Here is a 57507-nt window from a genome sequence, read left to right on the forward strand (position 1 = left end):
AGGCGCCGACCAGCTGGATTGAGTTCCCCTCCCCCACTTGCGGGGGAGGGCCAGGGTGGGGGTCTGAGCGAAGCGTCCGCACGCCGATCAGGGCGATGGCGACGCCGCCGACGAGGCCAATCCAGCGCCCCTGCCCGAGCAGCACGTTCGTGATCGCGGCAACGCCGAAGGCCGCCAGCCCGGCATAGATGGCGTCGCCGGTGGCGACCCCGAGTCCGCAGACGAGGCCGCTACGCCAGCCGCGCGAGAGGGTGCGGCGCAGGACCAGAAAGAAGATCGGGCCTGGCGACGCGGCGATGGGGAACCCGATAAGGAATCCGAGGGCCAGCGCCCTGGCCATCTGCGCTCACGCGACCAATCCTAGGGCAAAGGGCACACAGGTCTGCCAAGCTCGGGAAGGCAAAGCCGGCAGAACCTGTAGAAAATTGAAGCGACCCATCGTTACGGTTGATAACCCGCCGGTGTGACCCAACGAGCCCTTACCGCCGCCCAGTCCACCCGTTTCCGAGAGGACCTTCGCTCCGTACTGATCGGGTCCTTGCGGGCCCGGGGTTCGGGAGCCGACCGATGTCGTTTCCTTCATCGGCTGGCTTTCTGACAGGTCGCGGGCGTAGCGTAGAGTGCGAAGTTATCCGCCGCAACTCCGAACTGCGGTTCGCAAACGGATGATCGTTGTCACCCTCGGGTCGGGTTCGGCGGCGCTGGCATCGCTGCGAGCTGCGGCTCGATGACCTTGAGGCCGAAAAGCAGCCCGTCCCAGAAGAGACGACCACCATGTCCTCCCCCTGGAATGAGCTCGAAATCGGTAGAGACTCCTAGTCGGCGAACTTGTTGCACGAACCCTTCCGTCGATGCGCGGTACGGATCGGCCGCGCCAACCGTGAGGATGTAGTGGACGGAGCGGGCCGCGGCGCTGCGCTGGACGATGATGGTCGGGCTGTTGCTGTCGGCATAGGCGCGATCGACCCCGAAGACCGGGCCGCGGGCGACGTAATAACCGGAGAACCCCATCGCCACACCGAAAACGTCGGGATGGCGCGCCGCGATGTTGACCGCGCCGTAAGCGCCGGACGAGAGCCCGCCGATGATTCGGTACTGCCGATACGCGGCCGTCCGATACTGCCGATCGACGTACGCAACCAACTCGAGCGTCGCATCCTCGATCCGGTCACGACCATCCCGGCGGTTGGCCCATTGGGTTGCCACCGTCACGTGACCGTTGCCATCGGGCATCACCAGGATGGCCTCGGACAGGTCGCCGTGGGCGAAGCCGGCATCGAACACCGCCGGCGTGCCATAACGAAGCCATTCACCGGAATTCGACGGATCACCGTGCAGCAGGTAGATCGTCGGATAGTGCCGGTGGGCCGCCGAGCGCAAGCCGTAGCTCGGCGGCAGATAGATGTAGAAGTGACGAGACTCCCGCATGGCCGCGCTGTAATAGGTCCCCTGCCGAACCTCGCCCGCGCTCGGGACGGGCTCCGCCGGGGCCGGTTGTCCCGAGGCGCTGACCGGCCGCGCGGCGACCGGTGCGGGAGAATACACACCGGCGTCGGGACCCACCCGCAGCAGCGGATCGACGCCGCCGGCCAGCAGGATCGTGAGGATCAGCGCGCCGCCCAGGACACCGGAGCGAACGGCGCGGGTGCGCGACTGCCGGTCCCGAAGGTGACGCCGCACCTCTCGACCAAGTAAGTCGGCGACGGCGGCGGCGACCACGGCCGCGAGAAACGCCACGGCGAGGGCGACCACCTGGTTGTGCTGGATCGCGCCGGCAGAGACACGCTCGCGCATCCCGAAGAGCGTCGGTGTCTGTTCGACAAGCCTCGCCCCTAACGGCAGGATGTAGGTCAGGCCGACGAAACCGACGGCGAAGACGCTGGATAACCAGGGGCGGCCGGTGATGAGGGCCCCGCCAAACGCGAAGAGCGCACCGGCAAGCCATGCCTCGATCAGTTGCGCGCGCTCAGGATCGAAATCGAGCGAACGCAACCCACCGTCGAGATTGCCCCAGGTGGCGCTGCCCTCGAACAAGGCCACGGCAACCGCCAGGAGCAAGAGGGCGCCAAGCGGCCACAACCTCGCGATGGATCGCGGCCGTATGCGGGTCGCGTGTGCCCGGAGGCTGGTCAGGCGGCGCGCAACCATTTGACCGGCGCAATCACGCGCCCGGTGACATGCTGGGCCAGCCGTGGGTAATGCAGGAGCAGCGTCGCCGCGGCGACCACCGGCCAATCGATCAATCGTTCTGCCACCATGTAGCGCGGCTCCCACGTGGGCCGGAATTTCGTCTTGAACGCAGAGAGGCCGCAGGCCGACGGGCCGCCCGCTGGTGCCAGCCCAAGGCTCGCCCAGGTGGCCGTGCCCTTGAAGTGCGTCAGGCCGGTGTAGAGCAGGAGGTCCATCGTGCCGCCCGGCGCATTGGCGCGACGCCGCATGGCATCGAGCGATACACCGCGAGCGGCCGGCAGCGAGAGCCAGGTGACATAGGCGACCAGCTCGCCGGCGGCGTCGTGCGCGAGGCCGACCGTCGTGGGGACGGCCGGGACGTCATCGCTGCGGCCGACGGAGAATCCCATCTCGCCAAAATGCCGGTTCTGGATCCGCATTTCGGTGAGACCGCGCATGGCCCGTCGGGTCTGCGGCGGTATCGCGGCGTCGGGAACGATCGTGACCGTCACGCCGTTACGCTGCGCCCGGCTGATCTCGTGGCGGAGCTTCGCCATGATGGGGCCTTCCAGGGTGAGGCCATCGAGCTCCACGATCGCCTCGGACCCGATGCGGTAGCCATGGCCCCAACCGAACTCGTCGGCCATCGCCTCGGGGACCTGGTAGAAGCCGACGCGCCATCCGCGGCGGTGACTCTCCGCCCGGAATTCGGCGTACAGCGAGGGAAGTGCCGCCGCCGGCCCGACCCCAGGACCGAGGACCACCGCGGCGCCCGACCTGGCCGCATAGGCCAGGTACGCCGTGCCCTCGCGGTTCCAGAAATAGCGCTTGTCGTGCATCAGCGTGAACGGGCTGATCCCGGCCCGCGCGTACTCCTGGTAGACGGTGGCCAGCGGTCCGATGCTGCTCGGCAGTGGAGCGTTGCGGACCAGGAGCAGCAGGCCCCAGAGCCCCGCCCCGAGGGCGATCAGGAAGATGAGCGTAAAGAGCGCGATCAGGGTACCCTTCGGCCGCTCGAGCAGGAACAGGGCCACGACGAGCCCGGTAGCCGCGAGCAGAACGAACCGGCCGAGGCGACTGGCACGAGTGTCACTCAGCTCCCACCAGAGGGGACGGGCAATCACGACGAGCGCGAATCCGATTGCCCCCGCGAGTGCCAGGACCGGCCGGCCGGTCACCACTCCCAGAAAGACATTGGCTACGGCAATGACCAACAGCGCCTCTTGCACCGTCCGCTTGGGCCGCATCGCAACCAGGACGCCGGCCACGACGAGCACCAGCACCAGGACGATGGCGGCCTTGGTCAGCGCCGTCGCCGCCACAAATCCCGCCGTGCGCCAGACGTGCCGGTTTGACAGCCAGGCCTGAAGCGAAAGCGCGGCCGCGCCCAGCACCATCACGGTCAGTCCCATGCGCAGCGGTTCGCGAAAAGCTCTCACCGAGGAGCTCACGTCTCTCTTACCGATCATTTAATTTGGATAGTACCTCCGGTAGGCTGCGAAAACCATCACCCATCAGACGCGCGAAAGCCCGGCAACGTCGCAGCCGAGGGCAAAGATCTCCAACTTCCCACTTCGCCTAACGTCGGGCGCCAGCAAAAAGGAACGTTCCAGCTGTTGCACGGCACGATCCGAGTCTGGGGGGCGCAGTTAAATAGCCGCTAACGCCCTTGTTAAGGTTTCGTTCCCCTAGCCGGCTTTACGTGCAGTGACGAAATTCGACACCATTTGCGTCCGAACCTGCCCCTCGGCGTGCAGCGGGCTCAGCCGCCGTTCTGCGGCGCTCCAGAGCCGGGCACGCGTATCAGGGTCGAGTTCCGCAATCGTGGTAGCGATTGGCGAGGCGGCCAGTGCCGAGAGGGCCTGCGCGATGCCACCTTCGAACGTGATCGGGTGGCGGACCTCGACGACCGACACACTGGTGAACCGCTCGTTACGGAAGGTGGACTCCAGCTCGGCCGCCCTCGGCCAGCGGAACGGCATACCGTACGGGTCCGCCTGGTCAGTGGGCACGCACTCGCGCAGCGCGGCATCCATGGCGGCAAAGTACGGCTGGAGGTCGATCGCGCGCCAGACCGCGGCGGCGACGCGGCCGCCCGGCTTGAGCGCGCGATGCATCTCGCGGATGGCCGCCGGGCGATCCGGAAAAAAACTGCAGTCCCTGCTGGCAGGTGACGACGTTGAAGCCGCCGTCTTCGACAGGGAGCGGTGCGGCAGGCGAGACCAGATACCCGAGCCCCGGCTCGATCAGTACTTGCTGGCTTCGAAATAGCTACCGCAGGCGCGGCATTTGCACTGCATCGTCATCACCTGGCTGCCAAAGAGCGAGATGACCTCGGTATCGGCTGACGTGCAGAACGGGCAACGCGGCGGGGGCTTATCCACTGGCCGGCATGTAGCGCTTTTCCGCAAGCCCCTGCAACAGGTCGAGCGTCGCCTGATCGATGCCGCCAGCCTGGGTTCGCCGGCGGATCGGTTCCCAACTGCCCCACTCGATGGCGGGCTGCGGTGCGCTGGCGTCGAGCCGTTCTTCCAGCAGCCGTCGCAGGTCGCGCACGCCGTAGGCCAGCTGGCCGCTGCGATGCAGCTCATCGACGTCCCCGTTTTCGGGTCCGATCCATTCCAGCGATTCCCGCCACGCACGGTCGATGGCCGCGCCAGCCTCCACCTCGTGCATCCAGCTTCGGCCATGGAGCGTGTGATAGCGCTCTTCCTGGAGCATCTTCTTGAGCCGGCTTCGCAAAATCTCCACGTTGCCGTTGGCCAGCGCCTCGATCATCAGGGTGAAGGCATTGTCGAGGACGGCGTTGGCGGCGACGAACTCAGCCCATTCCGTCCAGGGTCGGTCCAGGTAGGGCACGTTGGCGTAGCTGGCGGCATCCTCGACCGCACCGTCCGGGGTTCCGAGCTCACGCAATGACCCATAAAGGACGCGGCTATGGCCGATGTCGTCGAGACCCATGGCGGCTGCCGCGATATCGGCTTCGAGTGTGGGCGCCGCGATGCACCACTCCGCGTAGCGCATCCCAAGCAATTGTTTGTTATCCGCCAGGCTCTTGACGAGCGAGTAGAGACTCAGCTGTCCCCGCCCGGCGCCCAGAGCGGGATGATGGCGGCTTTGGGCACGATCATCATCTCCACCCAGCGCTCTTCGTCGTAGGTCGCGCGGGCATACGCCATGGCGAGGTCGTCGTCAGGTGCGACCACCGAGCCGACCTGGTGCAGTGGCTCGACCCTGGTCTTGCGGGCAAAGACATCGTACTCGTGCACGTCGGGGTGAACGCGCGTGTAGCGCATCAGACGGAAAGCCCCCAGGCCCGCAGCGCCTCGCGGCCGTCGGCGGTCAACCGGGCCGACGTCCACGGTGGGTCCCAAACGATGTCCAGGCGCACCTCCTCGATGCCCGGCTCCGCAAGCAGTCGCTCGCGGATGTCGGCCATGATCATGTCGCTGGCCGGGCAGCCCATGGCCGTAAAGGTCAGCCGCACAGCGACGGAACCGCGGTCCACGCTGACGCCATAAATCAGGCCAAGGTCCACCAAATTGACCGGCATCTCCGGATCGTTGATCTCCGCCAACGCCGACCAGATGCGCTCTTGCGGCGATGTTTCCCTCCCCCGCTCGCGGGGGAGGGCAGGGTGGGGGCTCACGCGCGCACCTGGAACTTCGAGAAGCTCTCCTGGAAGAGCGCGACCATCTCCGCATTGCGCGGTCCGCGCGCGCGCCAGCGCTTGAGGACCGCGTCCCAGCTGCACGGGTCCTTGAAATGCCAGCGCTTCTCGTCGGCGTCGAAGGTACAGGGGAACGGATAGTCGAGCACGTAGCCCTCCCCTTCCTTGTGCGCCGGCACCTGGATCCCGATCGATTCCATAAACGGAACGACCGTAGAGAGCCATTGCTGCCGCAGCTGGTCGTTGGTCAGGCCTTTCAGTCGATAGTCCAGCTGCGCCGAGTGCTGCTTGAGGTCGTCGGGCAAGCCAAACCATTCGACGGTCAGGGGAAACATCCAATCGACGGCCCGCTGCAACTCTTCCCTGGCTTCGCCGCCCGCGAGACTGATGCGTTTTGACCAGTTGCGGCCATTACGCAGGTGAAAGTTCTCCTCCGCCATCACTTTCACGAGGCCGCGCTTCCATGGACCATAGGACCCGTGCTCGTGGATGTCGCCCAGCAGGCAGAAGCCCGCCTGGTCGTACATCGCGTTCGCGACCACCAGCTCGGTCCAGCTCTCCAACGGCACGTCAAACGCGTACGGATAGCGAAAGGCCTTGGGATCCCGCTTGAAAATCAGCGCCTCCTGGCTCTCGCCCAGCTCTTCGAGGATGTGATACGCGATGTGCGCGTGCGCCAGCTCGTCCTGGATGATGGCGATCCCCGTCATGAAGGCGTTGACGCTGGGCGCCTTCCGGGCCGCGAGATAGTAGGCCGGCGCCGAGATCAGTTCCGTGTCGCCGGAGACCAGCAGCGTGTGCTTCAGCTCGCGCAGATAGCCGGGCGTCATTTCCGACGTCGATTCGACCAGTTCGCCCCGCTTGAGCAGCGCCTCCAGCGCCCCCGAATTCGCCGGCTCCATCCGGGTTGATTCTAAGATGGTGCCGGTTGACCGAGTTGATCGAAGCCAACGGACTGCAGTTCTACGTCCGCGATCAGGGTTCCGGAACGCCGGTCATCCTGCTGCACGGCTTTCCCGACACCGGCGATCTGTGGCGCAACCAGGTGCCGGCCCTCGTGAAAAGCGGCTTCCGCACCATCGTGCCCGACATGCGGGGGCGCGGGCGCAGTAGCAAGCCCGACGCCGTTGCCGACTATCGATTGTCATCGATCGTCCGGGACGTCACCGCCATTCTGGATGCACTCGGCATCCAGCGCGCGCACGTCGTCGGGCATGACTGGAGCGCCGCGGTGGCGTGGCTCCTGGCGGCCTTAGCGCCCGATCGCGTCGATCGCCTGGTTGCCATCTCGGTCGGCGCTCCCGGAGCCGCGGCGAAGCCGACGCTCGAGGAACTCCAGAAGGGCTGGTACCGCCTGCTGTTCTTGTTCGAAGGCGTCGCCGAGGAGTTGCTGCAACGGGACGACTGGTCCCTGTTCCGCCTCTTCCTCGGCGGCGCGAAAGACACGGATGCTTACGTCCGGACGTTGTCCGAGCCCGGCGCGCTGACGCCGGCGCTCAACTGGTATCGTGCGAACCTTCCGGTGCAAGCGCTCCTCGGCCGGTCCGGCGGGCCGCAGCTCCCGTTGATCAAGGCGGATACGCTCGGGATCTGGAGCACCGGCGATCTCTATCTGACTGAAGACGCCATGACGCGCTCCGAGCAGCGCGTGCAGGGGACCTGGCGCTACGAGCGTTTCGAGGGCTCGCACTGGGTGCCGGTCGACCAGCCGGACCGCCTGAACCGGCTCCTGGTCGACTTCCTCTCCTGACCTGACCGGTTTCCCTCCTCCCTTCCGGCGGAGGGCCAGGTGGGGGTACCGTCGGCAGAAAATAGAAATGCGACCTGACGTTACGGTTTACAACTCGCCGGTGTTATCCAGCGAGCCTTCATCCCGCCGCCCAGTCCAAGCCCTTGCGGGCCGGACCTTCGTCGCCGGCAGAACCGGTCGTCTTGCGACAACCGACTCCCCAGCCCTTGCGGGCCAGGCCCTCGGGCCTCACGGCTCGAGAGTGAGAACCTTGCGGTCCCCTCGCCAGCAACCGATCAGAGTCGTTTCCTTCTCTGACTGGCTTTCTGACAGGTCGCAGGTGGAACTCTACGCACCCACCTGATAAGCCGCAATACGGAACGTTTGTTTACGAACAGCCGCTCGTTTTTCTTCATGCCGCCGAGACAGCCGGGGTATCAAGTCGTAACGGGACTTGTAAGAAGCCGTGATCGAGTTTGACCCTCAGGAACCTTACCGTTTGCGTTATCTGCAGTAGGGAGTAGGCCTCTCGGCGACTGACCCCAAGGAAGAACGGATGACACCCACCGTGTTAAATCAACGCGCCCCGGCCGGGGCCCAGCAACTGGGTCGCCGGCGAGCCAGGCCTGGTCAGGGGACTGCCGAATTCGCCCTCTGCGCGCCCATCGCGCTGATCCTGCTACTCGGCATCGTCGAGGCCGGCTTCTTGATGTTCGGCGTAGGCACTTCTGCCTATGCCACCGGAGAAGCCGCGCGTGTCGGCGCCGAAGCCGGCAACGCGGCGAACGCCGACATGCAGGTGATCGGCACCATCGATGGCACGGGGCTTGGACAGAACGGTATCGTCCAGGTGACCGAGATCGACATCTATCGGCTGATCGAGGACCCCAATACCGGGGCCCTGACGGTCGATACCAACGGCTGTGGGGGCGGCGGCTGCGTCAACAAGTACGACCTCTTCGGTACCCCCCTGGTCACGCCTGAGCCATGGTCGGCCAGCCTGCGCGACGTGTCCAATGGATCGAGCGACTTCATGGGCGTCACCATCAAGTACCAGTACGCGTGGAAATCGGGGGCGCTGATCGCCAGCGGTCCGCTCGTCCTCTCGGCGAAGTACTACGTGCGGTTGGAGCCGCAGACCTACTGAGATGCAACGCACATCTGTCACCACGCCGGCAATGGCCCCGCGCCGGAAGCGGGCCCAGTCTCTGGTGGAGCTCGCCGTCACGATCCCGGTCATGGCTGTCCTCCTGCTAGGCGGGTTCGACTGCACGATGCTGGTCTGGGACAAGCTGGTCGCCAGCTACGCCACGCGCCAGGGAGTGCGACTCGCCTCCGAACTCGGGGGGCGGCAAACGAACCCGACCGCGACTCAGGCCGCGATCGATAAGAAAATCGTCCGCAACGTGCTGGCGGTGACCAAGACCTGGGGCTACGGCACCCTGCTGGAACTCGACATCTACGGGGCGACCCGCGCCGACGGCGCCATGCAGGCGAGCGACTACCAGGATCAATTCGACGGCAGCGGCAACCCGCTGGGCGGCGGTCAACAGACGTTAACGCTGGAGCGCCGCTATCAGACGCCACCGGACGAGACAGCCATCGGGGTCCGCCTTGTCTGGACATTCACGGTGCCGGCCGGGACGTTCGGCAACATGACGTTCACCGAGTACTCCGTCATGAAGGTAGCGCCGGTGCTGAACTGATGGGCATCCTGATCCGTCGGCCAAAAGCAAAGCGCGGCCAGGCCATCGTGCTGATGGCCCTGATGCTCATGTTTGTGCTCGCCGGCGGTGTCGGGCTGGGCGTCGATGCCCTGATCGGCTACGTTCAGAGCCTGGCGGCTGAGCGCGCCGCTGCCGCGGCCGCGCTGGCGGGCGTCGTGTACATGCCCAACCAGTTCACGTCCCCGCCCGTGAACAACGCCACCGAAAAGGCGCTCGCCATCGCCAAGCAAAACGGCTTCGACACCGCCGATGTCGCCAATGCGATCGGCGTCGATCCGGAACGGGTCCTGATCCCCGGCAGCAATCCGCCTGCCTATTACGCAAACAAGTTCCAGGTGACGGTCACCAAGCGCGTCCAGGTTTATTTCATGCAGCTGCTCGGCTTCAACACCTACATGGTCTCGCGGACGGCGATCGCCACCTACCTGCCGCCGATCACGCTGGGCCAGCCAGGCGGGCAGATCGGCGCGACGACCTCGCAGCTCGGAACTGCCAACAACTACTACTTCATGCGCACCGAGGGATGGGGCGTCGATCGCCAGCAGGGCGACGCCTTCACGCCGAACCCGGCTTACGAGTTCAACGCCCCCCTTAACCCGCCATCGACCGACGTCCACCAGATCAGCGCCGCGCAGGGCAGCGAGCCGGCGGACGGCTCGCTACCGGCCCGCGGCGGCTACAACTACCTGATCACGATCCCCTCGGGCGGTGGCTACATCCAGATCTACAACGCGGCCTTTGCCCCCGACGGGGGTCCAAACGGCTCGTCCGGGCCGCACAACAACTGCGACAACGTCAAGCCGATGGTGTGCTCCAGCGGTGGCAGCTATTACCTGCACGAGGAGGACAGCATTACGGACTTCACCAACACGCAGCTCTTCTCGGCGAATCGCTACACGCTCTTCTCGATCACCAACCAGTTCATCCGGTCGACTGACGTGAAGCTCACCCAGACGACGGTTTATCCAATCGACGCAACGAACTGGAATGCGAACCCGCCGCGGTACAAGAACGTGAACAGTGGCGCGATCATCACCCAGACGTACGACGCGCAAGGCAACCCGACGAACATGTCGATCTACCACAACTGGATCGACGTGCCGACCTACAGCGGCACCAACGACAGCGGCCTGGTCAGCCTCAACCAGTACGGCAACCCCGGCTCCTACCTGACCGGCGGGATGCTGGTCGCCGGTACCTACCGGCTCCGGGTCGACAACCTCGAGCACGACGGCGACATGCCCGGTAATCAGCCGAATGCCTCGCATAAGGCCTATGCGGTTCGCGTGCTGGACTCCAACCGCAACCTGTGCACGACCAGCTGCTCGCTCGGGGCCTGGAACGACATGTCCTGGTACACGCCGATTGCGACCCAGACCTTCAAGTTGCCGCTCTTCCAGCTCCCGCCCTACTACGCCGGCAAGACCGTGACCGTCGACATCTGGGACCCGGGCGATATCTCGGGCGCGGGCAACGTCTACATCGACATCATCGACCCGGTCACGAACGCGATCGCGACCTCGGCGACCGGGGTCAAGATCTACGACCTGGGCGTCCAGCGTAGCAATGCCGGCACGCTGATCAGCGCACCCGGCAATACTCAGGCAACCGTCCTGGCGACTAGCAACAACACGGTCTACTACAACGGGCATTGGCTTCATTTCGAGATCCCGGTCGCCTCGACCTGGAACCCCGGCAACAACCCGGCGAACTGGTGGTGGTCGCTCCAATATCGGACCAACCTGGCCAATGGCTCGGTGGCGATCGACACGGTCACCGTCGCGGTCGGCATGAAGGGTAACCCGGCGCACTTGCTCCAGGGCTAATTAATGCCCGGCGAGCAAACGCTGTCCTAAGAGGACGACGCCCAAGGCGGCCAGCACGACGCCCGCCAGCTGCTCGGCCCGCTCGCGGACGACTTCGCCAATCTGCGTTCCCAGCCGAAGCCCAGCCTGCGTCACGATCAGCGTCTGGATGCCGATCAGCGCGATCACCAGCACAACCGGGAAACGCAGCAATCCCAGGGTGAACCCGATCGCCAGTTCGTCGAGGCTGATGCTGATGCCCAGCCCGATCGCCGCCAGCCCACGGGTCCGAGCCAGCAATCCAACGCGCTCGGATTCGTCACGTTCATCATGTCGCGGCCAGAGCATGAAGACGCCAAGCCCAATCAGGATGGCGATCGCGACGTAGTCGGCAGCCTTTCCCACGACGTTGCCGGCGACGGCCCCCAGCACGATGCCGACCACCGGCATGCCCATCTCGAACGCCGTAAAGAGGACCGTGACCCGGATCCGGTCCTGGCGCGTGAGTCCGGTCATGCCAAGCGCGGCCGCGATGGCAAACGTATCGAGCCCCAGCGGGACCACCAGGCCGACGAGCGTGGGCCACATCGCGCATCATTAAACGCCAGAGCCGTGACCGCGATCGATGTCATCCGAGACAAGCGCGATGGCCGGGTCCTTAGCGACGACGCCATTGAGTTCATCGTGCGCGGCGCCACCGACGGATCGATCCCGGACTACCAGCTGGCCGCCTGGCTGATGGCGGTGCGCCTCAACGGCATGACGGACGCCGAGACCAAGACGCTGACGCTGGCCATGGCGGCCAGTGGGCGCCAGCTCGATCTCGCATCGATCCCCGGCCGCAAAGTCGACAAGCACTCCACAGGCGGCGTCGGCGACAAGGCCACGTTGGTGGTCGCACCGCTGGTCGCCGCCGCCGGCATCCCGGTGGCGAAACTCTCGGGACGCGCCCTGGGCCACAGCGGAGGCACGCTCGACAAGCTCGAGTCCATCCCCGGCTTCAACGTGGATCTTTCTATCGACGACTTCATCGACCAGGTCCGGCGCATCGGCATCGCGATCGCCGGGCAGACCGCCGATATGGTCCCCGCGGACAAAGTCTTCTATGCCTTGCGCGACGCCACGGCCACGGTGGACTCCGTGCCGTTGATCGCGAGCAGCGTCATGAGCAAGAAGCTGGCCGCGGGCGCCGATGCCATCGTGCTCGATGTCAAGTGCGGCCGCGGTGCCTTTGTCGCGACGCTCGAGGCGGCCGAGGCACTGGCTCGGGCGCTGGTGGCGATCGGCGCCAACGCCGGACGCGAGACCGTCGCCTACGTCACCGACATGGAGCAGCCCCTTGGGCGCGCGGTGGGCAACGCGCTCGAAGTCCGCGAGGCGATCGAGACGCTGTCGGCACGTGGCCCCTCGGACCTGGAAGCCCTCAGTCTTCGGCTGGGAAACGAGATGCTCCGCATGGCCGGCGCAGAAACGACCGATCTCAAGCGCCTGATCTCCGACGGAGCCGCGTTACGCAAGTTCGCGCAACTCGTCGAAGCGCAGTCGGGCGATCCACGGGTCGTCGACGACCTGGCGCGCCTGCCAACCGCCCCGGTCCAGCGGCCAGTTGCTGCGAGCCAATCGGGCCAGGTGGCCGCGATCGATGCGCTGGAGATCGCGCTCGCGGCCAAATCCCTCGGGGCGGGCCGCGACCGGAAAGATGCGGCGATCGACCTCGCGGTGGGCATCGTGCTGCAAAAGAAAGTTGGCGATGCCGTCCAGCGCGGCGAGCCAGTGGCGACCGTCCACGCCCGCACCGAGGAGGCGGCGCAACAGGTTGCGACCCGCGTTGCGGGGGCCTTCCGCGTAACGGCATCGGCGCGGCCTCGACCGTTGCTGTTGCGACGGATCAGCGCGTCCGGTACCGAGCGGCTCGACACGTAACGCCGGATGCAACGCGCTGGGCCGATGCTGAGCCACGTGGGCAAGCAGTCGGGTCAGTCCATGATCGCGATCTTCCTCGGTCTGTCCGTCCTGTTCGGGGCCGGCGTTGCCACGCTCCAACTCGCCGGTCTGGGCCTTCGCTCGTGGCAGCTCCAAGAGGCCGCCACGGCCGGTGCCACGACGCTGGCCCACGGCCTGCGCGTCGGCGATCCGAACAGCGAACCCTGCTGGCAGGCCGCGGACGGTCTGCTGCGGCCCGCGGCCTACTCGGAGGCGGAGACCTGCCGGGCCATCGTGGCACACCTCAGCAACCTCGATCCAGGACTCGCGACGGTCCGCGTCAAGCAAGCGCTTCCCAACGCGGAGGGCCGGCCCTCCCGGTTCACCGTTGCCATCACGTACAAAGATCCCGTGACCTCTCCCCTGCTGCGGCTGCTGCTCGGTCCGACCTTCACGAGCACCAGCGAAGCCACGGTCGCCGGCCAGTAAACCGCGTAAACTCACGTCGGCAATGGGGGATTTGCAGTACCACATCCGCTGCAAACCTGGCGATGTCGGCGCGGTCGTCCTTCTCCCCGGCGATCCCGGTCGGGTGGAGCCGATCGCCCGGCTGCTCGACAGTCCCCGGCTGATCGCGCGGAACCGCGAGTACACGACCTACACCGGGACGCTCGACGGCCGCGCGGTCTCGGTCTGCTCGACCGGCATCGGCTCACCGTCGACGGCGATCGCCGTCGAGGAGCTCGCCGCGATCGGAGCGACGACGTTCATCCGCGTAGGCACCACTGGGTCGATTCAGAAGGACGTGCATTTCTCCGACCTGGTGATCGCCACGGCCGCGGTGCGCGATGAAGGGACGACCCCCAGCTACGTGCCGATGAGCTATCCGGCGGTGGCCGACTTCGAGCTGCTATCCGCGCTGGTCGCCGCCGCGCGCGACGCGAACCAGCGGGCCCACGCCGGGATTGTCCGGAGTCACGACGCGCTCTATACCGACCTGCACGCGGCTCGGATGCCCCGCCGTGAGGAATTGGAAGGCGCTCTCAAGGTCTGGCATCGGGCGCGGGTGCTCTGCAACGACATGGAGTCGTCGACGATCTTCGTCATCTGCGCCCTGCTCAATCTCCGTGGCGGCTCGGTCCTGACCGTTGTCAACGAGCCCGGCGAAGAAGCGATCGATCCGACACGGGTCGCGGCGCTCGACCTGACGCCGATGTTCAAAGTGGCGCTGGGCGCCGCACGCCAGCTGGCGCCGCTGAAGGCCTGAATGGATGTTGGTAAAACGCTGAAGGTGCGTAATAGTCTCGAGTGGCGTCGCTGGCTGGCGAAGCACCACGCCGACACGAAAGAAATCTGGCTCGTCTATTACAAGAAGGCGTCAGGCAAGTCCGGCATCACCTACGAAGAGTCGGTCCTGGAAGGGGTCGCCTACGGCTGGATCGAGGGGCAGAACAAATCGATCGACGAGGACACCTACGCGGCCAGGTTCACGCCCCGCCGGCCTAAGAGCAACTGGTCGGCCTCGAACATCGCCCGCGCCAGGAAGCTCCTCGCCGAGGGCCGCATGGCTGAGCCGGGTCTTGCCACGTTGCCGCCAGAAATCGAAGTCCGGGTGGGGGCCAAATGACCCTGCACGTCGTCGAGCATCCGCTGGTCGCGCATTACCTGACGCGCCTGCGCGACCGGGACACGACGCCCGATGAGTTTCGCGAGGCGTCCGACAAGATCATCACGTTGCTGCTGTATGAGGCGACACGCGATCTTCGAACCCGCGATTTCTCCATCGAGACGCCACTCGAAAAGACGCAGGGGCATGCGATCGGCGATCGGGTCGTCGCCGTGCCAATTCTTCGGGCCGGCTTGGGCCTGGTGGGCCCAGTGCTCGAGCTGCTGCCCCAAGTGACGGTCGGCTACATCGGCTTGGAGCGCGACGAGCGGACCGCCGTCGCCTCCCGCTACTACGTCAAGCTGCCGCCCGATATCGCCGGCAAGTCCGTCATGATCCTCGACCCGATGCTGGCCACCGGTGGAACGGCGACCAAGGCCGTCGAGATCATGAAGGAATACCACCCCGCAAGCGTTCGCCTAGTGTGCGTCGTGGCCGCTCCCGAGGGGATCCAGGCGCTGCAGGCAGCGCACCCGGACGTCCAGATCTTCACGGCGGCGCGGGACCGCGAGCTGAACGCCCAGAAGTACATCCTGCCCGGCCTGGGCGACTACGGCGATCGCCTCTTCGGTACCTGACTGCCAGCATCTTGCTGCTCGTCGTCTCGATGCTGCTGCTCGTGCAGGCGGGTGCCAGCGGGACCCGTCAGACGCTGGTCCCCTCCCCCAGCGGGACGCCAGGCTGCGCCCCGATGTTTCGCGTTGCCTTCGTGGCGGACGTCGCCGGGCTTCGGTCTTCTGTCGATGCCGCCGGTTGGCGGGGCGTCAACCAGGCCCTTCGCCAGATCGCGTGCGGCCGCGCCGAGCTGGCCTTACCGGGGCGTCCGTCCGAGTACCGGCGCATGTTGCAGGCGTATCCCGGATATGACCTGGTGATCGCGGGCAGCTTCTTGCTCACCGACCCGGTCGTCGACGTGGCCCGGGCCAATCCAACCCGGCACTTCTTGCTGGTCGATCCGATCGTGATGCCACCGGATGTGCCGAACCTGGCGGTTCTGACGTTTCGATCGGACCAGGCGGCGTTCCTCGCCGGCGCCCTGGCGGGCATGATGACCCAGACCGGCGTCGTCGCCGGTGTCTACGGTCCGCAGGGCACCATGGATGTCACCAACCGAGCGGGCTTCGAGCATGGCGCCCGCTATGCCAGGCCAGGCGTTCGGGTGCTCGGTGCCTACCAGCCGGCCGGCGGCGCGCCCTATGAAGATCCTGCCTGGGGTGCCGACCAGGCGCGGGCCTTCAGCCAGCAGCACGCCGACATCATCTTTGGCGCCGGTGGCACGACCGGCCAGGGGGCGTTGCTCGGCGCCACGCAATCGGGCGCCGCCTGCATCGACGCCGACATCGTCGCGTCCAGCGACCCGGGTTGCTTGCTGGCCAGCAGCACGAAATTCATCGATCGCGGCGTGCAGATGACACTGGAAGATGCGATCGCCGGGCCGTGGCGCAGCGGCCTGCGCTCCGTGGGCCTCGCGCAGGGCGCGGTCGGCGTGAGCCTGCGCGCCAGTCCGCGCCTGACGCCCGAGATTCAGGGGCGCGTGCAAACGATTGCGGACCTGCTGGCTTCCGGGCCGCTGTCAACCGATAGCTAACGATAGAGCTGCAGAAACGCCTCGGCCACCGCGGCGTTGATCGACGAGGGGACCGGTACCACGACGTCGTCGGGGCTGGTGCGCCCACGCGCGACGGCTTCCAGGCACCGCGCCTGGAGCGCAAATCCGAGGTCCATCGATTCAATCGAATTCCCGAGCGGCCTAGGCCCGCCCAGGTTCACCATGTGCCCTCCGGCCAGCAGATGAATCGCTCGCCCATCCGTGAGCACCAACGTCGTTACGCCATCCGGCCCGTCCTGGCGCTTCGCGACCCGCGGATCGGCCGCGATCCGTTCGACAGCGATCTCTGCGGGGAAATGCCCGGCGTTGATCAGGACGACCCGATCACGAAGAACATCGAGGTCCGCCTCGGTCACGACCCCCTCCGCGCCGGTGGCCGTGATGACGATCTCGGCCGTCCTGAGCCCCGCGTCGCGCTCCGGCACCCGGAACCCGTCGAAGCTGGCCTCCAGCCGCAAGACCGGATCCCGCTCGATTACGGACACCGTGGCGTATGCATTACGAAAGCTCGCGGCGATGCCCTTTCCGACGGACCCGTAGCCAAACACCAGGACGTTGCGCCCGTTCGGGGCCCGATTGGTAATTCTCAAGAACGACTCCAGGACGCTCTGGCCGACCGCATGCCGGTTTTCCGCGAACTGCTTGATCGGGCTGTCGTTGATCACGAGGATCGGACGCTTGAGTTGCGAGCGCAGCCCGGCGAGGCGCATGCGGCCGGAGGTCGTCTCCTCGGTGCCGCCCAGCAGCCGCTCATACGGGTTCCCCAGATAACGGACAAACAGGTCGCCGCCGTTGTCCAAAATCAAGTTCGGCTGGGCCCTCAGGACCTCGCCTAAACAGCGATCATGCTCGCGCTCATCGGTGGTCCGATCGCCGATCACCTGGACGCCGTTGGCCCTCAGATATTCGACGGCCTCGGGCTGTGTGCTATTGAGATTCCCGGTCGAAACGACCCCAGCGCCACCGGCTTTCAGTGTCAGCAGCAGCGCCACGGTCTTGGGCTCGAGGTGAATACCCGTGCCGATCGTCAGGTCTGAAAACGGCTGCGTTTTGGCGAAGTCCTCGGCGATCGCCCGGAGCAGCCGGCAGTTGCTTCGGACCCAGTCAATCCGTGATGTCATGGGCAGACATTAGCGATTCTTAGGCTGCTGGCAAACCGGCCGTGATCGTGAAAGAATATCCGTCGGTAAAACTCCACGGGCCCTGTCCGGCATTGGAGACAAAAAGGAGGGGAAGCGCGTGCGGAAGATTCTTATCCCGCTGGCAGTGGTTGGCGCCCTGGTCCTCGCGAGCTGCGGAAGCAGCGCACCGGCGGCGTCAAGCTGTTCGAAGACATTCAAGGTCGGGTTCGTCACCGACATCGGGAAGCTCGGCGACAAGGGCTTCAACGACGCGGGCTGGAAGGGGGTTCAGGACGCGACGGCCGACTCGAGCCTGTGTGTGCAGAGCAAGTTCCTGGAGTCCAAGCAACCCACCGACTACACGCCGAATATTCAGCAGTTCGTCGACCAGAAATACGACATGGTGGTCGCGGCCGGGTTCTTGCTCGGCGATGACACGCTGAAGGCCGCCAAGGCCAATCCGAACGTGAAGTTCTCGATCGTTGACTCGGCGGACTTCGCCGATCCAGTCGCACCGACGAACTTCACCGGGCTTCTCTTCAAGCAGGATCAGGGCGCATTCCTGGTTGGAGCCCTCGCGGCCCTGCTGTCGAAGACCAACCACATCGGCGGCGTCTACGGCCTCGACGTCCCGGCGGTCGTCCAATTCCGCAAGGGATACGAGAACGGCGCGAAGTACATCAACCCCACCATCAAGGTTGACGGTGTCTTCCACCCGGCGGCCGCTAACGCATTCGCCGACCCGGACTGGGGCAAGGCGCGCGCCCAGGACGAGTTGAGTGGCGGCGCCGACGTGATTTTCGCCGCCGGTGGCGCGACCGGCAACGGGGCGCTGCTCGCCGCCAAAGAGGCTAACAAGCCATGCATCGGGGTTGACGTTGACCAGTACTTCACCTACCCGGATGTCGATCCGTGCCTGGTCACCAGCGCCTTGAAGCAGATCTCGGTCGCCGTCAAGTCGATCATCACGAGCGCGGTGAAAAATCAGTGGCCAACCGGTGGCATCCAGAACTTCGACATCAAGAACGGTGGCGTCGGGCTGGCTCCCTACCATCAGTGGGACTCGAAAGTCACGGCCGATATCAAGACCAAGCTTCAGGACATCATGGCCAAACTCAAGGACGGCAGCCTGAGCACAGGAGCGGAGGGGCTCACCAAATACTCGTAAGCGCGTCACCGGCGCTGGAGCTTCGAGGGATCGTCAAGACGTTCCCGGGGCTCCGGGCGAATGACAACGTGGACCTGGTCATCGAGTGGGGCCAGGTCCACGCGCTTCTGGGCGAGAACGGCGCCGGCAAGACGACTCTCATGAATGTCGTCTACGGGCTGGTTCGCGCCGACAGCGGCGAGATCGTCTTTGATGGCCGCCCCGCCATCATCCATGGTCCGACGGACGCCATCGGGCTCGGCATCGGCATGGTGCACCAGCACTTCATGCTCATCCCACCGTTGACCGTTGCCGAGAACATCATCCTTGGGCATGAGACCGTTGGCCCCGCGGGCACGGTCGATCTCCAGGAGGCGCGGCAGAAGGTTACCGAGCTGGCCACCCGCTACGGTCTCGAGGTCGATCCGATGGCTCGGGTTTCGGACCTGTCAGTAGGCCTGCAGCAGCGGGTCGAGATCCTCAAGACGCTGTACCGCGGCGCACGGCTGCTGATCATGGATGAGCCCACGGCTGTTCTCACGCCGCAGGAGGCGCAGGGTCTCTTCGAGATCCTGCGCAGCCTGGCCAAAGAAGGCAAGGCGATCATTTTTATTACTCATAAACTCGGTGAAGTCATCGACATTGCCGATCAGATCACCGTCATGCGCCACGGGAAGGTCGTCGCCACCACGACGCCCGGCGAGTCGAGTCCCGCGGACCTGGCTCGGCTGATGGTCGGCCGGCCGGTCATGCTGCAGGTCGACAAGAGCCCGGCCCGTCCGGGAAAGCCGGTCATGCAGCTGCAGCAGCTAGTCATCGACGACGATCGTCACCATGTCGCCGTCGAAGGGGTCGACCTCGAGATCCGTTCCGGCGAGATCGTTGGTGTTGCCGGCGTCGAAGGGAACGGTCAGACAGAGCTGGTCGAGGCCCTGGTCGGACTACGCCAACCACGGTCGGGCAGGATCCTGCTCAACGGCCGCGATGTGACTCGGACCGGCGCACGGATGTTTATTGGCCTTGGCGTGGGCCACATTCCGGCCGATCGGCACCGCATGGGCATCGTGCTGGAACATTCGATTGCCGACAACCTGGTGCTCTCCACCTACGATCGGCCGCCCTTCGCCTCCGGGATCGTCCGCCAGCTGACTGCCGTGCTGAATTACGCGCGCAAACTGATCAAGTCATTCGACATTCGCGCCGGGTCGCCGGCGCAACCGGTCGGATCGTTGAGTGGCGGCAATCAACAGAAAGTCGTCGCCGCCCGCGAGCTTGGGCGCAATCCGAAGATCCTGGTTGCCAGTCAGCCGACGCGGGGCCTCGACGTCGGCTCGATCGAATTTATTCACAAGCAGATCGTTACGCAGCGCGATGCCGGGCTGGGCGTGCTGCTCGTCTCGTCGGAGCTGGACGAGGTCCTGTCACTGTCCGACCGAGTGGCCGTGATGTATCGCGGCCAAATCGTCGGCGTGCTCGAAGGCCAAGCCGCCGAGCGCGAAAAGATCGGCTTGATGATGGCGGGAGCCGCTGAGGCCGCGCGTCCATGAATCAGCGTTCTCGCCGGATCGCCTCAGCCGTCCTGCTTCCGGTGATCTCGGTCGTGGCCGGGTTCGTCGTGGCCGGCCTGGCCGTTGCGCTCAGCGGCGCCGATCCATGGCAATCGTTCTATGCCCTGTTCCAGGGCGCGTTTATCAATCCGCACGCGTTTCCCGACACCCTGGTCGCCACGACGCCTTATATTTTCCTGGGGCTGGGCGTTGCCCTTGGGTTTCGCGCCGGCCTCTTCAACATCGGCGCCGAAGGCCAGTTCTACATTGGCGCACTGTTCGGCGTCTTCATCGGGTATAGCCTGCATGGGCTGCCCGCGGTTGTGCATATTCTGCTGGCGCTGCTGGCGGGAATTCTTGGCGGCTTTCTCTGGGCGGCCGTCCCGGGCATCCTCAAGGCACGCTTCGGTGCCCATGAAGTGATCACCACGATCATGCTGAACTACGTCGCGTTTGCGCTGGTGAACTTCCTGATCAACAACGGCCCCATGGTCGACAAGACGTCGTCAGCGCCGCGGACGCCCTACATCGATCCCGCGGCGCAACTGCCGATTCTCGTGTCGGGCACGCGGCTGCACGCCGGGCTCTTACTCGCCCTACTGTCCATCCCCGTGGTCTGGTTCTTGCTGGATCGGACGACGATCGGCTTCAGGATACGAACCGTGGGGTTCAGCGCGACGGCGGCCCGTGCCGCCGGGATCTCGGTGGCATGGACCATCCTTGCCACGATGGGCATTTCGGGTGGCCTCGCCGGCCTCGCCGGCGCCGACGAAGTCCTCGGCGTCGCGCACTACATGCCGCCCAGTTTTTCGACCGGCTACGGCTTCGACGCCATCGCCGTGGCGCTGCTCGCCCGGAGTAACCCCTGGGCGATGCTTCCCGCAGCGTTTCTCTTTGGCGCCCTGAGCAGCGGGTCCAGATTTATGCAATTCCAGACACAGGTCAGTGCCGATGTCATTTCGGTCGTTGAAGCGACCGTCATCATGTTCATCGCCGCCCCGGTGCTCTTCCAATGGATCTTCCGGCTGCGTCGGACGCCCGCGCCGCCCGTCAAGCTCGCCAGTGAAGAGGGCGTGCTATAGACGTCATCGTCGGGCTCCTGGCCGCAACCTTGAACGAGGCGACGCCACTGACGCTGGCGGCGCTAGGCGGCGTCATCAGCGAACGCTCGGGCGTCGTGAATATCGCGCTCGAGGGGATGATGCTGATGAGCGCCTTTACCGGCTACGTGGCGGCGTTCCAGACCCACAATCTCTGGTTGGGGGTGCTCGCCGGGGTATTGACCGGCGTCGTGATCTCAGCCCTTCATGCCGCGCTCTCGATCAGCCTGATGGTCGATCAGATCGTCAGTGGCTTCGTGATCAATATTCTCGCGCTGGGCATCACGGGAGTATTTTTTAAAGGCTTTCTGCAAGAGGCGTCCGTTGCGGGACCTGGTGTTCTGCCAACCTGGCACATTCCGTTGCTCTCCAGCATCCCGGTGATTGGCCCTATCTTGTTCGTGCACCAACCAATTACCTACGCGATGCTGATCGCGATCGTGCTGGTGCAATTCTTGCTCTTCCGGACCGTGTGGGGCCTTCGAACGCGGGCCGTCGGGGAGCATCCGTTGGCCGCCGACACGGTCGGCATCAATGTCTATCGTGTACGTTATCTCGCTGTCATCCTGAGCGGCGGCCTGGCCGGGCTGGGCGGGACGTATTTTTCTTTACAACAGATTGGGCAATTTCTACCCAACATGACCGGCGGCCGGGGGTTCATCGCACTGGCAGCGATGATCTTTGGCAAGTGGAAGCCGCTGGGCGCCTTCTACGCCTGCCTACTCTTTGCGGGCGCCGAGGCATTCGCCGGCCAGATCCAGATCTGGGGATGGCATATCCCGGTTGTGGGATGGCCGATACCGTTTCAGTTCCTGGGCATGCTGCCGTATTTGCTGACCATCATCGTGGTGGCGGGAGCCATGGGGCGCGCCGTGGCCCCGGCGGCGGATGGCAAGCCCTACCGGAAGGCATAGGCCTCGGTCGCGTCCTGGCGGGCTTGATTGATGGCCAGAATTGTCGTCCTGGGCAGCCTCAACGTGGACCTGGTTGTGACCGTCCGGCGTTTGCCACAGCCCGGCGAGACGGTTCTGGGCGACCGGCTTGGCAGCCATCCGGGTGGCAAGGGCGCGAACCAGGCCGTCGCCGCAGCTCGCCTCGGCGGCCAGGTGGCGATGATCGGTCGCGTGGGCAACGATAGCTTCGGCGCGGAACTGATCGAGAATCTAAAGTCAAATCGCGTGGACTCGTCGGGTGTCGAGCGTGATCCGGCGGCGCCGACCGGTGCCGCCTTGATCTACGTCGAGGCCGGCGGTCAAAACATGATCGCGGTCGCCCCGGGCGCCAACGGCGCCCTCGGCCCGATGGACGCTCAACGCGCCGTCTCGAGGCTCGTGGCGGGCGACGTCCTTGTCTTGCAGCTCGAGGTCCCCATCAGCGTCATCGAACACGCGGCCACCGTCGCCCGCCGGGCCGGGGCTTTTGTCTTGCTCAATGCCGCGCCCGCCCAGCGGCTCGAGCCGGGGCTCTTGAGTCAGCTGGACGCGCTCGTCGTCAACGAACGCGAGGCCAGCGCGTTCGTCGATCGTGACGACCCGTCAACCATGGCGGCAGCATTACGGACCCTAGGCCCGAAGCTCGTGATCGTGACGCTCGGGCCATCCGGCAGCGTCTTCTGCGACGAGACCGGCGTGCATCGCGTCGAGCCTTTTGACGTCGAGTCGATCGACAGTACCGGGGCCGGTGACGCCTTCATGGGCGCGCTTGCGGTCGGAATCGCCCGTAGGCTCCCCACAGCCGCCGCGGTTCGCTTCGCGAACGCTGCCGGTGCGGCGGCCACCAGCTCGGTCGGGGCCCAGGCGGCGCTGCCCCGGCTGGATGACCTGAGGCGGCGTTTTGGTCTCGACCTGTCATCCTCTGAGCAGTAACAATGCCTAGAAAGGTAATCCTGGATTGCGACCCAGGCCACGATGACGCCATGGCGATCTTGCTCGCGCACGGCAATCCGGAGATCGAGCTGCTGGCCATCACCACGGTCGCTGGTAATCAGACCGTTGACAAGACGAGCCTCAATGCGCGCCGGGTCTGTTCCGTCGCTGGCATTCACGTGCCGATTGCCGCCGGCTGCGACCGGCCTCTTACTCGCGTACTGAAAACGGCGGCTTATATTCATGGCGAATCCGGGCTCGACGGGCCGGCGTTTGGCGAACCGACGGTGCCGCTCGACGGGCGGCACGCCGTGGACTTATTGATCGAATTATTGATGTCCTCGAGTGGCGACATCACGCTGGTGCCGACCGCGCCGCTGACGAACATCGCCGTGGCCGTCCGCAAAGAGCCACGCATCGTCAAGAAAGTCAAAGAGATCGTCCTCATGGGTGGTGCCTACACAAGGGGCAATACGACACCAGCCGCTGAATTTAATATCGCCGTGGATCCCGAGGCGGCCGCGATTGTTTTCACGGCCGGCTGGCCATTGACGATGGTCGGCCTGGACTTGACGCACCAGGCGCTGGCCACCCCAGCCGTCCTGCAACGGATCGCCGCCCTCGGCACGCCAATATCAAAAATCGCTGTCCAGCTCATGGAGTTCTTTCGCGAGACGTACCGGCGCAATGCCGGCTTCGATTCACCGCCGGTGCACGATCCGTGCGCCGTTGCCCGGGTCATCGATCCAAACGTCATGACCTGCGTCGACGCCTTCGTCGCGATCGAGACCCGCGGTGAATTCACGTCCGGCATGACGGTGACGGACTTCTCTGGGCGTTTGGGCCAGCCGAACGCGAAAGTCCCGACGCAGCTCGACGTGGCCAAGTTCTGGAATCTTATGGTCGACGCGATCGAGCGAATCGGCGCGTCCGACGTCCAGGCGTCCTGACCCGTGTCCCGTCGCGCGGCCGTGCTGATGATTTCTCTCATGCTCGCGGCCTGCGGCGGGCCAAATGCAGCCCCCGACACGGCTCGAACGCACGTCTGCATCGCGACCAACTCCGACGGGCCTGCGCCGCATACGTTCAACCAGCTGGCGATCGACGGCGCCCGCGGCACCGGCGCAGCCGTCCAGGTGATCACCTCGAAGACAACGACGGAGTATTTATCTGCGCTACAACGCTGTGTTGCCGCCAAGCCGGAATTGATTATTGCCGTGTCGATCGACATGGCGAGCGCCGTCTGGCACGCGGCGCAGGTGAATACGAAGCAAAAGTTTGCGCTGGTCGACGCGATGCCCGTCGACGACAACAGCCAGGAGGTCACCCTGAGCAACGTTAACGGGCTGCTCTTCAATGAACAGGAGCCGGCCTACCTGGTCGGCGCCATGGCGGGCTTGATGGAAAAAGAGAAAATCGGCAATGCCAGCCACAACGTCCTGGGGGTACTCGGCTCGAACCACGGGCCCGGTGTCGATCCCTATATCGCCGGCTTCGTCACAGGTGCCCGCGACGCCGATCCGAGCGTGGTCTTCAAAATTGCGTACTCCGACTCGCAGGACACGGCATTCTGCAAGCAGCTGGGGATCACCCAGATCTCGGCGGGAGCCGATCTTCTCTTTGAAGTCACAGGCCGCTGCGCCTCCGGCTACATCGATGCCGCCTACGACGCCTCGGGCTATGCGATCGGCTCGAACAACGACCAGGCGTTCGTCAGCCCCGCGGTTATCACCAGCGCGTTGAAGCGCGTCGATCGGGCCGTTGCGCTGACGATCCAGCGGCTGCAAAACGGACAGTTTAGACCTGGCAAGCAGGTGTTCTCCCTGCAGGAAGATGCCACCGGCTTCAGCACGCCCAGCAGCGTCGTCCCCCAGGACATCGTCAACCAGGTCCTCGATCTGCGCACGAAGATCCGCAACGGCAGCATCACGCCACCGGACGTCGTCCCGCCGGGTGTCTAATTGGCCGGAGGAACTCCTTCCCCCCTCGGGGGGAGGGTCGGGTGGGGGTTTCTAGCCCGACGTCGGCGTCGCTGGACGTAGTTTCGCCATCGCGTCGACGAACTCGCGGCGAAGCGGGGCACGGGTGACTTCGTCGCCGAAGCCGCCATCGAGCGCCTGCAGGTTCATCGCGGATATCTCCTCGGGTGAGCAGCCCAACGCATGAGAGACTGTCTGATATTCCTGCGTCAACGTCACGTTAGATACGGTCCGCGAGTCCGTGCTGATCGTGACTTTGATGCCCTGCTCGTAAAAGCGCCTCAACGGATGATCCTCGAGTCGCTGCACAGCTTTCGTCTGCGCGTTGCTCGTTGGCGCCATGTCGAGTTGCACACCGTTTTCTTTGATCATGGCGATGACTTCCGCGTCTTCCTGGGCTCGCACGCCGTGCCCGAGGCGCACGGCTCCCATCGAGATCGCCTGACGGACGCTTTCGGGCCCGGCGGCTTCCCCGGCATGAATCGTGATGTTCAAGCCCAGTGATCGGGCGACGCGGAACGCGTCTTCGTGCAGGATCGGTGGATGGCCCGCCTCGTCGCCGGCCAGGTCGAATCCGACGACCCCCTCGCCCACGTATCGACCAGCGATCTGCGCGAGCGACACGTTCTGGGCCGGCGGCATGTCCCGCAGCGCCGTTACGATCACGCCACCCTCGAGCCCGAACGCTTTCTTACCGGCGGTCCAGCCGCTCAGCACCGCCCGAATCACGTCCGTGAGCGACAGACCCTGCTGGACGTGCAGCCACGGCCCGTATCGGATCTCGGCATATCGCACGTTATCGTTCTTCAGATCTTCGCAGAGCTCGTACGTGGCCCGCTCGAGCGCCGGCACCGTCTGTAGGACCGCGATCGGCAACTCGAAGTAGGCGATGTACTCAACGAGGGACGCCGTACGGTCGGTGGCCTCGAGAAAGTCCCTGAGCTTTCCGACATCCTGTGTCGGCAGAAGAACGCCACCTTGCTTAGCCAGCTCCAGGACAGTCTGGGGACGCACAGAACCGTCGAGGTGGAGATGCAGCTCGGCCTTAGGAATCGCCTGAAAGTAGGAGGCATCGTCCATCGAAGATTCCGCCGTATGCTACCAGCCGCCTCTGGCCCGCGCCTGACGATCGCTCTCGCTCGCGATTCAGGCTGATCGCGCGCTGGGTATCACCGGCCGCGGCGGTGGGATCGCGGAGAATTGAGCGTCCTTGTGGCGGACCAGCCGCCAGCCCTCTTCATGGACCCCGCGGTGGTGCGGCCGGCATAAGAGGGCCAGGTTGGGCAGCGCCGTCGCGCCGCCCCGCGTCCACCACACCAGGTGATGCCCATCACACCAGATCGGCGGCCGCGTACAGCCGGGAAAGACACAGTGCCGGTCGCGCGCTTCGAGCGCGCGCCGGGTCGACGCCGGGACCGTTCGGCTGGCGTGGTTGAGCTCCTGGTCCAGCTCGCCCTGGCCGGTGATCCGGATGATCGCACTGTCGCAGGCGTAGCGCTGAACGGTCTCCGCCGGCACGGTGCCGCCGCCATCCAGCTCACCCGCCGGCGCGCCCGGCGTCCCCGCCAGCGTGTCGAGGCTGGCGCGAATGATCAATTGCGGCCGCGGGCCGGCGCCAGTGCGCTTGCCGCCCGACCCACCCTGGCGGCCGAGTTCCACGAGCGCGTCGGCGCTACGCTGCCCATAGCTGCGCGCGTCATCCTTGACCGGCGTCATGAATTTCTGCAGGGCGCCGCGGAGCGTCGCGCCGCCCTCGGCATCGAGCACGCCATCGAGCCGCACCATGCCGTCCTGCGGCTCGCTGATGTGGAAGTACCGCCGCTGGTACGCGTGGTTCGCTTCGGCGAGGGCCCCCGCCGCGTCGACTCGGTGCTCGAAATTCTTCGCCACGCCGACGAACTGGCCCGGGTCCATGCTGCGGGCGGCATCGAGTAGGCTGGCCTCTTCTCTGCGCACCGCGGCGGCGCCGACGTGCTCCGCGGCGCGGGCCATGACGACCGCATGCTGGTAACCGAGGTCGCCGTTTGCGAAGGCCGCCTCCGTCTTGGGGAGCTGCTCCAGCTGGCGGGCGATCTCGACCCGCTCCAGCGCCGCGCCGCCGGAGAGCTTGCACTTCCAGCGCAGCCACGCCGTCAGCGAGAGGGCGCCATCGGCCTTGTACTCGCCCGACTTGTCGAAGCGGCGCACGCCATCGGCGAAGACCGACTCAGACCGGTCGATGACGCCGCGGATTTCAATCAGCGGCTCGCCGAGCGAGGCGTCGTCCTGGGCGCTCAGCCAGCCCAGCAGATCGTCCAGGGCGGCCTTGATCCGTGCGAGCGGAGTCCCCGATCGATCGCCTGCCGCGCCCATGCTTCCATCGTGCAGCACAGGTGCGACAGCTGTCTGTCAATCACCCAGAGACCACAATACTTACCGCACCGAGCAGTCGCTACGCGGCGCGCTTGTGGCCGTTGCCAGTCAGCACCAGGCCCAGCATCTCGGACGGCCGCGTCGCCCACAGTCGGTGCCGGCGGAACGCCGCCCGAAGCTCCGGCGTCAGTCCCCAGGCGGCGAGCACGGTGCGCACCCGGGCAGCCCTGCCGGTCATAAGGTCCACCATACTGTCGCCGACGTACACCGCGTTCGAGCGCGACAATCCCAGGTGGCCAATGGCCGCCAGCAATGGGTCCGGCGCCGGCTTGGGCGGCGTCACATCCTCGAAGCCGATCACGACGCCGAAGAATCCCCGCAGGCCGCACGCCTCGAGCTCCGCCTCGATCAGCGCCCGCCGCTTACAGGAGACGACGCCCAGCGGCGAACCGGCTTGATGAAGCTTCCGGACGAGGGTCGGGATGCCGCGGAACACGCGCGCATGGCCGAGCCTCGAATCCACCGAGCGATACGTCGCAACCAGCTCCTCCCACATGTGTGGCGCGACGATCTTCATCTGCTCCGGCAGGGGCAGGCCTCGGTTCTGCCGGAAGAGCTGGCGCGCGCCCTCGTCCAGGCGATGCGTCCGCATCACGTGCGCGAACGCCTCCTCGATCAGTGGATAGCTGTCAACCAGCGTGCCGTCGAAGTCGAAGATCAGGCCCCGCGCACGGCCATTGTGGCCGGCGGAGGGCGTAAGGGGTCGAAGAAGAGACTCTGGTTCGGTTGCCACGTGTCATCAACATCCCTCGGGTAGGCTGGGCGCGCTCCCCCGGGTGCTGCGCTGTCGACGAATCGACCCTTCCCAACAAAATTATGCCAGTCGTATAACGTCGCCGTCCACCATTCCTCTCGGAAACCGGGACTGGCCAAACGCCCGTTCGCTCAGGTCTCAGGAACCAGCTGGATAAGGGACGCACCCGGCATTGGCAGCGGAAACTCCAGGACGGCGTTCCCGCGCTCCGCGGCCACCATCCCAGGCGGCACGAGGGCGTCCAACCGGTCCGCCTGCCGAAGCCTCGCCCAGCTTTGCGCGTCCGGCCAGTCGGGCGAGCCGGCCGCCGGCCAATGGCGTGCGATATTGGAATGTTCCCGATCGAGCCGCCAGTGCTCCCTGCGGTAACGGGCCGCGCCGAGACCAGAGAACCGCAGCCTCACATTTCGATCCAGCAGCGCGGCGCCGTCCTGCTTGCTCTGGTCCAGGGTGCCGTTCCAGACGACTGCGTGAATGGCACCGTCCGGACTCGACGTGGCGATGGCCTGGACCAGTGATTCCGCTCCGTCGCCGTTGACGTCGACGACCAGCCGATCACGACCCAGCATCTCGAGCATTCGCAGCGCCCAGTAGCGTGGCTTGCGCAGGTTGCCGACCGCCAGCAGGCCGAACCCCCCGTGTAGCAACCGCGGCGGCCGGCCGAGTTCCTCGAAGTGATCCGAGATGACCCAATACGCCAGATGCTCGGCGCGATCCATGGCCGAAAACATGCCGTGCAGGACAAACGGCCCACCCAGCACAGAATCGTTGATCGGCGCGAAGTGCCGAGGACTAACCCCCCATTCTGTCCACCACACCGGCCGGGGTCCGAGCCCGACGTCCATGGCCGTTGCCGCCACATCGAGCGGGAGATTCCCGTACGTATGGGTCGCGAGGAAATCGACGGCGGCGCCCGACTCGATCACGTGGGCGGCGAAATCGGCGATCCAGCCGGCGGCCGCGGTTGCCGGTCCCCCCACCTTGAGGCGCGCATCGACGGCCTTGATGGCGGCGGCCGCCTCGTCATAGAGTCGGAAATACTCCTGCCGGCTGCTGCTCCAGAAGACCTCGAGGTTGGGTTCATTCCAGACCTCGAACCCCCAGTCGGCGACCTCGGCGATGCCGTAGCGATCTACCAGATGTTGCGCGAGCGCGCCCACCAGGCCGCGCCACCGACCCCAGTCCTTCGGCGGCGAGATGATGGCACGGTAGTCAAAGACCGTCGCGCGCGGATCCCGAGCCAGCGCCCTCGGCATGAAGGAGAGTTCGACGACCGGGCGGAGTCCAAGAGCGAGAAGCCGATCGTAGACGCGGTCGACGCCAGCGAAGTCATAAGCGGGCCTGCCATCGGGTTCTGAATACACGCCAAGATCATCCATCAGGATGCCGTGCGCCCGAACGCGATTGACGCCGAGCTCCTCATGGGCTATGCGAAACGCCTGCGCGAACTCCTCGCCGACATCGAAGCCATCATCATTGCGACCGTAGAAGAGCTGCGTCAGATGTTCCGAGCCGACCATGTGCCAGGGCCGGACCAGCGGACGCAGCACCGCACCCGCATGAACAGTGACCTCAACCGCGCCGGGCCTGGTCGTCGCTTTGGCCCGCACCCCCGGCGACAACGGTCCGTGCGTGCCGTCCGCCGAGGTCAGCGACGCCACGGCGTACCAGGCGTCGACACCCGGACGTCCCGTGGTGTCGGCATAACATGGTCCCGGCACGGCGAGCACGTCTCCCCCACCGTGATCGATCGTCGTAAAGGGGCCATCCGGACGTTCCGACCGCTGCACCACATAGCCGGCGGCGCCCTTCACCAGCGACCAGCGCAGGGTTACCTGTCCCCCACCGGCCTCGGCGCGAACATCGTCAGGTGCCAGCAGCTCCTCGGCAATCGCTGCCGCGACCGAATCGCGGCGATGCCCGACCCGCCGTTCCCAATCGAGGCGGGCGGCCGCCTCCCGTTGCTTGGGAGGCGGCTGGCCCGAAGTCGACATCAGTCGTTGTTGCGCGATGCGATGGAGAATGTCTCCATCGAAAGGTACATACGCGCCGCCCACGCGACCGGGTCGTGAGCGAAGTGTTGCTGCATCTCACGGTTCTGTAGTGCATTGTCCAGTGCGGCCATGATCATCGAGTGGTCGAGCACCAGGATCCGATGGCCGACCGAGCCGGTCACGGGGTTGACGGCATCGAAGAAACCGTTGGCCCCGTACACCCCGGGATAGCGCTGACGCAGGGCCTTAATGTTGCCGTAGGCCTGCTGGGCCGCGACATCCAGGGCAAGAAATGACGCGTGCGGCGTAACCACGTCCTCGGTTGCGCAGCCGTGGCACTGGGACAACCCGCTGCTCGGGTGGCTGGCGTTGGCCCCGAACCCGTAGTAGGGGAAAGTCAGGCCCTCGACCCCGAAGCCGCCATAGCCGCCACTGTCGTCTGCGGTGCTGGACGGCGACATGCCCCAGACCGGGTAGTGGAGCTGCTGGGTTGCGTACCTGATGGCTACCTGTGGAGTCCGCACGTCCGCAAGACCGAAGCTGTTTGGCCCCCAGGTGGTCTCCGGGACGACCTCATTTGCCATCAGGCCCTCGAACATCCCGCCGGCAAACGTGGGGATGAAGGTAAGATTCGCGCCCGGATAGGTGTAGTGGCCTTCCCAGACGTCGAATTTCTTGCCCGACTGGGGATCGCGGTAGACCGTCCAGTAGCCGCCGTGCGGCCACTGCCCTTGCCATGAGAAGTCGGGGTCAGTCGCCTGGCATTCGGGATGCGGAGCCTTCGGCGGTAGCACCCGCCAGCTGCGCCACCAAACGTCGCCGGGCATCTGGTGCAGTCCCATCCCAATGTACGCCGAGATTCGCGGATCACTGTAGAAGGCGCCGTTATGGTAGTAGTGCGGGCCGTTGCTGCCCACGTCCGGTGGAAGCCCGACATAATAGCCACCGTACATCTGGCCGGTGGGTTGATTGCCAACGGCGGGGTTGACGTTGCATCTCGTCTGTGGACGACCGTCATAGAAGAGCCCGAAGTCCATCGGCGCGATCAGCTGGTCGACCTGGCGCCGCAGGCTCGGTAGCGCACTGCGGGCGATGATCAGACCGGATGCGTACCAGCCATTGTCGACGTTGGAAATGAAGTAGCAGTTATCGAATACCGGGTTGGGCTCGGCCGAGCAATCCGATTGACCCGGGTTCAGGATCACGTTCCCGGTCGTGGTGTCGTACCACTGGTAAAGAAATCCGTGATCGCGTTTTAGCGTGGCGACTTCGGTCAGGGTGGCCGAGATCTCCTTCGTCGCCTCACGCTTGCTGATCAGTCCGAGGTCATGGGCCGCCACGACCGCCCACAGGTACACTCCGATGTTGGCCGCCGAGGTGTACCGGCCATAACTGGTTGGTGTAGGCGAACCCCCCGCGTAAGTGAGGTTGTCCATCGGCAGATGGGTCTGGGGGTCGACGTCCTTGGCGTAGAACTTCCAGGTATCGCGCGCGATCGCCATCAGCGTCTTGCGCTGCTGCTCGCTCAACCCATTACAGTCTTGCCCCTGGTGGTCGCCCTGGCAATTGGACTGTCCCTGGTCACCCGGACCGGCTGCCGCCGCGGGCGACGCGAAGGCGGCGGCCAGCAGGACAATCGAGAAAAGCACACCGAAGACGCGCGTACGAACCATGCTTGATTCCTCCTTAACCCTTGAGGCCGGTTGTCGCGATGCCCTGCTGCACGAACCGCTGCAGCAGCAAGAAAACCAAAAGCACGGGAGCGATCAGTACGACCGAGCCTGCCATCAGCATGCCGTAGTCGATCGCGTTCTGCCCGATCGAGAAGGTCGCAACCGCGACCGGCAGCGTGTACATCGAGTCGCTTGTCGCGATGATCAGCGGCCACAGGAAGTTGTTCCAGCTGCCGAGGAATGTCAGGATGCCCAGCGTCGCCAGCGGCGCGCCTAGGAGCGGGAGCACGACCCGCCGGAAGACCGTGAACTCACCGGCGCCGTCCATGCGCGCCGCCTCCAGGAGCTCGTCGGGGATGCCCTGGATGAACTGGCGCATCAGGAAGACGCCGAACGCCTGGGCGGCGAACGGCAGGATCAGCCCGGCGTAGCTGTTGACGAAACCCAGGTTGCTCATCAGCACAAAGAGTGGAACCAGGTAGACCGTCTGCGGCACCATGATGGTCGCCAGCACGATCAGGAAGACCGCGCTCTTCCCACGAAAGCGCAGTTTGGCCAGCGCGTAGCCGATCATCGAGCAGAACAGCAGGTTCGACGCGACCACGATGGTGGCCACGATCACCGAGTTGACGAAGTACTGTGGGAAGTTCAGCTTGGTGAAGATCGTCGTGTAGTTGTCGAGGGTAAACGTCTGCGGGATCCAGGTCGGTGGCACGTGATGGAGCTCAGCGGACGTCTTGACCGAGCTGGCGACCATCCAGAGGAAGGGACCGACCAGCAAGACCAGGCCGATCAGTAACACGGCATACACCCACAAGGAATTACCCTCGCGACGGCCACCACGTGACGGACGCTGCTCGGGTCTGGCCTGGGTGACTACAGGAATGGCTGAGCGGACGGGGGCTGCCACACTCATGTGTCGCTCCTCAACAGCCGGAACTGGATGAGGGTGACCGCCGCGATGACGACGAACAGCGTGTAGGCCATGGCGCTCGCGTAGCCCTGGTGGAAGAAGTTGAAGCCCTGCTGGTAGACGTACATCGAAATCGGCCGCGTCTTGTTCAGCGGGCCGCCTTGCGTCATGACGAAGGGCTCCTCGAAGACCTGCAGGAACCCGATGGTGGTGACCACGGTAAGAAGCAGCGTCGTCGGCTTCAGCATCGGCAGCGTGATGCTGCGGAATTCCTGCCAGCGGTTGGCGCCATCGATGCGGGCCGCCTCGTAGAGGTCGTTCGGGATGCCCTGGAGGCCCGCCAGGAAGATGATCATCGCATTGCCGAAGTTGCGCCAGACCATCAGGGCGACGATGATCCCCACGGCGAGGGTGGGATTGCCTAGCCAGTCGGGTCCTGCGATGCCGAAGGTATGCAAGAGGCCGTTCACGAGGCCGAAGTCGGTATTGAACAGGAAGCGCCAGATGACCGCGATCGCCACGATGCTCGACACAACCGGCAGGTAATAGCCAACCCGGAAGACCGCCCGGAAGCGGCTGATCCCGCGATTGAGCGCGACCGCAGCCGCCAGCCCAACTGCCAGGTTCAAGACGGTGCCGAACACGACGAAGATGGTGGTAGTCAAAGCCGCCTGCAGGAAGTTCGGGTCATGCAGGAGCCTGGCGTAGTTGCCCAACCCGATGAAGTGCGCGGAGAACGGGTCGACGAGGTTGCCGAGGCTGAAGTCCGTGAAGCTCAGGATGGCCGAGGCAAGAATGGGCAGCGCCAGGAACGCGAGAAAGATCAGCAGGAACGGCGCCGAGAAGGCCCACCCGGTGAGGGCCTCCTTGAGCCACCCGCGCCTGGCGGCTGGCCGCGCCCGCGGAACGGACGCGACCAGCGCTTGTTGGGCGCTCATCGGCTAGCCCCCGATGATCTGGGTTGCCTGCTGCTGCATGCCTTTCGCGGCATCCGCCGGGGTCGCCTTGTTCAGTGAGGCCTTCTCTTGCCAGTCGTCGATCGCCTTCGCTACCTCTTCCCACTGCGGGATGTTCGGCGGTGAATGCGCGTCCTTCAACTGGGCGCCGAAGACCTTCAGGTTGGGATCGGCCGTGAGCGCTGGGTCGCCCCAGGCATCCTGGCGCGATGGCAGATCTTTCAGTTCCTTGTACCAGCTGATCTGGGTGTCTTTTGACGTCATGAACTGGACAAACTTCCAGGCGGCGTCCTGGTTCTTGCTGTTCTTGAAGACGACCCAGTCGCTGCCGCCGACGAACGAGGTCGCCGACTTATCACCCTTGGGCATGGGCGCCACGGCCCACTTCGACTGGTCGAGGCCGGCCTTCGAGATCAGACCTGCCATCCAGGGCCCAGAAATGAACATCGGGTCGTCGCCCGCGACGAACGCCTGGATCAGATCGAACCCCTGCGGCTGCGAGCTCCGGGTGAGGCCCTTCTTGAAGAAGTCGCTGTAGAAGGTCAGGGCCTTGACCGCCTCAGGGCTGTCGAGGGTGAATTTGCCGTTCTTCATGATGTCGCCACCGGCCGACCAGATCAGCGGGATGAATTCCTGCCAGTCGTTGGTCTGCAGGTTGATGCCGTACTTGCTGCCGCCGGCCTTCAGCTTCTGCGCCATCGTCATCAGGTCGTCCCAGGTGGCGGGCGACGAGCTGACGCCGGCTTTATCGGCCAGGTCCTTGCGGTAGTAGATAACCCGGGTCTCGACGTACCAGGGCAGGCCATAGGCGGTCCCGTTCGCCGAGGCGGTGTCCATCCCTCCGGCAAAGAAATCACTCTTGTTGACGGACGACGGCAGAGTCGTGACCGCGTTGAGCTTGGTCAGCTCACCCATCCAGGTGGTCCCGATCATCGCGACGTCCGGAGTGGCGCGCCCGGCGATCGACGTGATCAGCTTGTCGTGGGCGGTGGTCCATGGCAGCGGCGTGATCTGGACCGTGAAATTCGGATTTTGGCTCTTGAAGGAGGCCATCGCCTGGCTGGCCGCCAGCTTGTCCCCTTCATCACCGTTGGCCCACACCTGCAGCGTCACCGGGCCGTTGACACTGGCACCGGTAGTGGGATTGTTGCCGCATGCGGCGGAGACCAATGCGAGCGCCAGGAGCGGGACGACACGGAACGCATGACCGAACGGTTTCATCTTTGCCAGGTACCTCCTTGTGGTTGGCAACCGCAACTCGAACGGACCAGGATCTCGGTCGGAAGCCCGTTCGAGCCTGGTTTCGTAGGCGTAGTCGGCGACGCTGTAGATCGTTGGCACTTCCCCAGAGTCTCCCCTGACCTGGTCGATGTCAGATCTATTATTGAAGCTAGCACAGCCATAGCAATACAGGGAAGCTCATATATCAAATGAAGAGATAGCTGAATCCTTACTTCTCGAACTTCGCTCTTGCGTATTTGGTGGGATCGTGGATAGACTGAGATCGCAATGGCAGGCGTCAGTTACGAACACGTGTACAAGCGATACCCCGGCAACGTCGTCATCAGCGACATGACCGCCGAGATCAAGGACAAGGAGTTTGTGGTCCTGGTCGGCCCCTCGGGTTCCGGCAAATCCACGGCCCTCCGGATGCTCGCCGGCCTGGAAGAGATCAGCGACGGCACGGTCAAGATCGGCGACCGGGTGGTCAACGACGTCGCCCCCAAGGACCGCGACATCGCGATGGTCTTCCAGTCGTATGCGCTCTACCCGCACATGACGGTCTACGACAACCTGTCGTTCGGGCTCAAGTTGCGCAAGACCCCGAAGACCGAGATCGACAAGCGCGTCCGCGACGCGGCCCAGATCCTTGGCCTCGAGCAGTACCTGGATCGCAAGCCCAAGGCGCTCTCCGGCGGCCAGCGGCAGCGCGTGGCCCTCGGCCGCGCCATCGTGCGCCAGCCACAGGTCTTCCTCATGGACGAGCCGCTTTCGAACCTCGACGCCAAGCTCCGGGTCCAGACCCGGGTGCAGATCCTCAAGCTGCACCAGCGGCTCCAGACAACTTTCATCTATGTGACGCATGATCAGGTCGAGGCGATGACCATGGGTGACCGGATCGTCGTGCTCAACAACGGCATCGTCCAGCAATTCGACACGCCGCAGACGCTCTACGAACACCCGGTGAACCTGTTCGTGGCGGGCTTCATCGGCAGCCCGGCGATGAATTTCCTGACGGTCAAAATCGGCGGCGACGGCCAGTCGATGCTGACGGGAGAGGGCTTCCAGATCCCGGTCGAAGAGCGGCTCCTTTCCGATGCCGGCGCGTCTCGCGGCCAGGAGGTCATCATGGGCGTGCGGCCCGAGGACTTGAAGGACGTTCGCTTCCCGGGGCGCGACGGCCTGCCGAAGATCAAGAGCAAGGTCGAGGTCGTGGAGAGCATGGGCAGCGAGATCTTCGTCTACCTGAACATCGGCGGCAAGACCCTGACGTCGCGCATGGACCCACGCAGCGGCGATATCCAGCCCGGGCAGAACGTCGAGGTCGCGGTCGATACGCACCACCTGCATCTCTTCGATTCCAAGACCGAGAAGGCCCTGGTCAGCCACGGCGCGCCTGCCGCGGAAGTCCCTGCGATCGCCGAAGCTCAGCCAGTCAGTTAGGCGTTGAATCTCGGTCTCGAGGGCCGGGTTGCTGCGGTCACCGGGGGCAGCCATGGGCTTGGCTACGCGATTGCCGCGAACCTGCTCGAAGAAGGCTGCCGGGTCGCGATTTGCGCCCGAGACGCAAGACGGCTGAATGACGCCGCCGTCGCCCTCGACGCCGGAGTCTTTGCGCAAGCCGCCGATGTCGCGAAACCAGGCCAGGCGGAAGACTTCATCGAGGCGGCCGCCAACCACTTCGGCAGCCTCGACATCCTGGTCCATAACGCCGGCGGCGGTGGCGGTGCCGGGCTCGAGGCCCCGGACGCCGAGTACTCGCTGAGTCTGGAGGTCAATGTCCTTGCCGGTCTGCGCGTGGCGCGGGCGGCGGTCCCCTTCATGCGGCGCCAGCGACGGGGCCGGATCATTTTCATCGCCTCCGTGTACGGCCGCGAGAGCGGCGGCCGGGCCGGCTACAACATGGCCAAGGCCGCCGAGATCAGCCTGGCGAAGGGACTATCCCGGGAGCTGGCGCAAGACAACATCCTGGTCAACAGCGTCGCGCCCGGCTCACTGATGTTCCCCGGTAGCACCTGGGAACGCCGCCAGCAAGCCGACCCCGAGGGGATCGCCGCCTTCACCAGGTCCGATCTGCCACTCGGCCGCTTCGGAAAGCCTGGAGAAGTCGCCGCCGCGGTGGCGTTCCTCGCCTCCGACCGGGCGAGCCTGGTCACGGGCGCCTGCTGGACGGTCGATGGCGGCCAGTCGCGCAGCAACATATAAAAGAGGCCGGCGGAGGGGAACCCGCCGGCCCGGCTTGCCCCCCGCCCCCCTCCCCGCATGCGGGGGAGGGCCAGGGTTGGAACTGGTTCGTTCTATGCCTTACGCGGCTTGAGGATCCAGAGCGCCGCGCCGATCACGATCGCGAGGATCATCAACGTCATCGCGGTGCCCATCGGAGCGGTCGGCGCGTCGAGCGCCCGGTCCGCGATCGCATTCCCATCGACGATCGCCATCGGCTTGGTGCCAAACGGCGCGACCTTCACGATGCCCATCGGCGTCACGCTCATGTCGTAGGTCACCTTGCTGTCGGGTGCATTCAGCGTCAGGTAGGTCAGCCAGCTGTCGCGGCGCACCCAGCCCATGTTCTTGTCGGTCGACAGATCCTGGTAAAGGCTGTCGGTCATCTTTTCCTGGAACTCGAGGCTGAAGCCCTCGGCGCCCTGCACCGTGGTGCCGACGCCGGAGGCGCCGATCAGTGCGCGCCACTCGCTGGTGTTGACCGGCTTGTCTGACAGGAGGTAGAGATCCGCCTGTACCTGTTGCCCGGCCGCCAGCACTTCAAACGGAATCCAGGGATGTGGGATCTTCATCGTGATCAGCACCGGTGCGCCGTCGCCGGAGATCAGGCGCTGCAACTTCGCGCGAGCGGCGTTGTACCTGGCTGCCATGAACACCGGGCTGCCCTTCGCGTACTGAATGACGTGGGCGCGGGTTTCTGCGTCGATGGCGAAGCCGTTCTGAGCCGCCCAGTCGAGCACAGCCTGACCGCTGCCGCGCAGCACGGTGATATCGAGCGCGCGGACCTTAACCTGTTGCAGTACCTCCGCAGAAGTAGTCGCCGACTGGGGCGCTGCCCCAAATCGCAAGTCCAGGCTGAACGGCTCGGGATGCGTCTCACGGAAGAGCCGCTGGAGCGTCCAGCCTCCACCCTCTTCGACTTTGTCGGGAACGGCCGGCAGCGGCACGATCCAGCCGAAGCTGTCCGCCTCGCCGGTGTAGCTGAAGCTGGTCATGTAGCGCTCGACGCCGTCATGCCATGCGACGAGCGTCGTCGCCCGTTCGAGCCGGATCGCGCCGTTCGGGGCGATCAGCCCACCGCAGGCGGCCGCCGGGAGCGCCTGCGTGAGAAAGACCGCCAGGGTCGCCGCCGCCGCGGGAACGAGCTTGTTTACCATCGGGTTTCCTCCTATTCCGTCCGCGGACGTTCACCATCCAGACGGGGACGCCAGGAGAAAGTTCCCGAAGCCTCAGGCCGACCCAGAGTTAGCGTTGTCTGTCGAAACGAATAATCAAGTTTGGTAGGTCGGCTGGATACCGGCCCTTAGCCGACGGGAACTAAAGCCAGCACCACCCGAGGACTGGCCAAAACACCCTTTTTCGCGGGCGAGCGATGCGGCAAAGTAAGGGTGTGGGCCTTGAGAAGGCATCCATCCCGATCGCTGCGTTCTCCTGGCTACTCTCCGCCACCCTCGCCATCACCGCAATAGCGTTCAGCCTCTCGACGCGAGCGACGTCTGTCAACGGCCTTTCCGTCCCTTCGCCGGCGCAAGCGATCATTATCTCGGCGGGAGCGCTCTCGTTTGCGACCGTCGGCGGCCTGATCCTTATCCTCCGCCCGAACCGGATCGGTTGGTTCATGGCGGTGGCCGGCGTGACCTTCCTGGTGGCCGACGACTGGGCGGTGCAGTATCTGGGGTACTCGGTCGCCAACCACCGAGGCTTGCCAGCGCTGGAGTGGGCCGGCTGGCTGAACGCGTGGGTGTGGATCCCGAATTTCAGCATCCTCCTCATCGCCCTCCCGCTCCTCTTCCCCAACGGTCGGCTGCCGTCCCATCGCTGGCGTCCGATCGCCGCCGCCTCCATCGGGTTGGTCATCGTGATGTCCGCCTTCGCCGCGCTGAGTCCCGACTTCGTCCACTACGACCGAATCGGGTTACACAATCCGCTCGCTGGCGGGATCTCAGCCCTATCGATGACGCGCGTCGGTTGGTTGATTCTCGGTTACCCACTGCTCGTGGCCTGCGCCGTCGCCGCCGCCGTCTCGCTCGTGATCCGCTACCGCGATGCCGATGCGGTCGTAAAGCAGCAGCTCAAGTGGGTGACCCTGTCAGTCGTTCTGATCGCGATTGCGATTCCGATCAGCGCCTTCAAAGAACCGTTCGTCCTCGCCTACGCGCCACAGATTGCGTTACTAACCTTGCCGCCCGCGATCGGCATCGCGGTCTTCCGCTACCGCCTCTACGACGTCGACCTCGTGGTCAGCCGGACACTCGTCTACGGCGCCGTCGCCGCCCTATTGACAGCCATCTACCTGCTGATCGTCGTCGGCATCGGCGCTCTAGTCGGTGGGACGGCGCAGCACAACCTGCTCCTCAGCGTCGTCGCGACGGCGCTCGTCGCGCTCGTGTTCCAACCAGTGCGCGAGCGGACACAGCGTCTCGCGAACCGCCTGGTGTACGGGCGGAGGTCGTCCCCCTACGAAGTCCTCGCCCAACTCAGCGATGAAGTCGGGCGGAGCGTAGCGACAGATCTACTCCTCGTCGGTATCGCCAGGGCCTGCATCGAGGGAACCGGCGCCGCAAGCGCTGAGGTGTGGCTTCGCCAGGGTCCGTCCATGACGATGGCAGCGGCGTGGCCCTCGGCGACCACAGGCCCGACTTCAGTCCCCGTCGCGGTCGACGCCGGCGACTTGTCGGCGCTCGGCGCCGATCGCGTCTTGCCAGTTCGGCAGGGATCGAACCTGGCGGGCGCTTTGGCCATTCACCTCCGACCGGGCCACGGGCTACGACCGCTCGAGGAAAAGGTTCTCGGTGATGTCGCGCAACAGGCGGCGCTGGTCTTCTCGAATCTCGACCTCAGCACGGAGCTGAGGCGTCGGCTGGAGGAGTTGCAGAGCAGCCGCCAGCGGCTCGTGCAGGCTCAGGACCAGGAACGCCGCCGACTCGAGCGCAATTTGCACGACGGCGCACAGCAGCACCTCGTGGCCCTCAAGGTCCAGGCTCGCTTGCTCAAAGCCACGATCGATCGCGATCCGGCTCGCGCGAAATCACTGGCCGACGAGCTGGCCGCTACGGCCGGGGACGCGTTGGACGAATTACGCGACCTCGCTCGAGGAATCTATCCACCGCTGCTGGCCGAGAGCGGGCTCGCCAGGGCACTGGAAGCGCAAAGCGCCAGGGCGACCGTGCCAGTCACGATCGATGCCGACGGCGTTGGGCGCCACCAACCCGAGATCGAGGCAGCGGTTTATTTCTCCTGCCTCGAAGCGCTCCAGAACGTACAGAAATACGCTGAGGCCCGGGCGGTTTCCGTCTTGCTGCGGATGAGCGGCGGGCGGCTGATGTTCCAGGTTCGCGACAACGGCAAAGGCTTCGACCCCGCCACGACCAAGCGCGGGGCCGGCCTGCAGAACATTCAGGACCGCCTCGATGCGCTCGGCGGCGGCATCGAGATCCGCTCGAGCCCCGGTGAGGGCACCCTGGTGAGCGGCTGGCTGCCGGTCTAGTGCGCCGCAGCCTCCGTTCGCTCGAAGGCGTTGACCGGCTTCATGATCTGGACCTTTACCGGCGCGGCTTCCTTCGCGAACTTCTCTCCGTCCGACGCCACCCCCACCACGAATCCATAGTGGTTGGGTACCGCCAGCTGGGGCCGGATCTTCTTTACCACCCCGGCAGCCTCTGAGGCGTTCATGACGTACGGGTCGCCACCGATGCAAATCAGGGCGACATCGGTCTTGATCTGCTCGATGTCAGGATTCGGATCACCATCACCCGAGAACCAGTAGCGGTGCCCGTCGAGGCTGAGAATGTACCCCACCCAGTTGTTGCTCTTCGGATGGGTCTGCAGCCGATGCTCGACGGTGCTGTACGCGGGCACGGTCTGGAACTTGATGCCGGCGACGTCCAACGACTCGCCCGGCTTGATCGCCTTGACGTTGCCACTCAGTTTGTCCGCGACGTCCGCAGGTGCGACGAACTGGGTCGTCTTCTTGCGAATCTTCTCGATGTCCTCCGGCTCGAAGTGATCCGCGTGTGCATGCGTGATGAAAATCACGTCCGCAGGCTCCTCCTGAGTCCTCAGCCCCCAGGGATCGATGTAGACCGTGATCCCCTCGCCCTTCCACTTGTAGGCGGATTGCTTGTACCAGGTGAACTTTTCGAGCATTCCGAACCTCCTTCTGCGGCGCGAAGCCCCCAGGAGTTCTAGGTTACCCGGTCAGGCGCCGAAGACCTGGATAACGAGTTGGCGGTCGCGCGGCCGGTCGAGCTCGAGCAGGAAGATGCGCTGCCAGCGACCCAGGTCGAGGTGTCCGTCGGCGACCGGAATGTTCTCGCTGGCACCGATCAGCAGGTGCTGGCAGTGTGAGTGGCCGTTGGCGCATTCCTCGGGGTCCATCTCCCCGGTGCGCCGGCCCAGGTCGTTGTGCTCGTAGGTGCCGGCCGTCGCCGAAAGCCGCTCCAGCAGCGCCCCCATGTCCTTCAGCAGCAGCGGCTCGTTTTCGTTGAGGACAACAGCGGCCGTCGTGTGCTTGGAGAACACCGAGACCCATCCTTGCGAGACGTTGGATCGGCGCACGACAGCAGCGACCTGTTCGGTCACGTCGACGAATTCACGAGCTGCGGTGGTGCGAAAGGCGAGCGTCTCCGCCCAGAGCGTCAGACCGCCGATCCGGCGGACTCGCGCGCCAGCGTGGTCGTCGGGATCGTCGAGCAAGCGAAACGCAGGGTTGGTGGCATTACCCACAGATCGATGCTGCGCTTGGAACGTTACGCGTGCCGTTACAAACGGACGGGGCCGTTACAGCGAGACGCCCGGGGCGTTACCGCCTCGTCGCGCGGACCTTGTCGAAGCAGTCGCTGCAGTAGACGGGGCGGCCCATGGTGGGCGTGAAGGGGACCTGGGCGGGCTTGCCGCACTCGGCGCAGACGACTTCGTGGAGCTCCTTGGCGCGACCGGTACCCCGAACGTTGCGGTTGATCGACCGGCAATCGGGACAGCGGGACGGCTCGTGCTGGAATCCCTTCGCGGTGTAGAACTGTTGCTCACCGACGGTGAAGATGAAGTTGAGACCACAGTCACGGCACGTCAAAGTCTTGTCGCTGAAGCTCACGGCGAATCTCCTTTGTCTTGTCTTTGGATCTCAGAGGTTTCGCCGGAGCGATCCGTAGCCCTCGACCCAACTTTCCCGGGCGCGATTATAGCAAGCGCCAAGACCTTTTTGGCGATAGCCAAAGGACTGGCCCGCTCGATCAGGCAGTATTCTGCAGCCGTGGCCCCGACGCTGTTCCTCGTCGAGGACGAACTCATGTTCGCGCAGCGCCTCCGAGCGGCTGCCGGGCGGCTCGGAATTCCGCTCCAGGCGGTCAGTCCGTCCGAGGCGCGAACCCGTGCCTGGGACCGTGACCAGGTGGTTGTCCTGCAGGCCACGCTGAGACCAGAACAGCAGCTCGAGCTGATCGATCATCTAACAGGGCGCGACCCGGCCCCGGTCGTGATCGCGGTCACCGGCCACCTGGAGACCGAGCTGCGTCAGCGGCTCAAGGCGCGAGGTGTCATCCTGGCTGCCCACTCCGGGATGGATCGCGTGCTGGCCCGCGCACTCGGCGTCAGTGTCCCGGGTGATGCGGCGCCGCGTCCCCGGACGTGAGCTCGCCGCCCTCATGCCCGGAATGATCGTGATGGGCGTGCGCCTCCGCCGGCATCTCCATCATCCGTAACATCTCGAGCCCGCCGGTTCGGAGAAACCGCCAGCCAAGCACAGCCATCACGACCAGAAAAATCACGTTCAATACCGTGGTGTAGTTCAGCGTCGGACCGCTCTGTAGCGCGATCACCGCATGGTGCGCCGGAACAATACCCAGCATCTTGAACAGCAGGCCAATCAGCAGTCCACCAAGCGCCATCGCCGCGTAAGAGACACCGAGCAGATAGAGCGCCATGCGACGGCCGTAGTACTTCCGGTAGATGTTGAGGATGGGGATGATGATCAGGTCGGCGAAGATGAAGGCGATCACGCCGCCGAAACTGATGCCGCCGTTCCATAAGACCGCGGCCAGGGGCACGTTGCCGACCGAGCAGACAAAGCTCAGCAACGAGATCACCGGACCGATGAGCGGACCCCAGATCTCGGAGAGGACCGGATGGCCGGTCAGGAAGAATCCCTGCCAGAAGCTGTTCGGCACCCAGACGGCCAGCGCCCCGGCGATCAACAGGCCGAGTCCAATGTCGGTCCAGACCGAGGTCACGTCCATCCAGAAGTTGTGGCTGATCGCGGTGAATGCCCGACCACTTACGAGGCGGCGGAGGAAGGGTCCCTCGGTGATCGCCATGTCCATCGCGGCGTGGCCTTCCATGCGGCCACGCAAGCCACGCTCGGCATGCCGCCGCGCCTCCTCGACCATAGGGTGGCGCAGGGTCCAGCGAAAGAGCAGCGCTAGGATCACGATCATCAGGATGCCGCCCGCGAATTCGGCACCGAGGAAGGGCCAGCCCAGGAGGATCAGCAGAATCAGGCCGAGTTCAAAAACCAGGTTGGTCGAGGCGAACTCGAACACGATGGCCGCGGGGAAACTTGCCCCTTTGAGGAAGAGCGAACGAGCGATCGCCACGGCGGCATAGGAACACGACGAGGACGCCGCACCGAACAGGGTGGCGAATCCGAGGCTGCGCGGAGAGTCCGAGCCGAGGGTGCGGGCGACGGCCTTGCGTGAGACCAGGGTCTGGACGACGGACGACAGGATGAAACCCAGTGCCAGGGGCCATAAGACCTCCCAGAGCATGTCGAAGGCCGAGTTAAGCGCTGACAGGATGGCCTGCATCATGATCGCAGCGTAATGGCTGGACCTAGGCTAGTGGCGGAGTCCCGCCGACCATCGTTCCTCGACGTGTAGGCCGCGGTAGATCAACAGGGCGGCGGCCCAGGTGACGATGAAGGCACCGACGATGACGAAGCCCATGACACCGAGGTCCATCCCGCGGATCGCATCCCAGGCTCCACCGCGCAGGTTGAGTTGCTGCACGAGCACCTGGCTCAGCTCGAAGAGACCAACGAAGAGCGCGACAAAAACCGAGAGCGCCGTGATCGTCAAGTTATAGAAAACCTTGCGCACCGGGTTCGAAAAGGCCCACCCATATGCCTGGGACATGAAGGCGCCGTCGGCGGTATCCATCAACGACATCCCCGCGGCGAAGATCAGTGGCAGCGAGACCAGGGCGTAGAGCGGAATGTGCTGAGCCGCGGCGCCGGCCGAAATCGCCAGAAAAGAAATCTCGGAGGCGGTATCGAAGCCCAGCCCGAAGAGGAAACCGACCAGGTACATCTGCCAGCTGTGGGTGATCAACTTGAAGAGCCGGCCGAAGAGTCGCGTCAACAGGCCACCGGCGATCAACTGATGCTCGAGGGATTCGCGGTCATACGCGCCGGCCCTCATCCGCCGGAACAAGCGAACGATGTCGAGCAGGATGATCAGGTTCAGGATCCCGATCAGCACCAGGAAGATGCCCGACACACTGGTGCCGATCAGACCACCGACGTTCTTCAGCTGGCCGTTGGCGCTGACGACGTTGGTGACCACGAATTGGGTGGCGAAGCCGAGCGCAAGCGCGATCAAGAACACGACCGTCGAGTGACCGAGCGAGAAGAAGAACCCGACGCCGAGCGGCTTCTTTCCTTCCTGGAGGAGCTTGCGCGTCGTGTTGTCGATCGCCGAGATGTGATCGGCGTCGAACGCGTGGCGTAGGCCGTACGCGTAGGCCAGGCCCCCCAGGCCGAGCATCACGGGAAAGCGCGGCGCGACCAGGAGCAGCATGATGCCCCACCCAGCCAGGTGCAGCAGGGCGACGCTGCCGAAGAGGCCGGTCAGTCGCCAGGAGACGGAGGTCATCGAGGTCGTCCGCCAGCTTCGAAAAACCGCGCGCGCCGTCGCCATCCGAGCACCAACTATATCTTATTGCGAATCGTTCGCAATAGCGAACCCGTTACGGTTCCATCACGATCGCAGGGCCCGGATTCTCCAGATCAGGTCCCATATCGGGCGGTCCCAGGACCGTCGTGATCTCACCGATCCGGCCGGACGGAAGAAGAGCGGTACTCATCAAATAGCGGACCGCGTCAGCGGTTGGTGCTTCCACCGTGCAGACGAGCCGTCCATCGTCGCGCCCGACCGAGGCGGTCACGACCCGCGCGATGTTGGCGAGGCGGTCGTTCGCCGACTTGAGCACGCGGGCGACACGGGCGACTTCCGACCGGCCAACGCCCGGGAGCCGGATTTCGACGATGTAATGCGGCATGTCCCGATCATTGCTCACCGACGACTGAGGAACATCGGCGAAAGCACGCACTGGGTACGTAGTGGTCACGCGTCATGGAGTACCCAATTCGCGATCTGAACCCGGGAATTGATGCCGAGCTTGTTGAGGATGTTGGAGATGTGTGTTTCGACGGTGCGTTCCGATAGAAAGAGCCGAGACGCGATCGCTTTGTTGCTAAGACCCTCAGCGACCATTTGAGCGACCTGTTGCTCGCGCCTGGCCAGGGGACTGGCGGCTACTTCGGCGCTGGCACGGTCCTCCCCGGCGCGCTCTTTCTTCTCGCCCAGGGCGTAAGCGATGGCGGCCGTCCGGCTCATTCGTTGACCGGCCTCCACCTCCGCTGCGAACGCCGGCCCACCGAGGACCGCGATCGCCGACTCGCGCGCCTGCGCGAGGAGTGGCACCAGCAAGCCGCTGAGTTGAACGCCACTCTCTGTACGCACGGTCTCGGCGGCCCCGATCAGCCGCGCCGCGCGTTGCGCGTCTCGCGTCGCCGCCGCCTGGCAGCCGAGGCCAAGGAGGAGCGAGAACATGGCTACGCGGTCGTCGAGATCCCGCGCAATCTTCACGGCCTCCTCGAGAGCTGGCTTGGCGTCGGTGGCGCGATCGCCTAAGAGGCTGGTGAAACCGACATTCATCAGGTTGAAATCCAACATGTAGAGATCGCCACGCTCGCGGCAGGATCGCGCCGCGTCGAGGAAGACCGCGTGCGCCCGCTCCATCTCACCTGATGCAAGCGCGTTGAACCCTTCGGCGAAGGTGGCGGCGGCGGTGGCGTCAGGATCACCCAACGCGCCGGCCATGCGGAGGGCCTCCCCGAGTATCGACGTGGCCGCCGGGACATCGCCCTCCAGATCGCGAACGATGGCCGTCACGGCCAAAACGCGCACCAGCATTGTCGAATTGCCGGCCTCACGTGCCTTGATTTCGGCATCCGCGAGGATGGGCCGGGCGCTCGCCGGATCCACCTGCAACATCGCCAGGAAGCCACGCGAAAAGAGCGCCTGGGCGAGCGGCTCTGGGTCACCGGCTCGATGTGCGAGGAATGTATCCAGCCAGTGGACGCCCTCGCTGGCAGCCCGGGTCGACCAGTACCAGCCCAGGGAGCCGACGATCGAGATGCCAAGCGCGTACTGGCCGGCGCGGAGGCAGTACTGAAGTGCGGCGCGGATGTTGTCAACTTCTTGATCGGCCCACTCGAGCCATTCGCGGAGCCTGAGCGACTCGGCCCCAACGCGGGCTCGGCGGCCCATCTCGGCGTAGAAAGCGACAAAGGCGTCCCGTACCTCGTCCTCTGCCCCTCCCTCCCGAAGCTTGAGCAAGGCGTACTCCCGCATCGTTTCGTGTAGCCGGTATCGAGCCGCCTCACTCGAGCCAGCCCTGGTCACGAACGATTTATCCACGAGTCCGGCGAGGAGGTCTACGGCGGCATCCCGAACAGCGTCAGTCGCACAGACCGCCTCAACCGCTTCGAGCCCAAAGTCTCCCGCGAACACCGCCAAGCGCTGAAGCATGCGCCGTTCAGGTTCAGTCAAGAAGTCGTAACTCCAGTCGATCGTCGCCCGCAGCGTTTGCTGGCGAGGACGCGCAGCACGGCTGCCGCCGGTCAGGAGGGCGAAGCGGTTGGTCAGCCTTGCCAAGAGTTGTTCCACGCCGAGCGTCCTCAGTCGCACGGCGGCCAGTTCGAGGGCCAGCGGCATGCCGTCGAGATGGCGGCAGATCTCGATGAGGGCCCCTTGATTTTGCTCGGTGATCTGGAGGTCGGCGCCGGCGACGGTCGCTCGTTCGAGCAGGAGGGCGATCGCTTCCGATTGGGCAAGGCGTTCGCGTGACTTGCCGTCTTCGCTTGTCGGCAGGGCGAGTGGGGGAACGGTGATCACCTGCTCACCCGCGATGCCGAGCGGCTGCCGGCTCGTCGCCAGAAGGCGAACGCCGGGCGCCTCCTTGAGGATGACGTCGGCGAGAACCGCCACCGGATCGAGCAGGTGCTCACAGTTGTCGAGGACGAGCACGGCCTCGCGCGATGAGAGATACGCGATCAGCAACGACGTCGGCCACTGCCCCGATTGGTCAAGGAGACCGAGCGCGGTCATCACCGCTTTGGGCACGAGCTGCGCGTCCCCAAGACCGGCCAGGTCGATGAAGAAAGCGCCGTCACGGGCCGTTCGCCGCAATTCAGCCGCGGCGCGCAGGCCGAGCCGGGTCTTGCCCACGCCGCCTGGCCCGACAAGCGTGACCAGCCGAGTCTTCCCGAAGGCGGCCTTGACCTCGGTCAGCAGCCGGCGCCGTCCGATAAAGCTGGTCAGCTCGACCGGCAGGTTCCCGATCGAGCTGACGCGTTCGGCGATCGCCATCGCGTCCAGTCTAGGTCGGGCGGCGGATCGCCAACACCAGCCGAACGATGCCGCTCGCCAAAAGCAGAAGGGCAAAGACGAAGAGCCACTGGCCAATGTCGACGTTGAGCAGGTTGCCGAACCACGGCGCGCCCAAGGCCGCAGGAACGCCTAGGAGGATGGCGACCGGTACCCAGAACTCGCGCCAGATGGGAACGACCCATTGGAAGAACACAGTCCGGACCCGCGCCAGCCGGCCGGTCCGCACCTTCCGCCGTCCGCGGACGATGCGCGCGAGGTTGCGAACGGCGAGGGCGATAACTAGCGCAGCGACCGCGTCGAAGACTAGGTACAGTCCAGCCAACGTGCCGGCGAGGGGCCGGTTAGTCAGCAGGCTGGCGACGTTGTCCGCGATGATGTCGATCCGGGCCAGGGTTTCGTACAGGATGGACTCCACGTTGGTTAGGAGTATCACGCCCCAGTTCTCGGCAGGCAGCATGATGACTATCGAGTGCATGCTGGCGGCGCTGCCGTTGTGCCAGATGGTATCGCGTAGATTGCTGCGTGGCCCGTTAAACCAGCCCATCGCATAGGACCCACCCTGGGCGCTTAAGCCAGCCGCAGCGGCGGGCCGATGCAACTCCGCGACCCCGGCGGCAGAGAGGAGGCTCGCTCCAGTCGACGGGTATTGCCCATTGTTGAGCTGGGCCGCGACAAAGTGGCTCATGTCTTCGGCCGACGACATCAGAAAGCCGGCCGGGACCGTGTCCGAGCGAAAACCAGCTCCCTGAGCATGGGCCTGCTGCATGCCGAACCATAGGGTCGACGCCGACGCCAGGCCGTCACGCTTTGCGGCGTCGAGGGAGGCGAAGCTGTGCTCCATGCCCAGCGGGGCGAAGATGTGCTCCTGGACATAGTCGCCGTATCCCTGGCCCGAGACGGTCTCGACCAGCCGGCCGAGCACCTCATAGTTGGAGTTGGAGTACTCGTACTGCCGACCAGGCTGGGCAGACGGGGTCACTGTCACCAGGGCCCGAACCTGGGCTTCTAACGAGCTGACCGGCTCGCTGAGGGGCGTGATGCCAGCCGAGGTAGGGATGCCGCTGGTCTGGTTGAGGAGGTGTCGAGTCGTCATCGCAGCCGAGGCATGCGGATCAGCAAGGCGAAATTCGGGGAGGTACCGCTGGACCGGAGCGTCGAGGTCGACCTTCCCGGCTTCAGCCAGCTGCAGGACCGCCACCGCCGTGAATGACTTGCTGATCGATCCGATGATGAATGGCGTCTGCGGCGTAACCGGCCGTCCCCCGGAGTCGGCCCGGCCGAAACCCTGCAGATGGGTCACCTGGGCCCCGTGCACGATGCCGAGAGCGAGCCCCGGAATGCGCGCCTCGTTGACCTGGTCCTGCACATAACGGTCGACAGCCGCATAGTCCGGGCCCGAGTCGGCGAAGACCGGGGTGGCGGCAGCCGTCAAGGGGATGAGCGCGCCCAGAGCCGCTAGTCCCGCTGTCCATCGTCGGCGGAGATTTTGAAGGGTGCTCACGCCTGCGGCACCTCCCGCCCCGACCCTCCTGCGGAAGGTGCGAGGTGGATTCCCAGGCCGTACTTGATCACGGCATCAATGTGGTCGTCGACTCTCCACTGCGCCTCGGATGCCCACACTTGCTCGATCAGCTCGGCCAACTGCGCGTCTAGATGTCCCGTCGGAGCTTGGGTCGTTTCCTGGCGACGCATTTTTCTCGCCTCCTGTGTCTTGATTGAGGCCAACGTAGGTCTGTGAGAAGCGAGAAAAATCCGGGTCAGTACTGATCTACTACGTAATCCGCGGCCTAACGGGCCGGCCACACAACGTCGCGGCGAAAGAATGGAGGGCCCCGCAGTCTGCGCCCGTCGCTGGCACTCCCCCTCCCCGACTACGTAGATCGTCCGTGGCTCCACGGATGGCGCCCACCGTTTTCGACCCTAACCTCGAAACCAACGTGTTCATCGCTCGAAGGGCGTCTGCGCCGCAAGCCCAATTTCGTGCGTCTGATGGGCGGAATTGCCGAATTGATAGCTCGGGAGGTAAACAAATGCGCAAGTTGATCATCGTTCTGTTCGCGGGCGTGGCCGCGGTGATGTCAGCGTGTGGGCCATCCCAGTCGACCGCAGGGCCTGCCGCTACACCAAGTCCATCTGGCTCCGTGACCACGCAGCAAATCGCTGCGCTGGCAGAGCAGGTGTTTCCGAAGCTGGCGCAGGATGGGCGCTACGGGGTCTGCGGTCTCGACGGGAACGTCAGCGCATGCCCCTACACCGACCGGCTGAAGGCTCGCCTAACTGAGTTGCGCCAAACGCTCGCCCGCGCCCAGAATCCGTCAGACACGCGCGTCGTTACGGCCGAGATCATGAGCCCGGACGCTGGCATCGCCCACGTCAAGCTGTTCGGCGGTCGTCAAACGGTGGACCTCTGGGTTGTGCAGCGGAATCACGCGCTCCTCGTCGATGACTCCGTCTGCGCCGGCCGGAAAGAGACGAGCATCTACGCGACGTTCGTCGCTTGCGGTGCGGCCGCCTAGGCATCGCGCACCTGAGGAGACAAGATGATGGCCACGACTACGCGGATCCAGGAGCATCCGTTTCAACTCCCGCATCTGCTGGCGATTGTCGTCGTCGCACTTGCTCTCGTACTCGGCTTCCTGGCCATCGATGCGCTTACGTCGATCGGCTTGGTAACCCGCACCGTAGCGGTGGAAACCGAGACGTTTCATGTCGTGGCCAAATACACACCGCTGAAGCTTGTCGCACCCTCGCCCAGGGCACACGCCGCGAACTGATCTAGCCCACTTCCCTTCCCTCGAGGCGCCGTTCCCCCCGGCGCCTCTTTCTTTTTTCGGTATCCGCTGCGTGATTCCTCGGATGTTTGGCCCAGCCCTCCGGCCGGACGATCAAGGTGCGATCAAACCCACTCGGAGGGAAGCAAAAATGAATCCGCAGAGCTCGACTCGAAAGCGATCGGTGTTTCGTTCGCTGACCTCGACTCGCACGCGACGGCTTGGTGTAGCCGTCCTCCTGGTCGGTGTTGTTATCGGGGCAACTGGCATCGTCCGCAATAGCCTGTTGTCGTCGCTCGGGAGCCAGACGGCGGTCGCCGACTCGGGTGGTTCAACGCCCGACCGAAGCCCAATCACCACCACGCCGAGCGCCACGCCGACGACTGCGCCAACCGATTCGCCGACGGCTGTTCCGACGGTTGCGCCGACGGCCCGGCCAACGGCAACGCCAGCCCCGCCGCAGTCGGTGTTCACCATCCCGGTTCCGGTGATCCGCCAAACCATGGTGCTCGACTGCGAAACGGCCGCGTTGCAAATGGGGCTGGCGACCTACGGCTATTACTACAGTCAGGACGCGCTCTTCGCGCTCGAAAGTCCTGACCTGCGGGCGCCGGTCATGGGACCGAGTCACACCGTCCTTCGTTGGGGTGATCCCTACCGCCAATTCGTCGGCAACGTCAACGGCAGCGACTGGATCCCAACGGGATACGGCGTGTACTACCCGGTGATCACGGCGATCGCGCAGAGCAAGGGCCTGACTAACGCCATCGGTGGTGAGGGGTATGCACCGGACACCGTCTATCAGGCGCTCGCCACCGGCCACGCGGTCCAGGTCTGGATCGAGACCAACTGGATCCGCACGTTCGTTGGAACGTGGACCGCCTGGGACGGCCGCGCCGTGAGGTATTCGTATGCCGAGCACTCGGTCGTCTTGAGTGGGGTATCCCCGACTCAGGTCCGGGTCAACGATCCGCTGCATGGCACCCAGTACTGGGTCAGTAAGGCGCTCTTCGAAACCAACTGGGCCGACTTCAACAACATGGCAGTGATCTTCTGATGGCCGTCCTACCCCGCTGGGGCGAGGAGCTGGGCCAACGGCCAGCCCTTCGAATCAAGGCGATGGCGTTGGGGCAGGCTGATATTCGACGATGACTTTGGTGATCACCCTCGGGTCGAAGGGGATGTGATCGGCGGCCACGAACTCGCCCTGCACCACGTGCGGCCCGGGCGCAAACGGCTGCATGGAGACGTCTTGTGACAGTTGATAATTCATCGAGATCAGGCGGCCGTCGATGGAGAGATGGATGTGGCCGGTATCTGGGGTCAGGTTCTTGGTCGTGACGTCGACGATGCGGGCCCCGGCCAGGTGGAATTCCACGTGAAGCGTGGCGGTCGTCACCACGGTGTTGGCAGACGGCTGCGCGATCGTGAGGGTCGCCGTCGACTTGGGCCGCGCGCTCGCACTCGGGCTCGGCGTCGGCGTTTGGCCGATCAGCGGCAGACTGCAGGCGGAGAGGGTGACAATCGCGCCGGTGACCGCGGCGAGCAGCCGCTTGTTCATTTGATGGTCTCCTCGAAGCTAGCCTGGTAGGTGTCGCCATCCGCCGACGTAGCGGTGATATCGAACCGCCAGCGTCCAGCGCCGAGCGCACCTTGGCCGATGAAGTGTCCAACCTTATCGAAGCGCGATGCCTGCAGGTCAAGGGTGGGTCCAGTTGCGGGCGTTGCGCTGATGACCGTCCCATCGGTCATTGGGAGCTCGGCGTTTCCCTGGAAGAACGTGGCGTGCACGGCATTGTTGCCCGCCGTCCCCGGATCGACATAGAGCTGCAGCGACCGACCCTTCGACAGCTCAACGGTGTAGACCGTCGGCAGGCCGGCGATGACCTGTGCGCTGATGCGCTCCGGTGGAGCCGCCGTCGTAACCATCAGGGGCACCTCGGCCGAATCGAGGCCATGTTCGACCACCACCGTCACGCTCCATCGACCCGCCAGTGCGACGGTCGGTGCGGTCGCACTGTAGGAGCCATTGCCTTTCGGCTTGAGCTCGAGCGTCGATTCTCCAACATTGGGGCGCCCGGGGAACGCGAACCGCAGCGCGACCCTTGTGGCGTCGACCGGCCGGCCGGTGTCGTAATCGCGGATGCTGACGGTGAAACGGTTAGAGCCCGGATATCCGGGTATGGCGATCAGTCGCACCCTGACCGTGGTCCCCTGATCGTGGCCATCGACCACGACCTGCTGCGGAGGTAACGCGGCCGTGGCCGATGTATAGCTCGGCGGCGGCAGGGCGGTAAGCACCGCCGCCACCCCGATGACGACAGCCGCGACGGCGACCTCGAACCGGCCGACCCGGTGCAGACCGGTCAGGCTCCATTCGGCCCTCGGCACGTTGCGGTAGCGGTTGATCGCCCCCAGCCCCGCGAGGACGACGAAGAGGCCGACCTTGACCAGCACCAGACCGCCGAACACCGTCGACCAGAGGCGCGATAATGCTCCGACCTCATCGATGGCCCGCAGGGCGCCGGTGACCCCGACCGCGACCAGCGCGAACGCGGCGACGAAGGAGAATCGTCGGACCGCGCGCGCGGCGAGGTCGCGCGGCAGACCGCGCACACCGATGAGCAACGCGCTCAGTCCGCCGATCCAGACGCAAAAGGCCGTCAGATGAGCCCATTGAGCCGGGAACATCAGCCAGGCCACATGGCTCGCGCTGGCGTGCGTGGTCAGGACGTGGGTAAAGATGGCGACCAATGCGAGGGCGCCCGCCGCGCCGAGCACGACGCGATTGTTGGGGGCGCGCCATCGCCAGGCCACGGCCAGGGCGACCCCAGCGAGCGCGATGGGAACGACCTGTTCGAGCAGGTTTCCGCCGAGCGAGGTGGAGACGAAGTCTCCCAAGGTGACCGACGCCGCCTCCCGTTCCGCCTCGGCGGCGACCGCGAGGCCGATCACTGCCACACCGACGCCGGCGCCCGCCATCGTGAGCAGCCGTCGTGACGGAGCCCGGAAGGCGAACAATGAAATCCAGGTCCCACCCAGCAAGACAGCGAGACCCACGTAAAAAAGCCAGCGGCCGGCAATGCCGAGTGGCGACGGCGGGGGCGTCGACGGTGCCGCCGCACCGCCAGGCGGGGATGAGCCCGTTGGCGACGCACCGACCCCGAAGGCAAAGAATCCACCGGCCACGTGACCATCGACGGCCGAGACCGTCGTCCAGGTGACGGTGTAGACGCCATTGGGGAGAGACGGCAACGCGACGGTCAGCGTGGAGCGGTCACCCGGCACAGGGCGCACGCCACTGCTTTCCAGCCGCCGGCCACCGACATTGAGGACGTGAATAACCGACAGGCGTGGGTCCGGCCACTCCGTGAAGGTGATGCTCACCTGCGTGGGGGCACGCTCGAGGTTCGCGCCATCGGCCGGCGTCGACGAGCTCATCAGCGCGTGCGCGTCGGCGCCCATGCCGGCGCTGAGCACACCGGTCAGCGAGAGCAGGACCGCGGTAACGAATCGGCGCACGCTAGCGGGCCGCCGCCCTCCTGCCGCGAGTCAGCGTGATGATCAGGGCCACGGTCCCCAGCGCACCGAGTACGATGCCGGCGATCGCCAGGTTGCGCGCCAGCTCGGCGTCATTCTTTGCCGTCCCCTGGGCCGCGGTAATCCTGGGATCGATCCGGTCGAGCTTCTGGGCGATTTGCCCGCGGCTTGGATCCTGTGCGGGAAACTCGACGGCCGTCGGCTCCTTCACCGCATCAAAGGTGGTGGGGCTGGACGTGAACGATTGGTCGACGGCCTGGCCCTTGACGGTGCCCGTGAAATGGAACGTGTAATTGCCGGCTCGGGTGGGGATCAGGCTGGCCAGATACTCTCCCTGCATGCCGAGCCCGGTATCCGGATCGTAGGTCGCCGTCAGGCTGAGCGCGGGCATCTTCTGCGCCTGGTAAATCACCTCGACCTTGAGGGTATCCCCCAGGTCGCTGACCGGGTTGCCCTTCGAGTCTTTGAGCAGGAACTGAATCGCGTTCTGCTCATCGGCATAAGCTGGCTCGTGCAGCCAGCCAACCGTGAACTGGTAGGCGCCGACGGTGCGCACCTCGTGAGCCGACGCGGGGACGACGGCGGCCAGCGCGACGACGGTCGCGACACCGGCGGCCGAAAGCAGACGGAACGGAATGAACCTGCGCATGATGCTCTCCTTGACGGATGATGTTTCATGCCGCGCCCGAGCGCGGCCGACGTCACGTCAGATCGAGCGGGGCGGACCGCGACGCCGGTACCATCGCTGGTCGCGAAGGTCGACCGGCCATACCGGGGAGGGAAGCGCTCGAATGGCCAGCGGCCTGGCCGGCACGCGTACGTGAACGGCGAAGATGACCCGCATCGCCTCTGCGCCCAGGGCGAGGTACGCCCGCAGCCAGGCCACCACCCACGCCGCCAGCGCCGCCAGGGGGAGTTGGACGCAGATGGCAAGGATGAGCATCGCCGCGACGTCAGGCGTCATCCGGACCGACAGCGCCTCCAGCGTCTCCTTGCTGACAAAGAGCGAACACTGAACCATGGCCAGCACCAGAAACGTGCCGCGCAGCCCCGTCGTCGAGACCCGGCGATTGCCAAGGATCAGGCGGATCGACACCACCGCGATCAGGGCAAGGGCGAGTGCGACCAGCAACGAGAGCGCGCTCAGCGAGAAGATCCTCGGGTAGTACGCGTGACTGCCCTGGGACTGGACTTTCCAGGCCATCGATGGACCGTAGCGGAGGGCGTAGGCCGCGGCATGACCGACCGGCTCGAGCAGTGCCGCGAGCACGAACGTGGCAAACAGGCGCCCCGTGGGGAATCGCCTCATCGCCCGGAGTATAACCCGCGTTCCGTAAGAGATTGATCAGAGTTCACCGCGGGTAGCAATACTGATCGCGTGAGCAAGAAAGGCAAGCGAAAGAGGGTCGCCAGCGGCTCTCAGCCCGGGCCAGCACGGGCCGCTCAGGGACGAACGAATTCGGGGCGAGTTGGGACGCCACGCCGACGGACCAAGCCGAATCGCCGCCGGCTGGCCTTCATAGCCGGGACGATCGCCGCGCTCCTCATCCTGGCGGCGTTGATCGTCGTTAACCAGCTGCCCAACAACAGCCTTACACTCCTGGCGGGAACGGACGAGCAGGCGCAGGGGCAGGCCGTCGACGCCATCAGTTGCGACACCTCAGAGCAGGTCGTGTACCACATCCATGCCCATCTGGCGGTGTACACGAATGGCAGGCCACGCATCATCCCGCAAGGCATCGGCATCGTTCCGCCAACGCAGACGGTTCAGACCTCGGCGGGCCCCTTCGTGGTCTCGGGCACGTGCTTTTACTGGCTGCACTCCCACACGGCGGACGGGATCATCCATGTCGAGTCACCAAGCCAGCGGGTTTACACGCTGGGCAACTACTTCGATATCTGGAACCAGCCGTTGAGCGCGACGCAGGTCGGGCCGGCACACGGGACCGTCACCGCCTACGTCGACGGCCGGCCCTTTAACGGGGATCCACGATCGATCCCCCTCAACGCGCACACGCTGATTCAGCTCGACGTTGGCGGCACGTCACCCGGTCCGCAGCCCTTCACTTTCCCCGCCGGCTTGTAGCCTGGTCGTTAGGCGCCGCTCACATGCAAAAGGCGTCCGATTCCGTAGCCCGCCGCGGCGGAGACCATGCCGATGATCGTCATCTGAAGACCGCTGATTCGCCAATCGCCAACGAGCGTCAGCGCCTTGTAGGCGCCGACGGCAAACAGCACCCCGGCACACAGCGGCACCGCCATGATGGTGGCCGCGGTCACGGAGATCCCAAAGAGCGGTACGAACAGAAACGGGATCAGTGGAATCAGCGAGCCGATCAGGGTCGAGAACCCGGTGACCAGCGCACGGCCAACCGCGTTCGTACCGGCACCGGGCATGAGATGGAGCTCATCGCGCATCATCGTTTCCACCCACACCTTCTTGTCGCTGGTGATCTCTTTCACGACGCGCTCCAGCACCTCGCCATGCAGGCCCTTGTCGCGGAAGATCTGGCGCACCTCCTCCGTCTCGACGTCGGGCAGCTCCTCGACTTCTTGTTGCTCTTTAGCCAGCATCGCCATGTAGTAATCCCGCTCCGCCAGGGTGGCGGTATAGATCACGCCGGCCATGGCAATCGACTCCGAGAAGGTGGCGGCTAGCGCCGCCGCCAGGATGATCCGCAGCTGCGCCGTCGCGGCGGCGACGCCGAGCACCAGCCCCAGGACATTGACCAGGCCGTCCTGGCCGCCGAGGATGATGTCGCGAAGGGACCGGCCAAGCCCGCCTTTGTCGGCATCGGACTCGTGCAGCGGTTGCGTCTGGCGGACAGGCTCCGGCTCAGCCATCGGTCCCTATCTTCGCAGTTGGGTGGCTAGCGAGTCCGCGACGCTTTGGCCTGGCAGCGCGCGCAGCGGCCGTGCACGACGAGATCGGCGTTACTCACCACGAAGTCATGTTCGTCCGTGATGTGGTGGAGCACCGGCACCATGTGGTCGCCCTCGATGTGCAGCGTCGAGCCGCACTGGTCGCAGACCAGGTGGTAGTGATCGGTCCCCTCTTCGGCTAGCTCGTAGTAGGCGCGGTCCCGGATCCGGGTCTCTTTGACGAGACCCAGCTCTTCCAGCACCTCGAGGCAGCGGTAGATCGTCGCCAGGTTGAAGCGGGGATATTGCCGGCGGATCTGGGCCAGGATGTCCTCGGCGCTGAGGTGCTTCTTGCTCTGCCGCAGCGTGTCCCAGACCAGCTGGCGCTGCATCGTCAGCCGGTATCCCGAGGTATGCAGCGCCTCGGTCGCCGACGGCCGTGCCTTCATCGCCTCATTGTGGCA

60 protein-coding genes (1 of these 60 only partly in view) are annotated in these 57507 nt (G+C 65.1%); 25 read left to right on the forward strand and 35 right to left on the reverse strand.

Annotation, left to right across the window (positions count from 1 at the left end; genetic code table 11):
- From VHK65_14700 to VHK65_14735, 8 genes are all read right to left on the reverse strand, one after another.
- Window positions 1–340 (reverse strand): LysE family transporter (locus VHK65_14700; protein HVS07393.1); only part of this gene is annotated, 340 nt, incomplete at its 3' end.
- Window positions 341–675: 335 nt separating this feature from the next.
- A complete protein-coding gene (locus VHK65_14705; GenBank protein ID HVS07394.1) occupies window positions 676–2079 on the reverse strand; it encodes an alpha/beta hydrolase-fold protein in 1404 nt (467 codons plus the stop codon).
- Between the two features lie 50 nt (window positions 2080–2129).
- Window positions 2130–3638, reverse strand: coding sequence for a DUF2156 domain-containing protein (locus VHK65_14710; GenBank protein HVS07395.1), 1509 nt, complete (start codon window positions 3636–3638; stop codon window positions 2130–2132).
- Between the two features lie 219 nt (window positions 3639–3857).
- Window positions 3858–4286 carry a hypothetical protein gene (locus VHK65_14715; protein HVS07396.1) on the reverse strand — a complete coding sequence of 143 codons (429 nt, stop codon included), beginning with the start codon at window positions 4284–4286 and terminating at the stop codon, window positions 3858–3860.
- A 259-nt stretch (window positions 4287–4545) separates the two neighbouring features.
- Window positions 4546–5313: a Phenylacetic acid catabolic protein gene (locus VHK65_14720; protein HVS07397.1), complete on the reverse strand. Its 768-nt coding sequence runs from the start codon at window positions 5311–5313 to the stop codon at window positions 4546–4548.
- Window positions 5244–5465: a hypothetical protein gene (locus VHK65_14725; GenBank protein HVS07398.1), complete on the reverse strand. Its 222-nt coding sequence runs from the start codon at window positions 5463–5465 to the stop codon at window positions 5244–5246. The genes VHK65_14720 and VHK65_14725 overlap by 70 nt, the downstream gene beginning before the upstream one ends.
- The gene (locus tag VHK65_14730; GenBank protein ID HVS07399.1) at window positions 5465–5818 is read right to left on the reverse strand and encodes a metal-sulfur cluster assembly factor; all 354 of its coding nucleotides are present in this window, start codon (window positions 5816–5818) and stop codon (window positions 5465–5467) included. The genes VHK65_14725 and VHK65_14730 overlap by 1 nt, the downstream gene beginning before the upstream one ends.
- Complete coding sequence (locus VHK65_14735; protein HVS07400.1) at window positions 5815–6741, reverse strand: Phenylacetic acid catabolic protein; 927 nt, start codon at window positions 6739–6741, stop codon at window positions 5815–5817. The genes VHK65_14730 and VHK65_14735 overlap by 4 nt, the downstream gene beginning before the upstream one ends.
- Before the next feature lie 26 nt (window positions 6742–6767).
- Here VHK65_14735 and VHK65_14740 point away from each other — a divergent pair, with 26 nt between their 5' ends.
- The 4 genes from VHK65_14740 to VHK65_14755 all read left to right on the forward strand — a co-directional run bounded on the left by VHK65_14740 (window position 6768) and on the right by VHK65_14755 (window position 11121).
- Window positions 6768–7589, forward strand: a complete 822-nt coding sequence (locus tag VHK65_14740) for an alpha/beta hydrolase (protein ID HVS07401.1) — start codon at window positions 6768–6770, stop codon at window positions 7587–7589.
- A 535-nt stretch (window positions 7590–8124) separates the two neighbouring features.
- Window positions 8125–8715 (forward strand): TadE family protein, encoded by a 591-nt coding sequence (locus VHK65_14745; GenBank protein ID HVS07402.1) that lies wholly within the window; start codon window positions 8125–8127, stop codon window positions 8713–8715.
- Window position 8716: 1 nt separating this feature from the next.
- Window positions 8717–9274 carry a TadE/TadG family type IV pilus assembly protein gene (locus tag VHK65_14750; GenBank protein ID HVS07403.1) on the forward strand — a complete coding sequence of 186 codons (558 nt, stop codon included), beginning with the start codon at window positions 8717–8719 and terminating at the stop codon, window positions 9272–9274.
- Complete coding sequence (locus VHK65_14755; protein HVS07404.1) at window positions 9274–11121, forward strand: hypothetical protein; 1848 nt, start codon at window positions 9274–9276, stop codon at window positions 11119–11121. Before VHK65_14750 ends, VHK65_14755 begins: the two co-directional genes overlap by 1 nt.
- Here VHK65_14755 and VHK65_14760 read toward each other — a convergent pair whose 3' ends face one another.
- Window positions 11122–11688, reverse strand: coding sequence for a manganese efflux pump (locus VHK65_14760; protein ID HVS07405.1), 567 nt, complete (start codon window positions 11686–11688; stop codon window positions 11122–11124).
- A gap of 24 nt (window positions 11689–11712) precedes the next feature.
- Here VHK65_14760 and VHK65_14765 point away from each other — a divergent pair, with 24 nt between their 5' ends.
- From VHK65_14765 to VHK65_14790, 6 genes are read left to right on the forward strand one after another with little or no spacing between them, the layout of a single operon-like run.
- A complete protein-coding gene (locus VHK65_14765) occupies window positions 11713–13023 on the forward strand; it encodes a thymidine phosphorylase (GenBank protein HVS07406.1) in 1311 nt (436 codons plus the stop codon).
- 6 nt (window positions 13024–13029) lie between these two features.
- Window positions 13030–13512 (forward strand): hypothetical protein, encoded by a 483-nt coding sequence (locus VHK65_14770; GenBank protein ID HVS07407.1) that lies wholly within the window; start codon window positions 13030–13032, stop codon window positions 13510–13512.
- A gap of 22 nt (window positions 13513–13534) precedes the next feature.
- A complete protein-coding gene (locus VHK65_14775) occupies window positions 13535–14290 on the forward strand; it encodes a nucleoside phosphorylase (protein HVS07408.1) in 756 nt (251 codons plus the stop codon).
- The gene (locus VHK65_14780; GenBank protein ID HVS07409.1) at window positions 14291–14650 is read left to right on the forward strand and encodes a hypothetical protein; all 360 of its coding nucleotides are present in this window, start codon (window positions 14291–14293) and stop codon (window positions 14648–14650) included.
- Complete coding sequence (gene upp / locus VHK65_14785; GenBank protein ID HVS07410.1) at window positions 14647–15267, forward strand: uracil phosphoribosyltransferase; 621 nt, start codon at window positions 14647–14649, stop codon at window positions 15265–15267. Before VHK65_14780 ends, upp begins: the two co-directional genes overlap by 4 nt.
- Before the next feature lie 11 nt (window positions 15268–15278).
- Entirely contained in the window at window positions 15279–16277 is a 999-nt protein-coding gene (locus VHK65_14790; GenBank protein ID HVS07411.1) for a BMP family ABC transporter substrate-binding protein, read from the forward strand.
- Here VHK65_14790 and VHK65_14795 read toward each other — a convergent pair.
- Entirely contained in the window at window positions 16274–17425 is a 1152-nt protein-coding gene (locus VHK65_14795; protein ID HVS07412.1) for an adenosylhomocysteinase, read from the reverse strand. The two genes, VHK65_14790 and VHK65_14795, sit on opposite strands and share 4 nt — an antisense overlap.
- Before the next feature lie 112 nt (window positions 17426–17537).
- Between VHK65_14795 and VHK65_14800 the strand changes: the two genes are divergently transcribed.
- The 7 genes from VHK65_14800 to VHK65_14830 all read left to right on the forward strand — a co-directional run bounded on the left by VHK65_14800 (window position 17538) and on the right by VHK65_14830 (window position 25039).
- Complete coding sequence (locus tag VHK65_14800) at window positions 17538–18587, forward strand: BMP family ABC transporter substrate-binding protein (protein ID HVS07413.1); 1050 nt, start codon at window positions 17538–17540, stop codon at window positions 18585–18587.
- 68 nt (window positions 18588–18655) lie between these two features.
- Window positions 18656–20113: an ABC transporter ATP-binding protein gene (locus VHK65_14805; GenBank protein HVS07414.1), complete on the forward strand. Its 1458-nt coding sequence runs from the start codon at window positions 18656–18658 to the stop codon at window positions 20111–20113.
- Complete coding sequence (locus VHK65_14810) at window positions 20110–21195, forward strand: ABC transporter permease (protein HVS07415.1); 1086 nt, start codon at window positions 20110–20112, stop codon at window positions 21193–21195. The genes VHK65_14805 and VHK65_14810 overlap by 4 nt, the downstream gene beginning before the upstream one ends.
- 29 nt (window positions 21196–21224) lie before the next feature.
- Window positions 21225–22127, forward strand: coding sequence for an ABC transporter permease (locus VHK65_14815; GenBank protein HVS07416.1), 903 nt, complete (start codon window positions 21225–21227; stop codon window positions 22125–22127).
- A 30-nt stretch (window positions 22128–22157) separates the two neighbouring features.
- Window positions 22158–23078, forward strand: a complete 921-nt coding sequence (locus VHK65_14820; GenBank protein ID HVS07417.1) for a ribokinase — start codon at window positions 22158–22160, stop codon at window positions 23076–23078.
- A gap of 2 nt (window positions 23079–23080) precedes the next feature.
- Window positions 23081–24028 carry a nucleoside hydrolase gene (locus VHK65_14825; GenBank protein HVS07418.1) on the forward strand — a complete coding sequence of 316 codons (948 nt, stop codon included), beginning with the start codon at window positions 23081–23083 and terminating at the stop codon, window positions 24026–24028.
- A 3-nt stretch (window positions 24029–24031) separates the two neighbouring features.
- Complete coding sequence (locus VHK65_14830) at window positions 24032–25039, forward strand: BMP family ABC transporter substrate-binding protein (protein HVS07419.1); 1008 nt, start codon at window positions 24032–24034, stop codon at window positions 25037–25039.
- Between the two features lie 51 nt (window positions 25040–25090).
- Here VHK65_14830 and add read toward each other — a convergent pair whose 3' ends face one another.
- The 8 genes from add to VHK65_14870 form a co-directional block, all read right to left on the reverse strand.
- The gene (gene add / locus VHK65_14835; GenBank protein HVS07420.1) at window positions 25091–26137 is read right to left on the reverse strand and encodes an adenosine deaminase; all 1047 of its coding nucleotides are present in this window, start codon (window positions 26135–26137) and stop codon (window positions 25091–25093) included.
- Window positions 26138–26203: 66 nt separating this feature from the next.
- Window positions 26204–27409 (reverse strand): DUF222 domain-containing protein, encoded by a 1206-nt coding sequence (locus VHK65_14840; GenBank protein ID HVS07421.1) that lies wholly within the window; start codon window positions 27407–27409, stop codon window positions 26204–26206.
- A 79-nt stretch (window positions 27410–27488) separates the two neighbouring features.
- Window positions 27489–28202, reverse strand: a complete 714-nt coding sequence (locus VHK65_14845; protein ID HVS07422.1) for an HAD-IA family hydrolase — start codon at window positions 28200–28202, stop codon at window positions 27489–27491.
- A gap of 152 nt (window positions 28203–28354) precedes the next feature.
- Window positions 28355–30217, reverse strand: a complete 1863-nt coding sequence (locus VHK65_14850; GenBank protein ID HVS07423.1) for a glycosyl hydrolase — start codon at window positions 30215–30217, stop codon at window positions 28355–28357.
- Window positions 30217–31890, reverse strand: a complete 1674-nt coding sequence (locus VHK65_14855) for a glucoamylase family protein (protein ID HVS07424.1) — start codon at window positions 31888–31890, stop codon at window positions 30217–30219. Before VHK65_14855 ends, VHK65_14850 begins: the two co-directional genes overlap by 1 nt.
- A 13-nt stretch (window positions 31891–31903) precedes the next feature.
- Window positions 31904–32707 carry a carbohydrate ABC transporter permease gene (locus VHK65_14860; protein ID HVS07425.1) on the reverse strand — a complete coding sequence of 268 codons (804 nt, stop codon included), beginning with the start codon at window positions 32705–32707 and terminating at the stop codon, window positions 31904–31906.
- A 95-nt stretch (window positions 32708–32802) separates the two neighbouring features.
- The gene (locus VHK65_14865) at window positions 32803–33741 is read right to left on the reverse strand and encodes a sugar ABC transporter permease (protein HVS07426.1); all 939 of its coding nucleotides are present in this window, start codon (window positions 33739–33741) and stop codon (window positions 32803–32805) included.
- 3 nt (window positions 33742–33744) lie between these two features.
- On the reverse strand, window positions 33745–35100 hold the full coding sequence (locus VHK65_14870; GenBank protein ID HVS07427.1) for a sugar ABC transporter substrate-binding protein: 1356 nt from the start codon (window positions 35098–35100) through the stop codon (window positions 33745–33747).
- A gap of 168 nt (window positions 35101–35268) precedes the next feature.
- On the opposite strand from VHK65_14870, the gene ugpC reads away from it, so the two are divergent.
- On the forward strand, window positions 35269–36423 hold the full coding sequence (gene ugpC / locus VHK65_14875; GenBank protein HVS07428.1) for a sn-glycerol-3-phosphate ABC transporter ATP-binding protein UgpC: 1155 nt from the start codon (window positions 35269–35271) through the stop codon (window positions 36421–36423).
- Window positions 36424–36426: 3 nt separating this feature from the next.
- Window positions 36427–37185, forward strand: a complete 759-nt coding sequence (locus tag VHK65_14880) for an SDR family oxidoreductase (GenBank protein ID HVS07429.1) — start codon at window positions 36427–36429, stop codon at window positions 37183–37185.
- Window positions 37186–37277: 92 nt separating this feature from the next.
- Here the strand turns inward: VHK65_14880 and VHK65_14885 are convergent, their stop codons facing one another.
- Window positions 37278–38360 carry a DUF2330 domain-containing protein gene (locus VHK65_14885; GenBank protein ID HVS07430.1) on the reverse strand — a complete coding sequence of 361 codons (1083 nt, stop codon included), beginning with the start codon at window positions 38358–38360 and terminating at the stop codon, window positions 37278–37280.
- Window positions 38361–38593: 233 nt separating this feature from the next.
- On the opposite strand from VHK65_14885, the gene VHK65_14890 reads away from it, so the two are divergent.
- Window positions 38594–40690, forward strand: a complete 2097-nt coding sequence (locus VHK65_14890) for a histidine kinase (protein HVS07431.1) — start codon at window positions 38594–38596, stop codon at window positions 40688–40690.
- Here the strand turns inward: VHK65_14890 and VHK65_14895 are convergent.
- From VHK65_14895 to VHK65_14905, 3 genes are all read right to left on the reverse strand, one after another.
- The gene (locus tag VHK65_14895) at window positions 40687–41349 is read right to left on the reverse strand and encodes an MBL fold metallo-hydrolase (GenBank protein ID HVS07432.1); all 663 of its coding nucleotides are present in this window, start codon (window positions 41347–41349) and stop codon (window positions 40687–40689) included. The genes VHK65_14890 and VHK65_14895 overlap by 4 nt on opposite strands.
- Window positions 41350–41400: 51 nt before the next feature.
- Window positions 41401–41928, reverse strand: a complete 528-nt coding sequence (locus tag VHK65_14900; GenBank protein ID HVS07433.1) for a secondary thiamine-phosphate synthase enzyme YjbQ — start codon at window positions 41926–41928, stop codon at window positions 41401–41403.
- Between the two features lie 76 nt (window positions 41929–42004).
- Window positions 42005–42295, reverse strand: a complete 291-nt coding sequence (locus tag VHK65_14905) for a zinc-ribbon domain containing protein (protein ID HVS07434.1) — start codon at window positions 42293–42295, stop codon at window positions 42005–42007.
- Window positions 42296–42454: 159 nt separating this feature from the next.
- Here VHK65_14905 and VHK65_14910 point away from each other — a divergent pair, with 159 nt between their 5' ends.
- Window positions 42455–42832 carry a hypothetical protein gene (locus tag VHK65_14910; protein ID HVS07435.1) on the forward strand — a complete coding sequence of 126 codons (378 nt, stop codon included), beginning with the start codon at window positions 42455–42457 and terminating at the stop codon, window positions 42830–42832.
- On the opposite strand, the gene VHK65_14915 is transcribed toward VHK65_14910, so the two are convergent.
- The 6 genes from VHK65_14915 to VHK65_14940 all read right to left on the reverse strand — a co-directional run bounded on the left by VHK65_14915 (window position 42792) and on the right by VHK65_14940 (window position 49562).
- On the reverse strand, window positions 42792–44006 hold the full coding sequence (locus VHK65_14915; GenBank protein HVS07436.1) for a permease: 1215 nt from the start codon (window positions 44004–44006) through the stop codon (window positions 42792–42794). The two genes, VHK65_14910 and VHK65_14915, sit on opposite strands and share 41 nt — an antisense overlap.
- A gap of 27 nt (window positions 44007–44033) precedes the next feature.
- Window positions 44034–45113: a HoxN/HupN/NixA family nickel/cobalt transporter gene (locus tag VHK65_14920; GenBank protein ID HVS07437.1), complete on the reverse strand. Its 1080-nt coding sequence runs from the start codon at window positions 45111–45113 to the stop codon at window positions 44034–44036.
- 49 nt (window positions 45114–45162) lie between these two features.
- The gene (locus tag VHK65_14925) at window positions 45163–45474 is read right to left on the reverse strand and encodes a hypothetical protein (protein HVS07438.1); all 312 of its coding nucleotides are present in this window, start codon (window positions 45472–45474) and stop codon (window positions 45163–45165) included.
- Between the two features lie 65 nt (window positions 45475–45539).
- A complete protein-coding gene (locus VHK65_14930) occupies window positions 45540–47849 on the reverse strand; it encodes a LuxR C-terminal-related transcriptional regulator (protein ID HVS07439.1) in 2310 nt (769 codons plus the stop codon).
- Window positions 47850–47859: 10 nt separating this feature from the next.
- The gene (locus tag VHK65_14935) at window positions 47860–49371 is read right to left on the reverse strand and encodes a serine hydrolase domain-containing protein (protein HVS07440.1); all 1512 of its coding nucleotides are present in this window, start codon (window positions 49369–49371) and stop codon (window positions 47860–47862) included.
- A complete protein-coding gene (locus VHK65_14940) occupies window positions 49368–49562 on the reverse strand; it encodes a hypothetical protein (protein ID HVS07441.1) in 195 nt (64 codons plus the stop codon). The genes VHK65_14935 and VHK65_14940 overlap by 4 nt, the downstream gene beginning before the upstream one ends.
- 449 nt (window positions 49563–50011) lie before the next feature.
- Here VHK65_14940 and VHK65_14945 point away from each other — a divergent pair, with 449 nt between their 5' ends.
- The 3 genes from VHK65_14945 (at window position 50012) to VHK65_14955 (ending at window position 51698) form a co-directional block, all read left to right on the forward strand.
- Window positions 50012–50386 (forward strand): hypothetical protein, encoded by a 375-nt coding sequence (locus VHK65_14945; GenBank protein HVS07442.1) that lies wholly within the window; start codon window positions 50012–50014, stop codon window positions 50384–50386.
- Window positions 50387–50410: 24 nt separating this feature from the next.
- Window positions 50411–50644 (forward strand): hypothetical protein, encoded by a 234-nt coding sequence (locus VHK65_14950; GenBank protein ID HVS07443.1) that lies wholly within the window; start codon window positions 50411–50413, stop codon window positions 50642–50644.
- 148 nt (window positions 50645–50792) lie between these two features.
- On the forward strand, window positions 50793–51698 hold the full coding sequence (locus VHK65_14955) for a C39 family peptidase (protein ID HVS07444.1): 906 nt from the start codon (window positions 50793–50795) through the stop codon (window positions 51696–51698).
- A 54-nt stretch (window positions 51699–51752) separates the two neighbouring features.
- On the opposite strand, the gene VHK65_14960 is transcribed toward VHK65_14955, so the two are convergent.
- Genes VHK65_14960 through VHK65_14975 form a run of 4 tightly spaced genes read right to left on the reverse strand, consistent with a single transcriptional unit; the run spans window position 51753 to window position 55490 of the window.
- A complete protein-coding gene (locus tag VHK65_14960) occupies window positions 51753–52202 on the reverse strand; it encodes a hypothetical protein (GenBank protein ID HVS07445.1) in 450 nt (149 codons plus the stop codon).
- Window positions 52199–54163, reverse strand: a complete 1965-nt coding sequence (locus VHK65_14965; protein ID HVS07446.1) for a FixH family protein — start codon at window positions 54161–54163, stop codon at window positions 52199–52201. Before VHK65_14965 ends, VHK65_14960 begins: the two co-directional genes overlap by 4 nt.
- Before the next feature lies 1 nt (window position 54164).
- A complete protein-coding gene (locus tag VHK65_14970; GenBank protein HVS07447.1) occupies window positions 54165–54830 on the reverse strand; it encodes a hypothetical protein in 666 nt (221 codons plus the stop codon).
- Window positions 54831–54887: 57 nt separating this feature from the next.
- Window positions 54888–55490 carry a hypothetical protein gene (locus VHK65_14975; GenBank protein ID HVS07448.1) on the reverse strand — a complete coding sequence of 201 codons (603 nt, stop codon included), beginning with the start codon at window positions 55488–55490 and terminating at the stop codon, window positions 54888–54890.
- Between the two features lie 69 nt (window positions 55491–55559).
- Between VHK65_14975 and VHK65_14980 the strand changes: the two genes are divergently transcribed.
- Entirely contained in the window at window positions 55560–56267 is a 708-nt protein-coding gene (locus VHK65_14980; GenBank protein ID HVS07449.1) for a hypothetical protein, read from the forward strand.
- Window positions 56268–56275: 8 nt separating this feature from the next.
- Here VHK65_14980 and VHK65_14985 read toward each other — a convergent pair whose 3' ends face one another.
- The 3 genes in view from VHK65_14985 to VHK65_14995 are tightly spaced (at most 26 nt apart) and all read right to left on the reverse strand, a layout consistent with a single transcriptional unit that may run on beyond the window.
- Window positions 56276–57025, reverse strand: a complete 750-nt coding sequence (locus tag VHK65_14985) for a VIT1/CCC1 transporter family protein (GenBank protein HVS07450.1) — start codon at window positions 57023–57025, stop codon at window positions 56276–56278.
- Between the two features lie 26 nt (window positions 57026–57051).
- Window positions 57052–57492, reverse strand: a complete 441-nt coding sequence (locus VHK65_14990) for a Fur family transcriptional regulator (GenBank protein HVS07451.1) — start codon at window positions 57490–57492, stop codon at window positions 57052–57054.
- A protein-coding gene (locus VHK65_14995) for a cytochrome c oxidase assembly protein (protein HVS07452.1) crosses the window boundary here: on the reverse strand, window positions 57489–57507 show its 3' end. The gene runs 782 nt beyond the window's last position; 19 of the gene's 801 nt are visible here — the last part of the coding sequence; its start codon lies off the right edge, out of view — the gene reads right to left on this strand; the stop codon is at window positions 57489–57491. Before VHK65_14995 ends, VHK65_14990 begins: the two co-directional genes overlap by 4 nt.

It is taken from the genome of Candidatus Dormiibacterota bacterium (genome assembly GCA_035544955.1).
Lineage (GTDB): Bacteria > Chloroflexota > Dormibacteria > CF-121 > CF-121 > CF-13.

Coding starts and splice junctions, on each gene's coding strand:
- VHK65_14710 (HVS07395.1), bottom strand. CDS start 3,638: ATGATCGGTAAGAGAGACGTGAGCTCCTCGGTGAGAGCTTTTCGCGAA.
- VHK65_14715 (HVS07396.1), bottom strand. CDS start 4,286: ATGCATCGCGCGCTCAAGCCGGGCGGCCGCGTCGCCGCCGCGGTCTGG.
- VHK65_14725 (HVS07398.1), bottom strand. CDS start 5,465: ATGCGCTACACGCGCGTTCACCCCGACGTGCACGAGTACGATGTCTTT.
- VHK65_14735 (HVS07400.1), bottom strand. CDS start 6,741: ATGGAGCCGGCGAATTCGGGGGCGCTGGAGGCGCTGCTCAAGCGGGGC.
- VHK65_14745 (HVS07402.1), top strand. CDS start 8,125: ATGACACCCACCGTGTTAAATCAACGCGCCCCGGCCGGGGCCCAGCAA.
- VHK65_14750 (HVS07403.1), top strand. CDS start 8,717: ATGCAACGCACATCTGTCACCACGCCGGCAATGGCCCCGCGCCGGAAG.
- VHK65_14755 (HVS07404.1), top strand. CDS start 9,274: ATGGGCATCCTGATCCGTCGGCCAAAAGCAAAGCGCGGCCAGGCCATC.
- VHK65_14760 (HVS07405.1), bottom strand. CDS start 11,688: ATGTGGCCCACGCTCGTCGGCCTGGTGGTCCCGCTGGGGCTCGATACG.
- VHK65_14770 (HVS07407.1), top strand. CDS start 13,030: ATGCAACGCGCTGGGCCGATGCTGAGCCACGTGGGCAAGCAGTCGGGT.
- VHK65_14775 (HVS07408.1), top strand. CDS start 13,535: ATGGGGGATTTGCAGTACCACATCCGCTGCAAACCTGGCGATGTCGGC.
- VHK65_14780 (HVS07409.1), top strand. CDS start 14,291: ATGGATGTTGGTAAAACGCTGAAGGTGCGTAATAGTCTCGAGTGGCGT.
- upp (HVS07410.1), top strand. CDS start 14,647: ATGACCCTGCACGTCGTCGAGCATCCGCTGGTCGCGCATTACCTGACG.
- VHK65_14810 (HVS07415.1), top strand. CDS start 20,110: ATGAATCAGCGTTCTCGCCGGATCGCCTCAGCCGTCCTGCTTCCGGTG.
- VHK65_14820 (HVS07417.1), top strand. CDS start 22,158: ATGGCCAGAATTGTCGTCCTGGGCAGCCTCAACGTGGACCTGGTTGTG.
- VHK65_14825 (HVS07418.1), top strand. CDS start 23,081: ATGCCTAGAAAGGTAATCCTGGATTGCGACCCAGGCCACGATGACGCC.
- add (HVS07420.1), bottom strand. CDS start 26,137: ATGGACGATGCCTCCTACTTTCAGGCGATTCCTAAGGCCGAGCTGCAT.
- VHK65_14840 (HVS07421.1), bottom strand. CDS start 27,409: ATGGGCGCGGCAGGCGATCGATCGGGGACTCCGCTCGCACGGATCAAG.
- VHK65_14850 (HVS07423.1), bottom strand. CDS start 30,217: ATGTCGACTTCGGGCCAGCCGCCTCCCAAGCAACGGGAGGCGGCCGCC.
- VHK65_14855 (HVS07424.1), bottom strand. CDS start 31,890: ATGGTTCGTACGCGCGTCTTCGGTGTGCTTTTCTCGATTGTCCTGCTG.
- VHK65_14865 (HVS07426.1), bottom strand. CDS start 33,741: ATGAGCGCCCAACAAGCGCTGGTCGCGTCCGTTCCGCGGGCGCGGCCA.
- ugpC (HVS07428.1), top strand. CDS start 35,269: ATGGCAGGCGTCAGTTACGAACACGTGTACAAGCGATACCCCGGCAAC.
- VHK65_14885 (HVS07430.1), bottom strand. CDS start 38,360: ATGGTAAACAAGCTCGTTCCCGCGGCGGCGGCGACCCTGGCGGTCTTT.
- VHK65_14895 (HVS07432.1), bottom strand. CDS start 41,349: ATGCTCGAAAAGTTCACCTGGTACAAGCAATCCGCCTACAAGTGGAAG.
- VHK65_14915 (HVS07436.1), bottom strand. CDS start 44,006: ATGATGCAGGCCATCCTGTCAGCGCTTAACTCGGCCTTCGACATGCTC.
- VHK65_14920 (HVS07437.1), bottom strand. CDS start 45,113: ATGGCGACGGCGCGCGCGGTTTTTCGAAGCTGGCGGACGACCTCGATG.
- VHK65_14925 (HVS07438.1), bottom strand. CDS start 45,474: ATGCCGCATTACATCGTCGAAATCCGGCTCCCGGGCGTTGGCCGGTCG.
- VHK65_14930 (HVS07439.1), bottom strand. CDS start 47,849: ATGGCGATCGCCGAACGCGTCAGCTCGATCGGGAACCTGCCGGTCGAG.
- VHK65_14940 (HVS07441.1), bottom strand. CDS start 49,562: ATGCGTCGCCAGGAAACGACCCAAGCTCCGACGGGACATCTAGACGCG.
- VHK65_14950 (HVS07443.1), top strand. CDS start 50,411: ATGATGGCCACGACTACGCGGATCCAGGAGCATCCGTTTCAACTCCCG.
- VHK65_14955 (HVS07444.1), top strand. CDS start 50,793: ATGAATCCGCAGAGCTCGACTCGAAAGCGATCGGTGTTTCGTTCGCTG.
- VHK65_14960 (HVS07445.1), bottom strand. CDS start 52,202: ATGAACAAGCGGCTGCTCGCCGCGGTCACCGGCGCGATTGTCACCCTC.
- VHK65_14970 (HVS07447.1), bottom strand. CDS start 54,830: ATGCGCAGGTTCATTCCGTTCCGTCTGCTTTCGGCCGCCGGTGTCGCG.
- VHK65_14975 (HVS07448.1), bottom strand. CDS start 55,490: ATGAGGCGATTCCCCACGGGGCGCCTGTTTGCCACGTTCGTGCTCGCG.
- VHK65_14985 (HVS07450.1), bottom strand. CDS start 57,025: ATGGCTGAGCCGGAGCCTGTCCGCCAGACGCAACCGCTGCACGAGTCC.
- VHK65_14990 (HVS07451.1), bottom strand. CDS start 57,492: ATGAAGGCACGGCCGTCGGCGACCGAGGCGCTGCATACCTCGGGATAC.